The following is a 56,601-nucleotide window of genomic DNA, read 5'->3' as shown; positions in this document are numbered from 1 at the left end:
CATCATCGCTTACGTCTTCAACTTCCTGTTCTCGAATTCCCTGCCCGCGGCCGGCGCTGCGGCTGGAATCCCGTGGTTGGAAAACAGCCTGCTGGCCAACCCGGACCTTGCATGGATCGCGGTGGTGCTGGTGACTGCCTGGCAGGCCGTTCCGGGAGCATTGCTGATCTACATCGCGGGGCTGGTGGCCGTGCCGGGGGATGTCTACGAGGCCGCCGAGATCGATGGTGCCGGAAAGTTCCAGCAGCTGACAAGGATCACGCTTCCACTCGTTGCCGGCTATGTGGTAATCAACGTCATCCTCGGTTTCAAGGGCTTCCTGAACGCCTTCGACATCATTGTGGGGCTGACGAACGGTGGCCCGGGTACCTCCACCAGAAGCATCGCCATGACAGTGATTGCGGGCTTCAATGGCGGGGACTACGCCTACCAAATGGCGAACGCCACGATCTTCTTCGTGGTCGCCATCCTGATCTCTCTCCTTCAGCTTTCGCTGACTCGCGGACGGAACGCACTCTGATGACCACTCAAGCCCTCACCATTGATGACACCCAACACGGGACCGGTACCCGGACCGACCGGCGGAAGAAAGCTGCTCCGTCCCCGGAGCGCGTCAACTGGCCGGCAACCACCATCCTTGTGCTGTGTGCGGTGACTGTCCTGCTGCCCCTGTATGTCACGATCTCAATGGCCTTCAAGACCCAGGGCCAGGCAGTGGACGGCAACGCCTTTTCCCTTCCCGCACCGTTCAGCATTGACGGCTTCGTCCAGGCATGGACCTTGACGAATTTCCCGGTGGGCGCTGCGATGTCGTTGCTGGTCACGGCGGGGACCGTCGTGGCTACCATCGTCCTGGCTGCCTTTGCCTCATATGCAATCGTGCGCAATTGGGAACGCCGGTTCTTCAGGTACTCGTTCTTCTACCTGCTGGGTGCCATGTTCATTCCGTTCCCGGTGGTTGCCCTCCCGCAGATCCAACTCACGGGCCGCCTCGGACTGGACAACCCTTTCGGCGTCATCCTCTTGGCTACCATGTTCCAGCTGAGCTTCAGCGTGCTGCTCTTCACGGCGTTTCTGCGTTCAATCCCCATGGAACTTGAAGAGAGCGCCAGGATTGACGGAGCCACCACGTGGCAGACCTTTTGGAAGCTGATCTTCCCGCTCCTGGCACCCATGAGCGCCACAGTAGGGATCTTTGCCTTCCTCTATGCGTGGAATGACTTCATGATGCCGTCGCTGATCATTTCGGATCCGGCGCTGCAGACGCTTCCGGTCCGGCAAAACCTGTTCCAGACCCAATTCAGCAACAACTACCACGTGTCTTTTGCCTCGTACCTGATGGCGATGGCACCGGCAATCATTGCCTACCTTTTCACGCAGAGGTGGGTCATGGCCGGTGTCACCCAAGGCGCCGTCAAGGGCTAGACCAAATATTGACCTTCCGCGACCGGCGTTTCATACTGGTCCCGGAGCTAAATTTAGATTCTAAATCAAAGGAGTTTCGTGAGCACCTCCGCCACTCAGGCACACCGAACCGACGCAGACCGCATGTCCGATCCCAACTGGTGGCGCCAGGCGGCTGTCTACCAGATCTACCCGCGTAGCTTTTATGACGCGAACGGAGACGGTCTGGGCGACATCAAGGGCATCACGGCCAAGGTTCCCTACCTGAAGGAACTGGGGATCGACGCCGTCTGGCTGAGCCCGTTCTATCCGTCAGCGCTCGCCGACGGCGGATACGACGTCGACGACTACCGCAACGTGGACCCGAAGCTCGGGACGCTCGAGGACTTCGACGAGATGGCAGCTGCCCTGCACGCAGCCGGCATCAAGATCGTGGTGGACATCGTCCCCAACCACTCCTCCGACCGTCACGAATGGTTCAAAGAAGCCCTGGCATCGCCCAAGGGCTCAGCGGCTCGCGAACGCTACATCTTCCGTGACGGCAAGGGCGAGAACGGCGAATTGCCGCCGTCGGACTGGGACTCGGTGTTTGGCGGACCCATCTGGGAACGGATCACCGAACCCGATGGCACCCCGGGGCAGTGGTACCTGCACATCTTCGCCAAGGAGCAGCCGGACTTCAACTGGGAGAACCCGGAGATCCGGGAGGACTTCCTGAAGACCCTGCGCTTCTGGTCGGACCGCGGCGTGGATGGTTTCCGCATCGACGTAGCCCACGGCATGGCCAAAGACCTTTCCGAGCCGCTGCCCATGAAGGCGGACCTTGAGGCAAAGGCCCACGGCACCGACGGCTTCATCGACGGTTCCCACCCGTTCTGGGACCGCGACGAAGTCCACGAGGTGTACGCCGAGTGGCGCAAGCTTTTCAACGAGTACAACCCGCCGCGCACCGCTGTGGCCGAGGCCTGGGTCCACGAGTCCCGCCGTGCCCGTTACGCCAGCCCGGAAGGTCTCGGCCAGGCATTCAACTTCGACCTGCTGCAGTCCGACTTTGATGCCGCGTCGTTCAAGAAGATCATCACGGACAATCTGGTGGCCGCCAAGGAGTCCGGAGCTTCATCCACGTGGGTCTTCTCCAACCACGACGTCGTCCGGCACGCCACACGCTACGGCCTGCCCAAGGGCGGTTCCGTGGCGCAGGGAACCAACGCGGCACAGGACATCACGGGCGGAGAGCCCAAGGGCCAGGACGGTAAAGGCTGGCTGCTTGCCGGCGCTCCGGCCGAGGAACTCGACGTCGAACTCGGCTTGCGTCGCGCCCGCGCCGCGACGCTCCTGCTGCTTGCGCTTCCGGGCTCGGCCTACCTGTACCAGGGGGAGGAACTGGGTCTTCGCGAAGTAACGGAAATCCCCGACTCCGAACGCCAAGACCCGTCGTTCTTCAGGAACCCGGGCGTGGAGATCGGCCGCGATGGTTGCCGTGTCCCGTTGCCGTGGACTGCGGAGGGCTCCTCCTTCGGCTTCGGTACCGGCCAGGCGCACTTGCCCCAGCCCGAATGGTTCGCGGACTACGCCGTAGCAAAGCAGGAAGGCGTCGAGGGTTCCACCCTGGAACTGTACCGGCGGGCACTCCGCCTGCGCAGTGAACTGCAAACGGATGAAGAACTCGAGTGGGTGGAGACCGGCAACGCCGAGGTGCTGCACTTCAGCCGGCCCGGCGGATGGCACACGGTCACGAACTTCGGCGGGGAGCCCGTTGACCTGCCGGAAGGTGAGCTTGTCGTCGCAAGCGGTCCGTTGGACAACGGAAAGCTGCCGTCCGACACCACGGCCTGGATCGTTGCCAAGGCCTAAAGGAGCCACATTGACCAATGCGAACGGGCGGGGACGCCTCATCTATGGCTGCATGGGGCTCGGCGGTCCTTGGGACGGCACTTCCTACGGTGCTGCCGAGATTGACCAGGCCGCCGCCGTGATGGACGCTGCACAGGGCATCGGGATAAGCCTTTTCGACCATGCGGACATTTACCGCAACGGAAAGTCCGAGGCCGTGTTCGGCGAAGTCCTCGCCCGTTCGCAGGGTCTGCGCGAAAAGATCACGCTCCAAACCAAGTGTGGAATCAGGCTGGGGGAGCGGGGCCTGCAAACGCACTACGACCTGAGCCGTGAAGCGATTCTCGAACGGGTCAACGAAAGCCTGAAACGCCTTCAAACGGACTACGTGGACGTCCTGCTCCTTCACCGGCCGGATCCTTTGATGGACGCGCGCGAGGTAGCTGACGCCGTCGGGCAGTTAATGGCCGAAGGCAAGGTGCGGCAATTGGGTGTGTCCAACATGTCCGGCGCTCAGATCGCTTTCCTGCAGGACGCGCTGGAGACTCCCATCGTGGCCAACCAGCTTGAAATGAGCCTGCTTCGCAGCGACTGGCTGGAGAGCACCGTGCTGGTCAATCATCCCGGGGATGCGGGCTACAGCTTCCCGCACGGAACCTTGGAGTACTGCATGTCCCACGGGATCGAGCTGCAGGCCTACGGTTCCTTGGCCCAAGGGCGTTATACGGGTGCGAAGTCCGGTGACCTGTCCCTGGCTGAGTCGGCAACAGCGACGATGCTCGAAGAACTGGCCGGCGTGCACGGCACAACCCCTGAATCGGTGCTGCTTGCCTGGCTGATGAAACACCCGGCCCGCATCTCGCCGGTGGTTGGAACGACCAATCCCGCCCGGATCACAGCGTGCGCCGACGCGGCCGCAGTGGCCAAGGACATGACCCGGGCGCAGTGGTATGGCCTGTGGACAACGGCGCGCGGAAGCAACCTCCCCTAACCCGGACTGACCTTAACCCGGACTGAGTCGCAGCCGGGATCGTTCCCGGCGTTTGGAACGATCCCGACGGCGACTCAGCCGGGTTAAAACAGCAACACATACAGGCCCCTACGAAACGGCAGGCGCAGTCACCGGAGCGACCACCGAGTACGTGCTTGAGTCGCCCTGGAGCGCCTGGCTCGGCTTGCCTTCGATGCTGAGCGGGATGTCACCGGCAATGGTCACCCGGTTGAGCTTGCGCGGCTGGCCGTCGTAGTTGTCCGGTGCGTAGTGCTGTGTGATGCGGTTATCGAACAGGACCACCTGGTTCGGCTCCCAATTCACCCGGACCACGTTCTCCGGACGTGTCACATACGCCTGCAGCAGACGGATGATGTCCTTCGATTCGGTGTTGGACAAGCCCACGATCCTGAGCCGTTGCGCGAAGCCCCCAATGAACAATCCGCGCTCGCCGGTCAAAGGGTGGACCCGCACTACAGGGTGGGCCGTCTCGAACTTCAGCCGGGTGAATTCCTTGCGGCGTTCCTCGGCGTTCTGGTGTTCCAGGTTCTTGGGCACCGAGTAGTCGTAATCGTTGGTGTGGATGGCCCACAGGGAATCGGCAAAGGTGCGCAGCTCATCGGGGAGGTCCTGGTAGGCGCCGGCCGAGGACGCGATCAGGGTCTCGCCGCCGTAGGCGGGCAGGTCGATGCTGCGCAACGTGGAAGCCTGCGGCGGGTTGACCACGAAAGTGACGTCCGTGTGCCAGTTGTTGGCCGAGCCGTTCTCACTGTCCACGGGAAGGACGTTCTCTTCGCCCTCCACCGATGCCACTGTCGGGTGCGCCTTGGTGAGCGGGCCGAAGTGCGAAGCGAACTTCACCTGTGCCTCATCGCTGAGGATGTTCGCCTCCCGGAACACCAGCGCCTTGTGTTCGTTGAGCGCTGCCCGGATCTGCGCAACAGTGTCCTCGCTGAGGTCTCCGCTGATGTCCAGCCCGCGGATTTCGGCGCCGATGCGTGAACCGAGTTTGGCGAATTCGAGCTTGGTTTCGGTAATGACGGTCATGGTTCTGTTTCCTTACTTGTTGTGATGGTTGCGGCGGATGCCGCGGGGGTGGTTTCTAGGAAGCTGCGGCGCCCACGGCGGTCCGCCAACGGGAGAAGTGCCGTTCAAGTCCGACCAGCAGGAAGTTCACGCCGAGTCCCAGCAAGGACACCGTGAGGATGCCCGCGTACATGTCCGGGATCAGGAAGCTGCTCTGCGCGTTCACGATCAGGTAGCCCAAACCGGCCTTGGCGCCCACCATTTCAGCAGCAATCAGCACCAGGATGGACGCGGTGCCGGCCATGCGGATGCCCGTGAAGATCGTGGGAACGGCAGAGGGCAGGATGACCTTCTGGAACAGCCGGAAGCTGTTGAGTCCCAGCGACCGCGCAGCCCTGATCAGCAGCGGGTCCACGGTCTTCACACCGGCGATCGTGTTCAGGAGGACCGGGAAGAACGCAGCGTACGCCACGATGCTGATCTTGGATTCCTCGCCAATGCCCAGCAGCAGCGTGAACACCGGCAGCAAGGCCAGCGCTGCCGTGTTCCTGAACAGTTCCAGCAACGGGTTCAGCACCGAGTTCAGTCGTCCGTACCAAGCGATGAGGAGGCCCAGCGAAACGCCCGCCACCAGGGCCGCGCCGAAGCCGGCTACCGAGCGGGTCAGGCTGGCCGCGATATGGCCCTGGATGGTCCCGGATTCGAACAGCTTTCCCCACGCCAGCAGGACCTCATGCAGCGGAGGCAGGAACACCCGCGTCGATGGACTCGCCAGGTACGTCGGCCCCAGCTCCCACAGCGCCAGGAACGCCACGATCGCTGCGGACTTCCACAAGCCCGAGCCCAGCGCCGCGGTGACCCGCCGGACCCGGCTGGCTGCCGGCGTCGAACGTTCCTTGTGGGGGTCCTGCGTGCGGGAAGGTGCGACGGCGGTCCTCGCACCGGTCACGACGCCGGCCTGGGGTGCCGCTTCTTTTTGCGTAAGCGTGGTGGTCATCAGGCTGCGCTCCTTTCGGGGATGGTGGCGGGTTCGTCAGGGGCGCTGCCGTCGGGCAGGATCTTGCGGTGGCCCGCGTCCTGTGCCCGGCGGACTTCGTCGTGCAGCAGGGTCCACACCTGATGGCGGTGCTCCACGAAGGCGGGGTGGGAACGGATGTCCTCGTCGCCCTCCCGGTCCGGGATATTGATGTCCACGATTTCCTTGAGGCGTCCCGGGCGGGCGCTGAGCACGGCAACGCGCTCGCCGAGGTACACGGCTTCGTCGATGCCGTGGGTGATGAACACGATCGTCTTGCCCGTGGCCTTCCAGATCCTGAGGAGCTCGTCCTGGAGTTGCTCGCGGGTCTGCGCGTCCAGGGCTGCGAACGGCTCATCCATCAGCAGCACATCCGGCTCGTAGGCCAGGCTCCGGGCGATGGCTACACGCTGCTTCATACCGCCGGACAGCTCGTGCGGGTAGCGGTCCTCGAAGCCCGCCAGGCCCACCAGCGCCAGGTACTCGCTGGCTTTCGCGGCGCGCTCACGGCGGTTCAGTTTCCTGCCATCCGGGCCGGCTCCTTCAAGCCCGATCGACACGTTGGCCGAGGCCGTGCGCCAAGGGAACAACGCGTACTGCTGGAACACCACGGCCCGGTCCTTGCCCGGTCCGGTTACTGCCTTGCCGTCCACCAATACCTCTCCCGAGGTGGGCGTGGAAAGCCCGGCAAGCAGGTCCAGAAGTGTGGTTTTGCCCGAACCGCTGGGCCCCACCAGGGTCAGGAATTCGCCGTCGCGGACATCCAGGCTGAGGGAATCGATGGCTGTGAGCGTCGTCGCGGGAGTGGACTTCGAGGCCCGGACCGTAAATTGTTTGCTGACGTTTCTGAGGCTGATCTTCGCGGTCATGGTCATCCCTTCTTCGCAGCGGCGAGATCGTTGAAGTCGTTGGTGTAGTACTTGGACGGCGTCAGCTTGTCCTTGACGATTCCGGCCGAGTTCAGCCACGCTTCCCACCGCGTGAAGTCCTGGTCCTGGATCACGCCTGCATCCGGCACGCCGGGGCTCTTCCAGAACTTCAGGTTTGCCGTGCTTTCGTTGCGTCCGCGGCTTTCGATGATCTTGGTGAACCGGGCAATGACTTCATCACGCGGTGTTTCCGCAGCCCACTTGATGGCCTTGGCAACGCCCGTGGTGAAGGTGCGTGTGGTGTTCGGGTTTTTTTCAATAAAGTCGCTGCGGAGGACGATCTGGCCGCCGGCGAAGTTGCCGAAAAGTCCAACATCGCTGAACAGGGACCGCAGGCCGCCGGCCTCAATGGCCCGGTCCTGGAGGACACCGCCCAGGGTGCCCGCATCCACCTGTCCGCGGCGGATTGCTTCTTCCGTGTCGTTGGGGGCCAAAGGAACCAGCTGGACCTGCTTGATCTCGTCCTGGCTCAGGCCGTTCTTGGTCAGGTAGCTGTTGATGACGGCTTCATGGTGGGCGCCAAGGGTGTTGACCGCGATCTTTTTTCCGATCAGGTCACGGGGTTCCTTGATGGAGCTGTCCGCCTTGACGTAGTAGCCGCTGAAGGTTTTCTCATCCGAACCGTAGTAGTTGACCACAGCCTTGACGGGGGCTCCGGCCTCGATCAGCTTGACTACCGCGCCGGAGAAAGCGCCGCCGAAGTCTGTCTGGTTCGTCGCAGCGGACTGGATGTCCTGGGGACCGCTGGTGGTGTTACCCACCCAGTCGAGTTTCAGGTCGCCCAGGTATCCGAGGTCTGCCGCCAGTTCGGGGAAAGTCACGTTGTTGGCCGAGCCCTGGTACCGAAGTTCTTTGACTTCGTTGCCAGGCTGGCCGCCTTGTCCGGCTTCGGCTGCACCGCCGCAGCCGCTCACCGTCAGCGCTAGTACGACGGCGGCCGCGACGCTCAGGAGGGGCAGATGCAGTTTCATGGGAGCTACTTTCGATGGGTTGGGGTGGGTTGGGTTGGGTGTCGGGTGAGCCGGCTAACGCAATGGCCGGGGACCTTGCGCAACGGCTTGGGAACGATGAAAGCCCATGGCGACGGCGTGTGGGAAGTGGCGCGGTAACGCCCGGAAACGCTGCGAAACAGCCCGAAACGGGGCGAAATCCTGAGCCACGTTCGGCAATCGGAGGACTCAAAGACGCCGTATTGAGTCCCGTGAACAACAGCGACAGGTGCGCCTGAAATGACTGGCGCGGACCGCCGTCGGACGTTCATACTGCGGGACTCCACAGTCATATGGGGTTTAGTTCGTATTGATCCTCACAAGGAGGCCGAATTCTTCGCCTAGCGGGCGGCAGGGCAGATACGGTAGATACATGACGTCTAGCATCGCCGCCGAATCCATTCGGCCCACCCGCAACATTCCCGCCGACATCGCCCGCTCATGGCTTCTTGTGAACGCGATGAAAACGGAGCTTTTCGACGAATCCGCGGGTTCGCGCGCTGACGCCATCATTCTTGACATCGAAGACGCCGTGGACCCGTCCCAGAAGGACGCTGCACGCGAGAACGTGGTGAACTGGCTGACCGCAGGTGGCCAGGCCTGGGTCCGCATCAACGATGCCACCAGCAAGTTCTGGGCCGACGACCTCGCAGGACTGCGCGGAACTCCCGGCTTGCTCGGCGTGATGCTGGCCAAGACCGAGTCCGCCGACCAGGTCACCGAGTCCTACCACCGCATGGACGGCAAGACTCCCGTTATTCCGCTGGTTGAGTCCGCCCTCGGCATCGAGGAAGCCAACAACATTGCCCGTGCGCAGGGAGCATTCCGGCTCGCGTTCGGTTCGGGCGACTTCCGCCGCGACACCGGCATGGCGGCCACCCCGGAAGCCATGGCGTACCCGCGGGCCAAGCTCGTCGTCGCCAGCCGCGTCGGCAACCTGCCGGGACCGATCGATGGCCCCACCGTCGGCACCAACCACCCCATCCTGCGCGAGCAGACCGGAATCACCGTGACCATGGGCATGACCGGCAAGCTTTGCCTGGCCATTGACCAGACCACTGTGATCAACGAGGTCATCAGCCCCACGCCATCCGATGTCGCCTGGGCCACCGACTTCATGAACGACTTCGAAGCCAACGGCCGCGTGATCCGCGACGGCTCCGACCTCCCGCGCCTGGGCCGCGCCGAGAAGATCATGAAGCTCGCCGTCGCCTTCGGAGTCCAGCCTTCGCTGTAGGCATGCCGGTCAAGTAAATATGCTCGTCCACGGAGTCGTATGGGACTCGTTCTCTGCGGCGTTGAGGCTTTGGTCGCCGGAGTCGGAGTTCACTGATGTTGCGTTGGCCCGGGGCTCAGCCCTGGGCCTGCGCGTTTCCCCCGGTTTGTGGTGCCTGGGCCACAGCAAGGTCCACGGCCCGGGAGAGCGCACGCACGTTCCCTGCCCCAGTGGCTCTCCTGCTGAACGGGGCAAGCAATGCGGGACCTGCTTCGCCCGCGATGATTCCCGGCTGATGCACGACTTCCACCGGGGCGGCTCCGTTCCCACGGGCCTCCGCGCGTACCTGATGCAACCGCATTGGCTCTACGTGGCTACCTTCGCGAACGGGGCTACCAAAATCGGTACCGCGTCGGCGCCGCGCAAATGGAACAGGCTCGCGGAGCAGGGAGCGGTTCACGCTTCCTACGTGGCCCATGCCGAAGATGGCCGTGTTGTCCGGGTCCTGGAGGACCTTGTGACCCGCGAGCTCGGCCTCGTGCAGCAGGTCCGTTCCGCTGCCAAGGTGGCCGGACTCGTGGAGCCGCGCGACGCCGTCGAGCTTTCAGCCGTGAACCGGCAGCACGCCGGGCGCGTGCGCAGCTTGCTGGGCGGGCTGGCCATGACCGGTTTTGCCGTTGTGGAGGAAGAGCGGGACAGGCCCGCCCTGGCCGACACCCTCTGCACTGTCCGTCCGGGCGGCGTGCGTCACCGCTACCCGGCAACGTTCGACGACGGCGGGCACGGTCTGCGGATCCACTCACTGTCCGGGGCGATCGCCTTGGCGGGCCTGCCGGACGCTGCAGGCAACGAGGTCGAGGGCAGCTTCGTTGCCGACCTGGGCGCATTGAAGGGCCGCAAGATCGAATTCGGTCCGCACACGACCGAGATCCCGGCCTTGCAGGACTCGCTCTTCTGACCTCCCGTTGCGGCGAGGGGCGACATCCCGACCCTAAAAAGCGCTTCTTTCCACTTCTTTCCCTTGAAAGCCAACCCCTCGCACCCACCCCGCTAGACTTGGACGGTGCTAGAACAATTCTGGGCCACCGCCTCCACCTCCTACAAAGCGCTGGTTTTCAGCGCCATGGGGCTGATCGCTGTGGGACTCATCCTGTCCATTGTTGGGAACACCACAGGGAACCAGGCGCTGGCCATGGCCTCTTTGCCCGTGATCGGTGTCGGCTTGATCCTGCACGTCACCGGAATGGTGGTCCGGGGCCAGAAGATCCGCAAGAGCTACAAGAAGTAGCGTGCCCGCGGTTTTCACGCTGCCCGGGAAGCCGCCGCCCGATAGGGTTGGACCATGAGTATCAATCCGGACCTGCAGGGCCGCAGCTACCCTGCCGCAGAGGTTTACGACGTCGGCCGTGAAAAAATCCGCGAGTTCGCCAAGGCCGTGAAGGCCACCAATCCGGCGCACTTCGATGTTGAGGCAGCAAAGGCCCTGGGCCACAGCGACCTCGTGGCACCGCCAACGTTCGCCATTATTGTCGCCCAACGTGCCGATGCCCAACTGGTTGAGGATCCCGAATCGGGCATCGACTTCTCCCGGGTGGTCCACGCCGACCAGCGGTTCACGCACCACCGCGCGATCGTTGCCGGCGACCGTCTGGTAGCCGAGCTGCATGTCGACGGCGTCCGGGCCATGGGTGGGGGAGCGATGATCACCACACGCTCCGAAATCTCCACGGAAGCCGGCGAGAAGGTCGCCACCACCACCTCGTCCATTTTGGTCCGCGGAGAGGGACAGTAACCATGAGCCACACATTCGAAGAACTCAGCGTTGGCCAGGAGATCGGCACGCGGAGCATTCCCGTCACCCGCCAGGACCTGGTGAAGTACGCAGGGGCGTCGGGGGACTTCAACCCCATCCACTGGAACGAAGCGTTCGCTACCTCCGTGGAACTCCCTGGCGTCATCGCCCACGGCATGTTCACCATGGGCGCCGCAGTCCAGTTGGTGAGCGACTGGGCAGGCGACCCTGCCGCCGTCGTCGATTACCAGACGCGCTTCACCAAGCCCGTCCTGGTCGCCGACACAACCGGCACGGATGAGGCCGGCGCTGTCATTGACGTCACCGGCGTGGTGGGAGCGCTCGACGCCGATGCCCGCACCGCCCGCATCGACCTCACCGTGGTAGCGGCCGGACAGAAAGTCCTCATGAAGTCGCAGGCGGTTGTGAAGGTCTCTTGAACCAACAGAACACCACCCCACACGGCAGCAAAGCGAGCGCCACTGCGACTGCGATGTTGCGGTGGCGCGCCGCTGTTCTGGCGTCCTATGCTGCCAGCGGGGTGGCCTTCGCTACCTGGGTGTCCCGGCTGCCGGCCATCCGGGATGGCCTGGACCTGACTCCGGGCGGCATCGGGCTGTTGCTGATGTGCATGACGGTGGCGTCCTTCATCTCGATTTCAGCCTCGGGCCTCATCGTGCTTCGACTCGGTCCCAAGCTCACCACGAGAATCGGCAGCTGCATGGTGGGGGCGGGGCTGATTGTGGTCGGCATCGGGACCTCGCTTGCCGCCAATCCGTTGGTGGTTGCCGCAGGACTGGTGGTCCTCGGCCTGGGTACGGCGAGTTGGAATACGGCGTCCAATGTCGAGGGTGCGGCGCTTGAACGTGAACTTGAACGGCACATCATGCCGCACCTGCATGGCGCGTTCAGCCTGGGAACCGTGGCTGCGGCGGGCTTCGGGGCCTGGGCAGCTGCCGTGCACATGCCGGTGTTCTGGCACTTCCTGATTTCCGGCTTCGTGGTGACGGCCTCGGTGGTGACTGCCGGCTTCTGGTTCCGTTCGGAAAAGACCGCCCAAGCCACCACTAAATTCAGCCCCCACGAGACCGATACCTTCCGGGACCCCTCCACGGGCCCGCTGCCTGTTATTACTCCAACGCCGGCCGGCCAAGAGGGCGGCAAGGCAACCGCACCGCTGGACAACAAACGGCTTGTGGCCCTCGCATGGCGTGACCGCCGGACGCTGCTGATCGGAGTCCTTGTCCTTGGCCTGGCTTTGGCTGAGGGTGCGGCGGGTGACTGGGTGGCTCTGGCACTGGCAGACGGGCACGGCCAAAGCGACGCAGCGGGCGCCGTAGGTTACGGGGTGTTCGTGACGTTCATGACCATCGGTCGCTTCACGGGGACGGTCATCCTCGACCGGTTCGGGCGGGTGCTGGTGATGCGCTGGTGCTCGGCCACCGCCGTCGTGGGTCTTGCGCTTTTCGTGTTTTCACCGGTTCCGTGGCTTGCGTTCGTTGCGCTGGCGGTGTGGGGACTGGGCGCTTCGTTGGGCTTCCCCGTCGGAATGTCTGCTGCCGCCGATGATCCCGTTCATGCCGCCGCCCGCGTCTCCGTGGTGTCAACCATCGGCTACGGGGCGTTCCTGTGCGGTCCTCCGCTCCTTGGATTGCTGGCAGAGCATTTCGGCATCCTCCATTCGCTGCTGGCCCCTCTGGCGCTGTTGGTGGTCAGTTTCTTCCTGGCACCCCTGGCGGGCAAGCAAAAGGCCTCGTCGGTGGAGCCGGCCGATGCCCGTTAGGCTTGATTAGTGACCCAGATGCTTCTTTCAGACTTGACCACAGCTGCCGTCGGCGGCCCCGCAGGGAACTATGTTGAAGCCCGCACCGAAGCCGAAATCATCGACGCCGTCCGCTCGGCAGACGCCGCGGGGGAGAAACTCCTGATTATTGGCGGCGGGTCCAATCTGCTGATCTCCGACGACGGTTTCCCCGGCACCGTGGTAAAAATCGCTTCCGAGGGCTTTACCGTGAACTCCGAGGACAGCTGCGGCGGTGTCTCCGTGGTGGTACAGGCGGGCCACAACTGGGATGCGCTGGTGGAATATTCCGTGCTGCACGCGTGGTCAGGCTTGGAGGCGTTGTCCGGCATCCCGGGTGCCACGGGCGCCACCCCGGTGCAGAACGTTGGCGCGTACGGCGCGGACGTGTCACAAACCATTGCCGCGGTCCGGACGTGGGACCGGGAGCGCAACGCTGTCCGGAGCTTCACCAATTCCGAGCTGAAGTTCGGCTACCGTGACTCAATCCTGAAGCAAACCACCATTGAGGGATCCCCGCGCTACGTGGTCCTGACCGTGGAGTTCCAGCTGCCGTTGGGCCGGATGAGCGCCCCGGTCCGCTACGCGGAATTGGCCCGGGCGCTGGGCGTAGAGGCAGGCAAGCGTGCCTACTCGAACGACGTCCGCCGGGAAGTCCTGCGGCTCCGGGGATCCAAGGGCATGGTCCTGGACGCGTCCGATCGCGACACCTACTCCACGGGTTCCTTCTTCACCAACCCCATTGTCCCCGCCGACCAGGCGGCAGGGCTGCCGGAGAATGCTCCCAAGTATCCGGCCGGTTCAGACGGCCTGGTGAAACTCTCCGCTGCGTGGCTGATCGACCATGCCGGATTCGGCAAGGGCTTCGGGCTGGAGGAGACCAGCGTTTCCGGGGGGCGGGCTTCCCTGTCCACCAAGCACACCCTGGCCATCACCAACCGAGGCTCGGCCTCCACGGAGGATATGCTCGCCATCGCGCGCGAGGTGAGGGCTGGCGTCGTCGAACGCTTCGGCATTGAACTGCACCCGGAGCCGCTGCTGATCGGCGCCAGCCTCTAATCCCCTCGCGTGTTCCCGCGAGGGGCAAGCTTTCGGGTGTATAGGGCGTGGCTTAGGGTTGAGATCCCGCCCCTCGGCGCGTGTGGGCTAGCGTGTGCGGCGTTCGGCGATTGGCAGCACCTTGTTGAGCAGCAGGAACGTGAGTCCGCAGCTGACCGATCCCAACAGGAAGATCTGGCTGAACGCGATGCTTTGCGGCGACGGGCCGCTCGGCATGAACACGCCGGCCGTGGCGAATCCCACCAAGCCGAGCAGCAGCACGATCGCTCCGAGGAGGAAGCTGCGGACCTGCGCTGCCGCGGCGGGGTAGTACCAGGGTTCCGGGGCGTCGTCGTGGCGATCCGCAAGGGGCTGGCTGGCCGCTGCCGTTCCGATCAGCAGCGCCGCCGCAGCGGTTGCCACCAAGCTGACGGTCTGGATGGCTTGCATGGAGGGGGAGAGGCTTACTCCCGTTCCCACCGCCACGATCAGCCCGGAGCCAAGTCCCACGAGCGTGCAGAACCAGCCGGCGGTTGCCAACCACCGGCTCAATGGCCGCACAAACGGAGCGAGATCACCAAAAAGCATGAATTCATCCTAGGAGCCGCTGCTGGGTGACGGCTGGGAGGCGCGGCAAGGTTCCCTGTACTTGCCGGTCCTTTTAGGATGAAGCATGCCTGCACCCCTCACCCCGCGCGTCCTGGGCCGCTTGCGGCTCGCCGCCCAAGGCCTGTTGGGTAACGGCCTTCCGACCGTCCCCGATGCCGTCCGTTGGATGACCGCCATGCAGGCACAGGACCTTGGCGCTGCGCTGTGGGCGGTGGGGCAGCGGGTTCCCGGTATTGCGGCCTCCGACGTCCGGGCGGCCCTCGACGCCGGGACGGTGGTGCGTTCGTGGCCGATGCGCGGCACGTTGCATCTGCTGGCACCAGAGGACCTCCGTTGGATCCTGGGCATCACCAGCGGCCGCTTGATGAACATGGTGGCCGGGCGCCACCGGGAACTTGCCATCACGCCCGACGACATAGCCCACTGCCGGGACATCGCCTTCACAACTTTCGACACGCTCAAAACCGAAGGCGCGCCGGGCGCAAGCCGCGAGCAGCTTTTCCTCGCGTTCGAGGAGGCCGGCCAGCTCACCAAAGCCCAACGCGGCATCCACCTGCTCGGCAGCCTCTGCCAGCGTGCATGGCTGGTTCAGGGGCCCATGGCGGTGTCCAACGGCAAGGTGGGCGTGCAGCAGCTGTTTGTGCCTTTCGATGAATGGATCCACCAGTCACGGGAGCTGGACAGGGAGGAAGGCATCGCTGAGTTGCTCTTCCGCTATCTGAGGAGTCGCGGGCCGGCCACCATCAAGGATTTCTCGTGGTGGAGCCAGATCCCCTTGAAGGAGGCGCGGGCTGCCCTCGCTACAGTCCGGGACGGCCTGGTTGAGCTGGAGTCCGGCGGCACCAGCTACTGGCTCTCGCCGGAGTCAGCTGCAATGCTCGACGACGGCGTCCCCGGCTCGCGCTCATTGCTGGCTCTTCCCGGGTTCGACGAATACCTGCTCGGCTACCAGGACCGGAGCCTGGTCCTTGCCCCTGAATTCGCGGAGTTGGTGGTCCCGGGAAAGAATGGCGTGTTCAAGCGGATCATCGTCTCCGGGGGTGAAGTGATCGGGACTTGGGCGAGGACGGCGAGTGGCAAGACCATCGGAGTCGAGCCTGAGCCGTTCGCGGGGACGTTGGGGCCGGCGGCGGAACGGTCGTTCCAGGCACAGGGCCGGGCCTACCTGAAGTTCATGGCCGGCTGACCTGCTCGCTACGCCTCAAAGTCGTTGTCGGCCCGCTGTTTCGTTGCAGCCCAACGACGTTGTTGCGGGTCCGCGACGTTATTAGGGGCTGCGCGCCAAGGGCCGTCTCCGCGCGGGCATGGTTTGATGCAGCACTTGTCCACATACGGCGGAAATGGGATGTCCTGACATCCTGGACCAACTCACGATGAATGCATGCAATCGCGAAAACTGGATGCACTAATAGCCGCCAATTGGCCTGACAGCACCATTGCTGTTACGTCGGACCTCGCAGGAAAAGGCTTGGGCGCCCGCGTGCTGACAGCGGGTGTGCGCTCCGGCAAGCTTATTCGGGTAAGACGGGGCGCATACGCCCGAAGCTCAGACTGGCGTCGCCGACCTCCCTGGGAGCAGGACCTGCTGAGAATCCAAGCACACCAGCTTAGTTCGCGCTCGGCCATTCTTTACAGCCATGCCAGTGCCGCGCGCCTGCATGGATGCGCACCGTGGGATGGTGGGCCCCTGGTGCACGTCACCACGCCGTTCTCGCCGGCCCAGACAAGTTCCGGGGAGGATGTACGGGCACATGGTGCAGCGCTGGAAGCTGCCGAGATTGTTGAGGTCCTGACTCCTTGGGGGCGACCCGCCAGAGTGACGAGCCTGGAGCGCACTGTCGTCGATTGTGCCCGGACCCTGGAATTCGAACGGGCACTGGTGGTCGCAGACCAAGCCCTTCGCAGAGGGGCGGATCCGGTGTTGATTCAGGCTTATGTGGACGGGGGCCGGATCACGAGAGGCGCTCGACGCTTGCGGCGGGTGCTGGACGCAATGGATGGCCGTTCCGAATCTGTGGGCGAGACCCGGACGCGTGCTCTTTTGGAGAGGCTGGGAATCCCGGAAGCCGTGCTTCAGCTCGAAGTCGATACTCCCATCGGTCGCTACCGCGGAGACTTCGGATGGCCGGACAGCAAAGTTATTCTCGAGTTCGACGGCCGTACCAAGTACTTCGACTATGCGCCCACTGACGAGGTGGTCTTTCAGGAACGGAGACGTGAGAAAGCACTCAATGCATTGGGCTGGGACGTTATCCGAATCGAGTGGCAGGATCTCGGCAGGCCGTGGGAAGTGGAACGGCAAGTGAAGACTGCCTTGTCGAGGCCAGAACGTCGAAAACCCGCTGTTCCGTTGCGGGAAAGCAGCGGAACAGCGGGTTTCGAACGAGAGGCGGAGAAGCCTAGAGCTTGCCCGTCACAATGTTGAGCATGCGGCGCAGGGGCTCGGCTGCGCCCCACAGGAGCTGATCGCCCACGGTGAAGGCGCTGATGTACTCCGGACCCATTTCGAGCTTGCGGATACGGCCCACGGGGATGTCCAGCGTGCCTGATGCCGCAACCGGGGTCAGGTCTGCCATGGAGGCTTCCTTGGTGTTCGGAACAACCTTGGCCCACTCGTTGTCCTTGGCCAGGAGGTTTTCGATCTCCGTCACGGACAGGTCTTCGCGCAGCTTCAGCGTGAGGGCCTGGGAGTGGGAACGCATGGCTCCGATGCGGATGCACAGGCCGTCCATGGCGATGTGGTCTTTGCCCGCGGTTCCGGTTCCGGTGCCGAGGATCTTGTTGGTCTCGACGCCGGCCTTCCACTCTTCCTTGGACTGGCCGTTGCCGAGGTCGGCGTCGATCCAGGGAATCAGCGAGCCCGCGAGCGGCACGCCGAACTGCGTGGCGTCAACCCCGGTGCGCTGGGTGGCAAGCACCTTGCGGTCGATCTCCAGGATGGCCGATGCCGGGTCGTCCAGTTCGCTGCTGACCTCGTTGTTGAGCGTGCCGAACTGGTTGAGGAGTTCGCGCATATGGCGCGCTCCACCGCCGGAAGCGGCCTGGTACGTCATGGACGTGCCCCACTCCACAAGGTTGTTCTTGAACAGGCCGCCGAGGCCCATGAGCATGCAGGAGACCGTACAGTTTCCGCCGATGAAGTCCTTCACGCCGCCGGAGAGTCCGGCGTCGATGACGTCGCGGTTGATGGGGTCCAGCACGATGATCGAGTCATCGTTCATGCGCAGGGTGGAGGCAGCGTCGATCCAGAGGCCGTCCCAGCCGCGGCTACGGAGTTCACCATGGACCTGCTTGGTGTAGTCGCCGCCCTGCGCGGTGACAATAATCGGCAGCTTGGCAAGGGTCTCAATATCGAACGCGTCCTCGAGCTTGCCTGCCCCCTCTGCAAAGGACGGGGCGGCACCTCCTGCGTTCGAGGTGGAGAAAAATACCGGGTTGATGTTGGCGAAGTCGTTCTCTTCCTGCATGCGCTGCATCAGGACTGAGCCGACCATGCCACGCCAACCGACCAGTCCAACGGACGGATTAGCTGCTGTAGTCATTCACCAAGTCTAAACTTTCGAAGCAAAGTGCCGCTGTTGGTTACGTCACGCACGCGAAGCACGACGCCGGCACCCACCACAGTGATGCTGCTGACTCAGTCGCGGGGAGCAGGCAGTGCGTCCGACTCCTGCAGCAGGGCGGCCTTGCGCTTGCGCAGGGCAAAGAAGGCACCGAAGGTGAACACCTGCGTCACGACCACCAGGACGATGATTCCAACGATCTTGTTGCCGCCCAGGATCATGGTCAGGCCAACAATGGCTGAGAGCAGGGCGAAGAGCGGCAGCAGCATGTAGCCCAGTACGAACAGGGTTTCGGGTTTTTTCAGCATGCTTAGTCTTCCTGGCTTTTCTGGCTTGCGTTCCGGCGCCATGTAGTGAACCGGTAGTTGGTGCCGTTCTTGGCGGTGAGCCACCCTTCGGCGGGCGCCATGGTGTCAAAGGTCCAGTCATCGCCGAGTTCGGGCGCGTAGGTGTCGCCCTCCACATCGGTGTCGATGATGGTGATGACCGCCAGGTTGGCGATACCCATGGACTGGCGGTAGATGTCGCCACCGCCGACAATCCACACCTTCTGGCCTCCGGGTGCAAACTGGGATTCCAGCAGTGCCTCGTCCAGGGAGGAAACCACGACGGCGCCCTGGGCCTCGGGCGTGGATGCCCACTTTTCGTTGCGGGTCACCACGATGTTGGTGCGGCCCGGAAGGGGACGGTACTTTTCCGGGAATGATTCCCAGGTCCGCCGGCCCATGATGACGGGGTGCCCGGTGGTGATCCGGCTGAAGTGCTTCATGTCTTCAGGCAGCTGCCACGGCATGGTCCCGTCCTTGCCGATGACGCCGGACTTGGTCTGCGCCCAAATCATGCCGATGCCGGTCATTCTGGCAGCGGTTTCCTGCGTGAAGATGACGCCGGGAAGCTGGGCCGGATCCTCGGAGGAAGGTGCGCTCATACCGCGATCGGTGCCTTGATGGTGGGGTGGTGGCGGTAGCCGACCACCTCGAAGTCGTCAACGGTGTAGTCGAAGATGGAGTCCGGCTTGCGGAGGATCTTCAGCTGCGGGTACTCGTACGGTTCACGGCTCAGCTGCTCCGCGACCTGCTCCACATGGTTGTCGTAGACGTGGACGTCGCCCCCGGTCCACACGAATTCGCCGGGTTCGAGGCCGAGCTGCTGGGCCACCATGAGCGTCAGGAGGGCGTAGGAGGCGATGTTGAAGGGGACACCCAGGAAAGTGTCGGCCGAGCGCTGGTACAACTGGCAGGAGAGCTTGCCGTCGGCAACGTAAAACTGGAAGAACGCGTGGCACGGCGGCAGCGCCATGTCCTTGAGTTCGGAAACATTCCATGCGGAGACGATGTGGCGCCGGGAGTCCGGGTTCGCGGCGAGGCTCTTCATCACTTCGGAGATCTGGTCGATGTGGCCGCCGTCGGGGGTGGGCCAGCTGCGCCACTGCACGCCGTAGACGGGGCCGAGTTCGCCGTCCGCGTCCGCCCACTCGTCCCAGATGGTCACTCCCTGGTCCTGCATCCACTTCACATTCGAATCCCCGCGCAGGAACCACAGCAGTTCCACGGCCACGGACTTGAAATGGACCCGCTTGGTGGTGATGAGCGGGAAGCTCCCGGCGAGATCGAACCTCAGCTGGCGGCCGAAAACGCTGCGCGTTCCGGTGCCGGTGCGGTCCGATTTGTGTGTGCCGTTGGCCATGACGTCACGCAGGAGGTCTTCATACGGGGTGGGAATCACGGTTCAAGCTTACTTGTACCGTGCCCATTAACCGCCAGCCGTCCACGAAGAAGATCAATGAGCGTTGCGTCACCCACACCCGCGTCGCGGGCGGCCAGGATCAAGCCGTCGACGGCGGCGATCACCGCAGCGTCTCCGCCCGCCACACGGTGCGGCGCCCGAGGCGGCCCGACGACGACAGTGCCGTTCCGGCGTCGTGATTCGATGACGCCGGACTGCTCAAGTTCCTTGTAGGCACGCGCTACCGTCCCCGCGGCGATGCCTAGGTCCGCGGCCAGGCTGCGCACTGTTGGCAGGCGGTTTCCAGGTTCCAGGACCCCGACGGCGATCAGGGAGCTGAGCTGCCGGCGGATCTGTTCGTAGGGCGGAACCGGATCTGCGAGGTCGATGGAGATTCCGGCGGTCATGGCGTCGGCTGGTTCTGCTTGGGTTCGGTGCCCCTGGGAATCGCCCGGAAAAGGCTCCGGACAGGCGTAACCGCGACGACGACGGCAATGACGGCTACAACGACTCCTGTCATGTACACAGGACTCGGTCCCAGCTGATTGAAAGCCGGGAACATTGTTCCCCATGCTTCGGCGTTGCCAAGCATCATCACCGCTGACTGTGCCAGAAGGAATGCTGCCAGGGTTCGGACAATCCGGTACATCGAAATGGCGCGCAGTGCGGCATCAAGCCCGCTCTCGTCCCCCACTTCAGGAAGACCTCGACGACGGCGCGTGGCCAGGATCGCGGCAGCGCCCATCAGTCCGACCCCCATCGTGAGAAAGAGGTTGGCGGGCCAGGCGGGTGGGCCGACCAGGAGTGATTGGCCTGTACCTGTAAGGACGAGCGTTACCGCAAAGACCGTGGCCGAAACAATGCTGAAGGTGAGCAACCCCTTGGACACCGGCTGCCGAGGCCAACCGAGGGGCACCTCCGGGTGGCCATAGTTGCGGGCGATCAGTAACTCGCCTGCGGCAATGGTGAGCAGGACCAGGACGGCAGACACGGTGACGACAATCGCCGGGGCAAGGGAGCGCTGGCCTTCTACCGGAATGAAACCGAACCAGAACACCAGTGTCACAAGCGGCAAGACGGCAGCGACTCCCAGGACCGCTCCGAGGGAAACGCTGAGTTTTGCTGCGCCGTGGGTGCGGGGATCGGCGCGGAGAGCAGTGCCGCTGATGGCTTTCGCCGATGCCTGAAGCGAAGGAAGGACCGGCACCTTCCACCACCACATGACCAGCAGCACAGCCATGTTGACAAGACCCAAAACGTTGAACCACGACGATTGCCACGTTGCCCCAGGCGTCGGGAGGGCGGCAAAATTTCCCGCGATGCTGGCGAGGCCTGCGGCGATGGTGGCAACGGTCCGCAGCAGCCTGTTGGCTGCAATGGCTCGAAGCGTGCGGTTGTCGTCGCTGCTTAGCGTCTCCAGTTGGCGCCGCCGTGCGATGAGTACCAGGACGAGCCAGGTCCCTGCAACAAGAACCACTAAGGCGCCGCCAAGCCACCCGGCAAGTTCCGAACCCGCGATCCTTCCATCCTGGCCCTGGCCTGTGTAGACCGTCGTTCCTATTGATGATGGGGGAGCGGGGACGGGGCGCACCGGAGCGTGAGCGGGCAGGGCTGCAATCGAGACTGTGGCGGTACCGGCATAGGCAACGATCAAGACTGTTGTCCAGGCGAGTTTCGCCGGGAGGAAATCGCGGATCCTGCGGACGGTGAGTTCGGCGTACCTGTGCGGGGATTTGGGGGCCGGGTAGCTCCACTGGCCCAAGGCATGGACCACCAAGGACGCGGCGATCGGCCAAGCCAGGGCCGATAGGAGGTCTTCTGAGGTGAAGGGCGCATTTGATGAGGTCGGACTGGCCCGGATCACACCCGCGCTCATGGCTCCTTGCAGGGAGCTGGCCATCCAGCCAATGATGCCGACCCACAGGCCGTGTGATGCCACAGAGGTGGCGTCGGGCTTGGACCACACTTGTACCCGCAGGAACAGGTACACCAAGACGGCGCCCACGACGGGCCCCACCAAAAGCAACGGCGGCACATCAAAGGACACGGTAAAGACCCCCAAGTCTTAGAAACAATGTGTCAAGTATTTGATACAAAGACGTGGGAGTCAACCGTGCCGGTACCTAGTCGTCGAAAGGCTTGACCTGCTCCACGGAAACTATCTTCCGCTCGGATCCCCGCGCCACCTGGCACACGATGACCTCACCCGGCGAAAGAAAGGGATCCGCGGAGGGGAGGACTGCGCGCAGGTTTTGGGGCATGTGCTGCCCCAGTTGCTTCAGTGCGGTAGGCAGGGCGGGCCTGTGCGTGCAAACGGCTATGGGCAGTTGCTTGTCGAACAAGGCCTCGATGGCTGCAGCCGTCTTTTTCGGAGAACGCTGATGGTGGTGCTCGGTGAGCGCCTCCACCAACTTGACCTTCGCCCCCGACGCTTTCGCATACGGCGCTATGGTTGCCACACAGCGGGTCCATGGACTGGTCACCAGGCGCTGCGGTTTCCAGACGTCAAGAAGGCGCTGCACCGCAATGGCCTGCCGCTGGCCAGTGGCCGCCAAAGGACGGTCGCCCTCGGCCTTGGTCCAGGACGATCGCGGCTTGGCTTTTGCATGACGGATCAGGATCAAAGGCCACGTGTCGAGTTCACCCCGGACGTGTGCCTTCTCCAGATATTCCAAGGGTTTCACGTCCGTGGGATTGCTGAGGAATGACGCCGCCCGGTCAGGGCTGCACCACATCACGCTGTCCACTTCCTTGCCATCGGGACGGAGCGGTTCACCGTTGACTTTGGCGGCCCAATACTGGACCACCTTGAGGCCCGCCGACACGTGATAGTGGATGGCCGGGAGGGGAATGCCCAGCGGTGCCCGCAGGCCAATCTCTTCCCACACTTCACGGGCAGCGCATTCCGGAACCGTTTCGCCGGCGTCGAGCTTTCCCTTGGGCCATGACCAATCGTCATAGCGGGGCCGGTGGATCAACAGAACCTCCAAGGCACCCTTGTTGAGGCGCCACGGGATGGCGCCGGCAGCGACGACGGCTACCGGCTCGCCGGGGTGGTCTGTCTGATCCTCCACGGGGGTATCGCTGTTCAAATCTTCCTTACCTCCGTGCCGACGCACGCTGGCGCGAACGCGACTCCAACAGCCAGGACTGCATGTCCAGCAACGGCTTGCCATCGGCATCCAGGTGGTGCCTGGTCCAGTGCCCTTGGTTATCCAAGTGCCAGCTGGCCGTTCCGTCGTCAACATAGCGGCGCATCAGATCCATGACCGTGGTGATGTCCTCCTTGCTGGACAGCTGCACCAGGGCCTCCACGCGGCGGTCCAGGTTGCGGTGCATCATATCGGCGGAACCGATGTACACCACGGGATCGCCGCCGTTGCCGAAGGCGAACACCCGCGAGTGTTCAAGGAAGCGGCCAAGGATGGACCTGACCGTGATGTTCTCGCTGAGGCCGGGAACACCGGGGCGGAGGGAGCAAATGCCACGAACCACGACGTCCACCTTCACGCCCGCCTGGGACGCGCGGTACAGGGCGTCGATGATGGCTTCGTCAACCATGGAATTGACCTTGATCTGCACCAGGCCGGGAATGCCGGCACGGGCGTTGCGGATTTCAGTTTCAATCCGCTCCACCAGGCCGGCCCGGACGGAGCGCGGTGCCACCAGCAGCCTCTTGAAGGTGGACTTCGGCGCATAGCCGGACAGCTGGTTGAAGAGCTTGGAAAGGTCTTCGCCCACCTGCTCGTTGGCGGTCAGCAAACCGAGGTCTTCGTAGTAGCGGGCCGTGCGCGGGTGGTAGTTGCCCGTGCCAATGTGGCAGTAGCGGCGGAGGCCATCCACTTCCTGGCGAACCACCAGGGACAGCTTGCAGTGGGTTTTCAGGCCGACGATGCCGTACACAACATGGACACCGGCCTGTTCCAGCTTGCGCGCCCAGGAAATGTTGGCTTGCTCATCGAAACGGGCCTTGATCTCCACCAGGGCCAGAACCTGCTTGCCGGCCTCTGCAGCATCGATCAGCGCGTCCACGATCGGGGAGTCACCGGACGTCCGGTAAAGAGTCTGCTTGATGGCCTGGACCTTGGGATCCGCTGCGGCCTGTTCGAGGAACGCCTGGACCGAGGTGGAGAAGGAGTCGTAGGGGTGGTGCAACAGGATGTCCCTGCGGCGCATTGCCGCGAAGACATTCGCCGCCTTGGAGGTCTCGGACTCGTTAAGGTAGCGGGATGTGTGCGGGACGTGTTTCGGGTAGTGGAGATCGGCACGGTCGATGCCGCTGATCGCGGAGAGCCCCCGCAGGTCCAGCGGCGCGGGTACGGAGTACACCTCGGACTCCTCAACACCCAGTTCCCTGATGAGCAGGGCCTTGATGTTCGGGTTGATGTCCGTGGTGACTTCCAAACGCACGGGAGGGCCAAAACGGCGTCGCAGCAGTTCCTTCTCCAAAGCCTGCAGGAGGTTCTCGGCGTCGTCCTCTTCAACTTCCAGGTCCTCGTTGCGGGTCACCCGGAAGGTGTGGTGTTCCAGGACCTCCATGCCCGGGAAGAGCTTGTCCAAGTGGACAGCGATGACTTCTTCCAAAGCGATGAACCGGGCAACGCGGCCGGGAATGGCACCTGCGCGCGGCCCGTCCACGGAGATCAGGCGGGGCAACTGGTCCGGAACCTTGACGCGGGCGAAGAGCTCCTTGTCACTGATCGGGTTGCTGACGATCACGGCCAGGTTCAGGGAGAGGCCCGAAATGTACGGGAAGGGGTGGGCAGGGTCCACGGCGAGGGGAGTCAGGATGGGGAAGACCTTCTCCTGGAACATGACGCTGATCCGCTGCCGGGCATCCTCGTCCAGCTCATGCCAATGCATGAGGTGGATGTGTTCGTAGGCCAGGGCCGGCCGGATCTGCTCGGCAAAAACGCGGGCGTGGCGTTCCTGCAGCTTGTGGGCCTCTTCACCGATCTGCTCCAGCACCTCGATGGGGCTGAGCCCCGCGGGGGAGGGGACAGCCAGTCCGGTGGCGATACGGCGCTTGAGGCCGGCCACGCGGACCATGAAGAACTCATCCAGGTTGGAAGCGAAGATCGAGAGGAAGTTGACGCGCTCCAGCAGGAACAGATCGGGATCCTCGGCAAGCTCCAGCACGCGGGAGTTGAAGGCAAGCCAGCTGAGCTCGCGGTCCAGGAAGCGGTCCGGGGAGATGTCGCCTTCGGGTTCCAGGCTCGGCGCGAATTCGGGAATATCGATGCGGTCCTGGGTGGCCCGCGAGGCCGGCACTTCAGACGATCCGAAGCGCGGAGGCAGTGTCGCCCCCTTAGAGGTGGATCCGGCGATGCCGACGGGGTCCGGCTGCATGGGGCTCTCCTAAGCTCAGGACTGGGTTTCCTCCCACATTACAAGCAATCGCGGTGTCCGAATCCAATGAGCCGCCGCCTTTCCCTGCCGTTATCGCGCCAGGTTAATTTTTCGTTAACGGACCGTACATCACATCGGTGTCCCAGCGGATGAATCCCAGTTTCTGGTATAGGGCCACAGCAGCCTGGTTGTCGGCGTCCACGTACAGCATCACGGCGTGGAGGCCCTGATCCTGGAGGTGTTTGATTCCGGCAACAGTCAAGGCTTTGCCGAGCCCCGAACCCTGTGCGGCCGGAGTAACGCCCACCACATACACCTCGCCGATTGCCGGGTGCGGCCCTTGCCGGGGGTGGACCTTGGTCCAGTGGAATCCCAGGAGTTCGTCTGCGTCGTCGACGGCCAGGAAGAAGCCTTCGGGATCGAACCAGTCTTCTGCTTTCCGGGCCTCGAGGTCCTCGAGCGTCATGGAACCCTGTTCGGGGTGGTGGGAAAAAGCGGCGCGGTTGGCGGCCAGCCACGCCTGCTCGTCCTGGCCCGGCACGAAGGCGCGCAGCGAAACGCCGTCCGGGAGGGCGGCGTCGGGCAGTGCGGATGTCGACGACATCAGCCGCATCTTCCACAGTTCGCGTACCGGCCCGTAACCGAAACGGGTGGCCAACTGCGCAGCGGCCTCGTGGCCGCCGTGCGACCAGGCGCTGAGGCCTTCAAGGCTCCGTTCCTTCTGCAGGGCGTCCAACAGCCGTCCGGCCACCCCCTGGTTCCGGTAACTGGGGTGGACGGCCAGTTCCAGCACTCCGCTGGCGTCCGGCGCGTCAACGACGACGGCGATTCCCGCCAGGTCTTCCGCCGTTGCCGGGTCTGAGCCTTCGATCGGCGCATACAGTGCGAAAGACACGACGGAATGATCGCCGCCGTCGGCACCACGCAGCATCACCAGGGTCTGCTCGGACAGGGGCGGGTTCCCGTCGGACTCCTCCGCCGCGGCGGTGAGTGCCCTGAAATCCCTGAGGAGTTCGGCGTCCAAAGCGCCCTTGATGATCAGTACAGGCCAGTTCTCCGGGTGTGCTTGACTCATGGTGCAAGGCTATACGCCCCGGGCAAGCCCCGTAATTTGATGTCTCGGAGCAACGGAGGTAGTCTCGTTATCTCATTCGGCTTTGGCCGGGTACAGGGGGGATCCACCAGTGGGGTGGCCTCGATACGTTCGACCCGTATGTCCTCCACCAAGGAACGCAGGAAAGGCCGGGATCCGTGTGGATCCCGGCCTTTCCTGTGTCTAAACCTTTCCTGTGTCTAAACCGTCAGGCTTCGGAGAGCTCGTCGTCGGGCAACCGCACCAGGGTGAGCCTGTAGCCGACGTTGCGGACCGTGCTGATGAGGTTCTCATGGTCCACGCCGAGCTTGGCGCGAAGACGCCTGATGTGGACGTCCACCGTGCGGGTGCCTCCGTAGTAGTCATAGCCCCAGACCTCCGTCAGCAGTTGCTGCCGGGTGAAGACTCGGCCGGGGTGTTGTGCCAGGTACTTCAGGAGCTCGAACTCCTTGAACGTCAGGTTCAGGGGTTGGCCGCTGACGCGGGCGGTATAGCTTGCTTCGTCAATAACGACGCCGGCGGCCCGGATTTCAGTCTGGGTTTCTTCCTCGCCGGGCACGGCACGCGCCATGGCCAGCCGGATGCGGGCTTCCACCTCGGCAGGTCCGGCGGAGTCGAGCACGATGTCGTCCACGGCCCAGGCCGAAGAAACAGCAGCCATGCCGCCTTCGGTAAGGATCAGCATCAACGGCGCGCTGAGTCCGGTTGCCTTGAGCAATTGCGTCAACGAGCGGGCTCCTACCAGATCCTTGCGGGCATCAAGGAAGACAATGTCCGTGGGATCGGTTTCGAGCAAAGCGGTTGGTTCTGCCGGGAGGATGTGCACGCGGTGGTTCAACAACTCCAAGGCAGGCAAAATGTCCACCGAAGAGCCGGTGCTGTTCGTCAGGAGCAGGATGTGCGACATAGTTCCTCCAATGGGCTGTACGCGCATCATCGGGCGTCGAAACCGGAGTTTCACCGGCCGGTCCCAGCGCCCCGCGGCCCTTGCCCGTTGTGACGGGATCGAGGCCAGGACAGTGCGCTGTTGAAGTCTGAGTATACCCATCAGTGCCCTGCGACACATGGATTCGTGACGGGTTGGCAGGGGAATTACGACATATTGGGCCGGTATAAGGCAGGATTGTCGGGAGGCCGTAGAAGGCGCATCGGATTGAGGTCGGGCACACAGTGAAGTCTTGGAGCATCGGGGTATTCGGACTCGTGGCGCTCGCAGCCATCGTGGCCAGCACCTTCGTTTCCCGGGAAGCCATGGTTGGCGTGGGCATCGCGGCGTCTGCAGCAGTAGGCATCGGCTGGCCGCATTTCCTGGGAGTTCCGGCCAAGAAGACGCTGGCAGCTGTCATTGGACTGGCCGGCGCGGGATCGGCAGTAGCTGCCGCGTACCTGCCTGCCCCTGGCTTCCTTGACGGAACTCCGGCTTTTGTTGCCCTTGGCGTGATGGCCGTCTTCATTGTCCAACTCGTCCGGGGCACGGGCCAGGCCCAACGCCTGGAGTCAACGCTTGGCTGCAGTGCCGGCGTGCTGCTCAACTGCCTGGGCGCAGGCTGGATAGCCGGTGCCAGGTTCAACGGCGTCAGGGAAATGGTCCTCGTTGCCGGCCTGAGCGCAGCCGTTGCGCTGTTGGTAGGCATCATCCGTTGGCCGGACCGCATCGTGGCGCCGCTCGGAGTGGTCATGGCGGGCCTCATGGGTCCCCTCGCCGGCCTCGTTTTCTCGGACATCGCTGTGCTGCCCGCTGCCTTGGTGGGTGTCGTGGTGGGTTCGGTACTGGTGTGTTTTCGCCGCATGACCACCCTCAGGCGGGGGAGGCTTAACATTCCGGCAGCTGTTGGAATGGGCGTGGCCCCGGTCTGGGCCGTGGGCGCCTTGGCTTACTTCATAGACAAACTACTCATCTACTAGCGGTTAGGATTGCATCATGTCTGTACTCGCATTTGAAATCTTCTTCCTCGTTCTCCTTGGCCTGGCCAGCATCGCCATGGCGTGGTTTGCAGGATTTGTTGTCTACCGCCTTTTCAAGGGCCAGAAGTAAGCTTTCTGGTTCTGCAGCCCAACCGAGGTAACTGTTGTGCCTATTGAGATCCCCACAGATCTGACGCCCGAACTCGTTCCCCTTTCCTGGCTCATTGGTGAGTGGGAGGGCCGCGGCCGGCTCGGCAGCGGCGACGAGGATTCGGAACATTTCGTCCAGCACGTTTCGTTCACCCACAACGGCCTGCCGTACCTGCAATACCGGGCCGAGACCTGGATCAGCGACGACGCCGGCGCAAAGTTGCGTCCGTTGACAGTGGAGACCGGGTTCTGGGCGTTGGAGCGGAAACTTGAGGAAGGCGACGGCGGCCCCGGACTGATCCCGGCGGACATCGTCCCCGTTCTCAAAACGGCAGATGAAGTCGAAGAGCGCCGCAACAAGGACGGCGGATTCGATATCTCCGTCTCGATCGCCCACCCCGGCGGCATCACCGAGCTTTACTACGGCCAGATCAAGGGACCCCAGATCCAGCTGAGCACCGACATGGTGATGCGCGGGAGCCACTCCAAGGAATACACTGCAGCCACCCGGATCTTCGGCTTGGTGGACGGCAACCTCCTGTGGCGCTGGGATGTCGCAGCCAACGGCAAGACCCTCGAAGCCCACGCATCGGCGTTCCTGCACAAGGTTTCCTGACCCAAAGGGTTCACCGTACGTTCCGAGCAGCACGCCAGGCAGAAGGAGCAGAAAGTGACCGATCACCCCAAACCAGGCGGCTACGAGGGCCTTAAGGCCGTCTTCTTAAACGGCACCCTGAAGCCCTCACCACAGCTCAGCAACACCGATGGCCTGATCCGGATCAGCCGGGACATCATGGAAAAGCAAGGCGTCACGACACGCCTTATCCGCACCGTGGACCACGACATCGCCAGCGGCGTCTATCCGGACATGCGTGAACACGGCTGGAAGACAGACGAATGGCCGGAACTCTATCCCGCTGTCCGTGACGCTGACATCGTGGTGGTTGCGGGTCCCATTTGGTTGGGCGACAACTCCTCCCAGACCAAGAAACTCATTGAGCGGCTGTATGCCCACTCCGGTGAGCTGACCAGCAAGGGGCAGTGGGCTTTCTACCCCAAGGTGGGAGGCTGCCTGATCACCGGCAACGAGGACGGCATCAAGCACTGTGCCATGAACGTGCTCTACAGTCTCCAGCACATCGGTTTCACCATTCCGCCCCAGGCCGATGCCGGATGGATCGGTGCTGTGGGACCGGGACCCAGCTATTTGGACGAAGGATCCGGTGGCCCGGAGAGTGATTTTACTAACAGGAACACCACCTTCATGACCTGGAACCTGCTCCATATGGCCAAGCTCCTGCGTGATGCCGGGGGCATTCCCGCCTACGGCAACCTGCCCGAAGAGTGGAAGGCCGGCACGCGGTTCGATTTTGATAACCCGGAATACCGCTGAAGCGAAATATTGCCCAACCCGGAATACCCCTGAGCCGCAAGGACTTCTACTACATATGACTTACAAGAGCCCTCTGTTGTCGCGCCCTGGCGCCGTTGAAGATACCGGTCTGGACGAAGGCGTCGCGGCACACTACGGCGAACCGTTGCGTGAGCAGCGCGCTTTGGCCGCGGGCACCGCCGTCGTGGATCTGTCCCACCGCGGCGTGGTGACCGTGGCCGGACCGGACCGCCTGAGCTGGCTGAACACGCTGTCCTCCCAGCAGCTCACCAACCTGCAGCCGGGCGTCTCCAGCGAACTTTTGTTGTTGAGCGTCCAAGGGCGCATCGAGTTCGACGCCCGCGTCATTGACGACGGCGGGACCACCTGGCTGATCGTCGAAGCAGCCGAAGCGGCGCCCCTGGCTGACTGGCTGAACAAAATGAAGTTCATGCTCCGGGTGGAGATCGACGACGTCTCGGAGCAGTGGGCCGTGGTGGGGGCCACCAAACCGCTGGAGCAGTTCTCCTCCCGCCTTGTGTGGGAGGATCCATGGCCGCACGTCAGTCCTGGAGGCTACGCGTACAGCATCGTGCCGGAGGAATCCCACCCCGGGCTGGAGCGGCCCTGGTACGAATTCCTTGTTCCCGCAGCTGAGCTTGAGACCGCGGTGGAGGGCCTCCCGCTGGCCGGCGCCATGGCAGCGGACGCGTTGAGGGTGGCTGCCTGGCGGCCCCGTCTGGGCGCGGAGACCGATGAGAAGACGATTCCGCATGAACTGGATCTGCTGCGCACCTCGGTGCACCTGAACAAGGGTTGCTACAAGGGCCAGGAAACCATCGCCCGGGTCCACAATCTCGGGCACCCGCCGAGGCGGCTGGTGTTCCTTCAGCTCGATGGTTCCCAGCACACCCTGCCGGCTGTGGGCAGTGTTGTATTTGCCGGGGAACGCAAGGTGGGTACTCTGACATCGGTGGCGCAGCACTTCGAGATGGGCCCTGTGGCGTTGGCCGTGATCAAGCGGTCCGTTTCCGCGGAGGAAACCCTCACGGTGATGGACGGCGAGGAGCCTTACATCGCAGCCCAGGAAGTGATCGTCGCCCCCGACGCCGGACAGGTTGTCGGGCGCCAGACCGGATTCCTGAAGGGACCCCACCGATGACCCCAAGCGATGGCCCTGCTGCCACAAACGACCAGACAGGCCCCGACGAGGAGACGCTGGCTCTGGCCCATGCCCTGTTCGACGCCGCCCGTGAGGGAAACACGGAGTTGCTGCGGGGCTATCTGAACGCCGGAGCCCCCGCCACCCTCACCAACGCGGCAGGGGATTCGCTGTTGATGCTCGCGGCCTACCACGGACATGAGGACGCCGTGCAGTTGATCATCCACCATGGTGCCGATGTCAACGCTGCGAACGACCGCGGACAGACGCCTCTCGCAGGCGCCGTTTTCAAGGGATATACCGGGGTCGCCAGGGCCCTGTTGGATGCCGGAGCGGATCCGGACGCCGGTACGCCCAGCGCGCGCGACGCCGCCTCGATGTTCGCCCGCACGGAAATCCTGGCCCTCCTGGGCTGACCGGGCTTTCCAGGTAAACCCCGGCCGCAGCAGCAGCCGGGGTTTACTTGCACCTGATTACTCCACGTGGAATAGTTGTTGTGGAATATTCTTGATGGGAGGAGCAGGCTGTGGCCAAAAGTGCTGAGTTGACGCCGTTGGGCGTTGCATCATTGGCGCTTCTCGCCGAGCAACCCATGCATCCCTACGAGATGTACCAAGTACTGATGGCCCGTCACGAGGACCGGTTGGTCAAGGTCCGTCCGGGCACGCTCTATCACGCGGTCGGACGGCTTGAGGAACACGGACTCGTGGAGGCGACAGGGACGGAGCGCGAAGGCAACCGCCCCGAGCGGACCACCTATCGGATTACGGAGGCTGGACATGCGGCATTGGACGCGCGGCTCCAGGCCATGCTCGCTGCTCCCGTCAACGAATACCCCGTCTTTCCCCATGCCATTGCCGAAGCGCACCACCTCCCCGCGGAGGTGGTGACCGGCCTCCTGGAGGACCGGCTGGTCGCCTTGAACGCCGACCTCGACTTCCTGGTCCATGCCCAGGAGGCCGTGACGGCCAAGGGGCTGGACCGCAAGTACTGGATCGACATCACTTATCAGCAAGCCATGCTTCGAACCGAGATCGCGTGGATCCGCGGTCTCCTTGAGGAGTTGGGCACCGGGCAGCTGCCTTGGGATGAACCCCGCCCTGCCCTCACCGGACTTTCAAACAAGCCAAAGGAATCCCTTGGAAAACATAGCTAAGCCATGGCCCGCACTGTGGTCACTCGTGGTTGGCTTCTTCATGATCCTCATCGACACCACCATTGTGTCGGTCGCGAATCCGCGGATCATGGAAGGCCTCAATACTGACATCAACGCCGTTATCTGGGTCACCAGTGCCTACCTGCTGGCCTATGCAGTACCCCTTCTCATCACCGGCAGGCTTGGTGACCGCTTTGGACCCAAGAACCTGTACCTCATCGGCCTGGTGGTCTTTACCCTGGCCTCGCTGTGGTGCGGCCTTTCCGGCGACGTGACCATGCTGATCGCTGCCAGGGCGGTGCAAGGACTCGGTGCCGCCATGATGACGCCCCAGACCATGGCCGTCATCACGCGTATCTTCCCGCCGGACCGGCGCGGTGCCGCCATGGGCCTGTGGGGAGCCACTGCAGGCATGGCCGTACTGGTCGGCCCCATCCTGGGCGGCGTGCTGGTCGACAGCCTCGGCTGGGAGTGGATCTTCTTCGTCAACGTCCCGATCGGTCTTGTGGCTTTCATCCTGGTCATGCGGTTCGTACCCAAACTGACCACGCACAGCCACTCCTTCGACGTTCTGGGCGTGCTGCTTTCCGCCGTCGGCATGTTCCTGCTGGTATTCGGAATCCAGGAAGGCCAGACCTACAAGTGGGGCACTGTGACTGGGTTCATTTCGGTGTGGGGCCTGATCATCACCGGTCTCGCGGTTCTCGTGGTCTTTGTCCTCTGGCAGTGGATCCTCGAACGCCGCGGAGGTGAACCGCTGCTTCCCCTGGGACTGTTCAAGGAACGCAACTTCTCCTTGGGCAACACCACCATCATGGCAGTCGGCTTCACGGTGACAGCGTTCCCTTTGCCCACCATCTTCTACTACCAGACAGTCCGGGGCCTGACGCCGACGCAGTCGGCCCTGCTCATGATTCCCATGGCAGTGATCTCAGGTGCCCTGGCGCCGTTCGTGGGCAAGCTGATCGACCGGGCCAACCCCCGATGGTTCGCATCCTTCGGCCTGCTTTGCCTCTCCGGAGCCCTGTTCTGGACCGCTTCCTTGCTGGGCCCGGACACTCCCATCTGGATGTTCCTGCTGCCCAGTGCCTTGCAGGGTGTTGCCAATGCCTTCATTTGGGGGCCAGTGTCCAACGCCACCACCCGCAACCTGGAACCGCGCCAGGCCGGTGCCGGCTCGGGCGTCTTCAACACCACGCGCCAGATCGGTGCGGTGCTGGGTTCGGCTGCGATCGCTGCCCTGATCCAGTCACGCCTGGCGGCTGAGCTCCCGGCCGCACCAGCAGGTGCGCCGGTCGGCGAGGTCTCCATGGGCGGCACTTTGCCGGAGTTCCTGCACGCGGGATTCTCGACGGCGATGAGCCAGTCCATCATGTTGCCGGCCTTCGCGATCCTGCTGGGCGCCGTCGTCGCTCTGTTCTTCGGCAAACCGAAGTCCGTTTCCGGTTGGGGCGCGAAGGCTCCTGCCCAGGCTGAAACGGCCGACGCCGAACTCCAGCGCTAAGCGTGGAGTCTTTGTCCGGCTGATGCCCTGGGGGAGACTCCCCGAAGGGCATTGGCTGGACAAAACTCCGGGCGGAATCAGCCGAGGAGCACGCTCGCGTGAAGCCCGCCCGTGGCGAAGCCGAGGCTGCGGGCCATCGCGAGTGCTCCGGTGTTGCTCACATCTGCCTTCCATTGCAGGGTCAGTCCGGCAGCAAGTGCTTCGTGGGCGGCGATCGAAGCAGCCAACCTCCCGATTCCGCGCCTGCGCCACGGGGGAGCCACCAGCACTCCCATGTTGGCCAGGATTCCCTCCCACTCGGAGTAGGCGCCGCAGGCCACAGGGGTGGGTTGCTCCTCTTCCGGATGCATGATGGTGAAGCGGTGCTCCAGGTTTTGGAGTCCCACTTCATTCACATCGTCGGGAGGGCATAGACCTTCCAGGCTGATCGCCTCGGGATTGCCGTGGGAAACCGTGAGGTCTTCGGACGGCTGCTGCAGGGGAAGATCATCTGCGAAGAACAGGGCCGACGAGCCAAGTCCGTGCCCGCCGTGCGACCGCGTCAGCGTCAACAATGTCACGTGCTGGGCCAACTCGGTATCGGGGATTCCCTCCGCCGCGTCCACTGCCCACTGCGGACCCACCAGGGCCGACACGCCGAACAGCCGCAGGAACACCAGCGCCCGGGCTGATTCGTCAACGCGGATGATCCTGGCGTCGGGATCGCCCGGAGCAGTCCCTTCAGGGGCGAGTGCGGCAGCGGCGCCGGCGAAAGCGTCGTCGTCGAGCCCCAAATGGCGAGCCCACGCCAGCTGGATGATTGCAGCGGACGTGGGCTCCAGAGTCATGGATTCAGCCTAGCCGAACAGGACCGATGCTTCGTCGTAGCGGTGCTGCGGCACGGTCTTGAGCTTGCCGAGGGCTTCCTCGAAGCCCACGTGCGAGATATCCGTGCCCTTGAGGGCAACCATGGTGCCCCAGCGGCCTTCGACCACGGAGTCGATGGCAGCCATACCGAGCCGGGTAGCCAGGACGCGGTCGTAGGCCGTAGGCACGCCACCGCGTTGGATGTGACCGAGGATGGTGGCACGGGTTTCAATGCCTGTACGGGCCTCGATCTCGGGGGCCAGCTGGTCGGCGATGCCACCCAGACGGGGCCGGCCGAACGTATCCAGTCCGCGCTCGGAGTGCGGGGACTCCATGTGGTCCGGGACGAAGCCCTCTGCCACAACCACCAAAGGGGCGCGGCCACGGTCGTGGGCTTCCTGTACCCACTCCGTGATCTGTTCGATGCTGGCTTTCTGCTCCGGAATCAGGATCGCGTGGGCGCCCGCTGCCATGCCCGCGTGGAGGGCAATCCAGCCAACGTGCCGTCCCATGACCTCCGCGATCATGCAGCGGTGGTGCGACTCGCCGGTGGTGCGGAGCCGGTCGATGGCTTCGGTCGCGATCTGGACTGCGGTGTCGAAGCCGAAGGTGTAGTCAGTGGCATCGAGGTCGTTGTCCACGGTCTTGGGCACGCCAACGATTTTCAGGCCGGCGTCGGTGAGGCGCTTGGCCGCAGCCAGGGTTCCCTCACCTCCAATGGCGATGATGGCGTCAATGCCCAGGCGTTCCATGTGGGCCTTGATGACATCCGGACCGCCGCCGTTTTCGAACGGATTCGTCCGGGAAGTACCCAGGATGGTTCCACCTTGCTTGGCGATACCGCGGACCATGGTGCGGGGGATGTCTATGACATCGCCTTCAACCACACCGCGCCAGCCGTCGCGGAAGCCGACGAATTCCTGGCCGTGGATGGCAATGCCTTTGAGGACTGCTCCCCGGATCACTGCGTTGAGTCCGGGGCAGTCGCCACCGCTGGTAAGAATGCCAATTTTCATGTTTGCTCACTCATGGCTTGGAGGAATACGTGCAAGAGCGCCACGCTGAGCTCCCCATGATTGTAGACGGGCATGTGGGGTAGGACACAAACGGTTACCTTCGAGCACGGATGTGCGGTGCTGGAAACATGGCCGAAATCAGCGAAAAGCGCCCCGCCGGGCCGGCGGGGCGCTTCATATTCTGTCCGGGTTCGGCAGGTTTGCCCGAATGGTTACCGGGAGCGTTGGCTGATGAAGGATTCGAGGGCGATCTTGTTGTTCTGGTCCGGAAGGATGAGCCAGCCGAGGATGTACACCACCACTGCCGGCCCGGGGAGCAGGCAGAAGAGCAGGAAGGCCACCCGGACGTAAGCCACATCCACCCTGAGCTTCGCGGCGATGCCTCCGCACACGCCACCCAGCCAGCGTTGTGGTCCCCGCTTCAGGCCGAAGCCCCTGACGATGCTGAAGAACTTGTCCATGGCTACACACTTCCCTGTTGTGGTTGCTTTGTCACGTGGGTCGGATGGATCGGGTGGATCACGGGGCAGGGCTCTTGGATTTCGCGGAGCCCTTACGGGCCGAGAGGAGTCCGCCGACCACCAGTGCGGCCCCGGCTCCGATCATCAGGCCTATCAGCACATAGGTACCGTTCAATGACACCCAGCCAAGAGTGGAGATGATGATCAGTGCCGCCAGGGCCACCACGATCAGACCCCACACTACGGTTCCAATGCGGGCCTGCCTGGGTTCGTCCTCCTCTTGGTGTTCCACCCGGAAGCTGGGCTCCAAAGGCGGTGTGAGGGGGATCGGCTGGAGACCGGGCTTCGGCAGGGCTTCCGTAGGGCGGGTTTCCTTGGGCAGTGGCTCGGTGGGCTGAGATCCGGGGGTCGTGAAGGGCTCGTTCGTGCTCATGTCAGTTTCCTTCCTTGATGGTCACGTTGCTGAAGGTTCCGTCGATTTCCACTACGAGGTTGGCCCCGGGTTTCCCGGTGTTGTAGAGGGTGCTGTCGTCCTGGAGCCGGCCACCGCGGTCTGCGCCGCGTTCGTTGAGGTTGCCGAAAGTCATGTCTGCCTTGACCTCGACGGGAACATCGTCCGGGATGATGACCGTGACATTGCTGGCGGTTGCGTCCACCGGGACCAGGACCTCGGAGATCAGCGGCGGCGTGGTGGTGACATTGCTCAGGTCAACAGTTCCCTTGGCTCCGGTGACGCTGATGCCCTGGCGTGCCTGTTCCAGGCTTGTCGGTGCCCAGTTGACGTCGTGGAAGGTCCAGCGATCGCCATTCCGGGGAACTACATTGAAGATTCCGCCAACGATCAGGGCTACGACGGCCAGGAAGCCAAGGAGGCCGGATGTCCGTCCCCGAAGTCCCGCGACCAGGATGCCCAGACCCAGCACGGCAGCACCGGTCGCCCACACCACGGCGTTGGCGGTGTTGCCCAGATCAATGACGTTGCCGGCGTCGAGCGCTTTCAACGTGCCGCCGGCCAGGAGCGCTGCACCGGCAGACACTGCGACGATGGCCGCGCCGGGTCCCTTGCGTTTGGGTGTGGCCGGTTTTTGTTCCCACCCCTGCGGCGGAGTAGGGCCCTGCGGCGGAGTGGGGCCGAACGGAGGACGCGGACCTGAAGGAGGGGTCGGCCCGGAAACGTAATTGCCCGGACCGTAACTGCCCGGACCGTAAGCTCCGCTGCGTGATCCCGCAGGCGTGCCCGCACCGTAGACAGGTACGCCGGCATTGGTTCCCGTGGCCGGGTAGGAGGCAGGAGCACCGTACGCTGCGGTTCCGCCAGGTGCGGCCGCGTAGTTCTGCGGGCTCATGGGCGCGGCTCCTTTCGACGCTTTGTTCCGCTGAACCAGGAAGTAGATGAGGTAGAAGACACCGCCCATCCAGAAAAGCGTCCAGAACAGGCCGGGAAGCCCGTTCCAGCCCCATCCCCAGAAACCGCGGCCCAGGCTTGGAAGTCCGATGATGACCGTGATCAGAGCACCTGTCATTCCACCCGACCACCGTCCGGCGCCTGCCTCCTGGACGTGGATCCGGCCATCCGGTTCGGGCAGGAGTGCCCACGCGATGCCGTAGAGGAGGACCCCGACCCCGGCAAAGAGCGCAAGGACAATGAAGATTCCGCGCACGATCAACGGATCAATGCCGAACCGGTGGGCTACGCCACTGGCAACCCCGCCGATCCAACGGTCAGGTCCACGGCGGATGCCCTGGTCGCGGATCCAATCGAAGAAGTTCTGTTGGGGAGCCTGGGGAGCGTCCCCCGCCGGCGCGTAGGTCCCGGCAGCAGGGCCAGTGCCTGCAGACGCTCCGGCAGTGGGCTGGTCCGACGCCCCGGAAGGTGATCCGGAAGCTCCTGTGGGAGCGCTGGAGCCGGACGGGCCGGCGGTGCCGGACGTTCCGGGTTCCTCTGGGTTCATGCTGTTCGCGTTCATACTTCGATCCTGCCGCCCGGGCCCACATGCCCTCTACTGGGGGATACCCTGAATGATCCCTGAGAGAGCCCCTGACCCTGCCGGAATCCGGTTCGGGGAACCCTGATCCGTGCTTGGATTGGTACATGAGAACCGCCGTTGAACGCCCCCCGCTGGTCCGCAGCAGCGACCGCATGATCGCGGGCGTCTGCAGCGGCCTGGCGGATCACCTGGGGTGGCCGGTCAAGTTTGTGCGGCTTGGCATGGTGCTGGCCAGTTTTGCCGGCGGGGCAGGTGTGGCGTTCTATGCGTGGCTGTGGACCATGGTTCCCACCGCGGATGAGAACGCCAAGCGCAATGCCCGCCGACCGGCGTCGCCCATTGCTCCTGCCGTGAGCCTGCCGCCTGTGGCCCCTGGAAGCATTGACACCGCCCGGGCGCCAAAGGCGTACGACGCCGGCGCCGCACCGGCGGCTTTCAGCGGACCGGCGGTGGCTGGTGCTCCGGGCGGCGGGTCGGCAGCCACCGGAGCCACAGGTCCCGCCGCAACAGCTCCGGACGCAGGCGCAAACCCGCCCGGAGGCTGGTGGGACGGCAGCGCCCTGGCATCGTGGTTCTCGTTCCGGAAGATTCAGTACGGCAAGGAGATCCTCCTCGGTGCCGCGCTGCTTCTGGTTGCTGCCATTCTGATCGCCCGCCAATTCGGGGTCGACGTCCCCTTGGGCACTCTGATTCCGGCAGCAGCCATCCTCGGTGGTGCGGCGATTGCCTGGATGCAGCTGGACGAAACCCGCAGGGCCGGCCTGGTGGACAAGACGAAGGCCGACCAAGCCGGTGGCTGGGTCCGTCTCGCAGCAGGCCTGGCGCTGGTTGTGGCAGGTGTCCTGGTGATGGTGTCGGGGTCGGGCTCCTGGGAACAGACCTGGCTTGCCCTGCTGGCCTCCGTGGCGGTCCTGGGCGGCGTTGCCTTGGTGTTGCTGCCCTGGGGGCTGAAATTCTGGAAGGACCTCGAAACAGAGCGGGCCGGCCGTGTCCGCGAGACCGAGCGCGCTGAAATCGCCGCCCATCTGCACGACTCAGTGCTCCAGACCCTCGCACTGATCCAGCGGCGGGCGGGATCCGAACAGGACGTGGTCCGCTTGGCACGTGCACAGGAACGCGAACTCCGGACCTGGCTCTTCAGCGACCCCGCCAAGGAAACGGGCCTCCTGGCTGAACGGATCAAGGCGATCGCAGCCGAAGTGGAGGACTCCCACGGCAATGCGGTGGAAGTGGTCACCGTGGGCGATACCGAAATGACGGAACGGCACGAGGCCCTGGTACAGGCGGCCAGGGAAGCGATGCTCAACGCGGCCCGGCACGGTGGCGGGACGGTATCGGTCTACCTTGAGAGCACCGACGGCAACACTGAGATCTTCATCAAGGACCGCGGCCCCGGTTTCAACCTTGACGCTGTGCCCGACGATCGCCTGGGCGTCAAGGAATCAATCATTGGCCGGATGAAACGGCACGGTGGAACCGCGGTCATCAACAGCAGCAGCGACGGCACGGAAGTCCGCTTGGCCCTTCCGTCAGCACCTTCGGAGGCGAATGAGCAGCGGAAAGGTGAAGCTTTCATGAGTGAGGCTCGAAACAGTGAAGTCCGGAACGGAGAAATGAAGCAATGACGATCAATCCTGATGGTGGTCCGGGACGCACTGTGCGGGTGGTGATCGTGGATGACCACACCATTTTCCGCTCCGGGCTGAAGGCCGATCTTGACGCACGCATGGACGTAGTGGGCGAAGCCGGAACGGTGGAGCAGGCCATCGCAGTAATCGCGGAAACGCGCCCCGAGGTAGTGCTCCTGGATGTTCATCTTCCCGGCGGCCTGGGCGGCGGCGGCCGTGAGGTCATCGCCGGTTCCTCGGCCTTGCTGGGTACCACCAGTTTCCTGGCCTTGAGCGTGTCCGACGCCGCGGAGGACGTGGTTTCGGTGATCCGGGCCGGCGCCCGCGGCTACGTCACCAAGACCATTTCCGGCAAGGAAATTTCCGACGCCGTGATCCGGGTTGCCGATGGAGATGCCGTGTTTTCTCCCCGGCTCGCAGGATTCGTGCTGGACGCCTTCGGAACGGCTCCGGCGGACATCGCGGATGATGAACTGGACAAGCTCTCCGCCCGGGAACTCGAAGTCATGCGGCTCATCGCCAGGGGATACAGCTACAAGGAAGTTGCCAAGGAGCTGTTCATCTCCATCAAGACAGTGGAAACGCACGTCTCAGCCGTCCTGCGGAAACTACAGCTCTCCAGCCGCCATGAACTCACCAAGTGGGCAGCGGAGCGACGCCTCCTCTGACGCTTGCTCACATCCCGCGGGGGATTTCCCAACGCTTGCTCACATCCCGCGCCTTAAACGCAAACGCTCTTCCACCTGCCACGGTGGAAGAGCGTTTGCGTTGGCTGCTTGCTACTTGGCCTTGCCCAGGAATTCCTGGATGCGGCGGACACCTTCAGCGAGGTCGTCGTCGCCCAGCGCGTAGGAAAGGCGGACGTAGCCGGAGGGGCCGAACGCCTCGCCCGGAACCACGGCTACTTCGACTTCGTCGAGGATGAGCGCGGCGAGTTCAGCCGAGGTGCTCGGCCGGACCGGGCCGTTCGAGGTTTCGAATTCCTTGCCCAGCAGACCGCGGACGTCCGCGTACACGTAGAAGGCGCCGGTCGGCGTCGGGCATTCAACGCCGTCAATCGCGTTGAGTCCGGCGACGATCGCCTTGCGGCGCCGGTCGAAGGCCACCTTCATTTCGTCGACGGCGGTCAGCGGACCCGTGAGGGCAGCGGCGGCTGCGATCTGCATGATGTTGGAGACGTTGGACGTGGCGTGCGACTGCAGGTTGGTAGCGGCCTTGATGACGTCGGCAGGGCCGATCATCCAGCCGACGCGCCAGCCGGTCATGGCATAGGTCTTGGCAACGCCGTTGAGGATGACCACCTTGTCGCCAAGCTCCGGAGCGGCCGTGGCGATGGAGGTGAACTGGACGCCGTCGTAGGTCAGGTGCTCGTAGATTTCGTCCGTGACGACCCACAGGCCCTTGGATGCCGCCCACTTGCCGATCTCCGCAACCTGTTCCGGGCTGTAGACGGCGCCGGTCGGGTTGGAGGGGGAAACGAACAGGAGGATCTTGGTCTTGTCCGTGACAGCTGCTTCAAGCTGCTCGATGGTCACCAGGTAGCCCTGCTCCGGCCCGGCGAAAACCTCGACGGGCACGCCGCCGGCCAGGCGGATTGCCTCCGGGTAGGTGGTCCAGAACGGGGTGGGGATGATGACTTCGTCGCCCGGATCCACCAGGGTGGCAAAGGTGTTGTATACGGCCTGCTTGCCGCCGTTGGTCACCAGGACCTGGGCGGGATCGACCTTGTAGCCCGAGTCGCGGAGGGTCTTCTCCGCGATGGCCTTCTTCAGCTCCGGAAGCCCGCCCGCTGGGGAATAGCGGTGGTACTTCGGCTGCCCGGCTGCCTCGATGGCTGCCTGGACGATGTAGTCGGGGGTGGGGAAATCCGGTTCGCCGGCACCGAAACCAATCACGGGACGACCCGCGGCCTTCAGTGCCTTGGCCTTGGCGTCAACGGCAAGGGTGGCGGACTCGGCAATGGCTGAGATTCGCTGTGAAATGCGGGCGGCAGTTGTTCCGGCAGACATCTATGTACCGTTCTTCGCAGGCAGCTCGTGGGCTGGATGATGGGATTCGACGTAAACTACCTTATGCTGTTCTGCGGAGCTCCCGCGTGCCCACCCGGCTTTGTGACTGATAATGCTGGTCACAGGCCGAAAAGGGGACAGGGAGGTCCGGAACAAGGCCGGTTCGACTATCGCGAAATTCTTGCGTAGACTGGTTCACCGGTGTTGAAAAGCATCACAGGCTGAAGTGCGGCCTGAAACATGGATTCGATCCATAGGGTAGTGGCGCAATTGGTAGCGCAGCGGTCTCCAAAACCGCAGGTTGCAGGTTCGAGTCCTGTCTGCCCTGCGCAAGCTGTTCCGGCGGAAACGCCGGGGCACGCGCAGCAACCATGGCTCTGATCAGAGTCGGGTCAACGACTTTGCAAGGTGAGTGAGGACCAGGTGACCGAAACAGCTGCCAGCAGCTCGAAGGGCCGTCCCGCCAAGAAAGCCGATCGCGGCTTCTTCGCCCGTATTGCACTCTTCGTACGCCAGATCATCGGCGAGCTGAAGAAGGTCGTTGCACCCACCCGCAAGGAACTGATCAATTACACGCTCGTGGTGCTGGTGTTCGTGGTCATCATGATGGTCATCGTCACCCTTCTGGATCTCGCCTTCGGCACGGGAGTCAGCTGGGTCTTCGGTGGGTCAGGCGCTACGGACCGCTAAGCGGATCTGTCCGCAAACTGTGTGAAATCCCTTGGTTCGCCGGGAATTTTGCGGGGTTTGCGGAATTGAGCCATTTAAATAGGCATGTTAGGCAATGAGGAAGCAGGAGACCAAGTGTCTGAGCAGGAGCTCGAGGTAAACGAGACTGAGCTGGGCGAATCCGCCGAGGACTCAGCCGACGCCACGGCAATTGTCGCGGAAGAGTCCGAGGTCGATTCCGCTGCGCCCGAATCTGCCGACGTCGACTCTGAGGATTCCGAAGAGGACTTCGAGTCCGACGTGGTTGAAGAGTCCGATGACGCGTCCGGCGAGGCTGCCGACGTCGAGACCGCGGAAGAGTCCGACGGCGACCAGCTGGCTGCCGCTGCTGCAGCAGCGCCTGCTGATCCCGCGGAGGAGTTCAAGGCCAAGCTGCGCCGCCAGGAGGGTGACTGGTACGTCATCCACTCCTACGCCGGTTACGAAAACCGCGTCAAGGCCAACCTTGAGACCCGCATCCAGACCCTGGACATGGAAGATTACATCTTCGAGATCCAGGTGCCCATGGAAGAGGTCGTCGAGATCAAGAATGCGCAGCGCAAGGTTATCAACCGCGTCCGCATCCCCGGTTACGTCCTGGTCCGCATGGACCTGACCGACGCCTCGTGGGGCGCCGTCCGTCACACCCCCGGTGTTACCGGCTTCGTGGGCAACGCCCACAACCCGGTCCCGCTCCGCCTTGACGAGGTCTTCTCCATGCTCGCCCCGGTCTTCGAAGAAGAGCAGGCAGAGCAGGGCAAGCCGGTCAACAAGCAGAACCAGGCCCCCGTGGCCGTCGACTTCGAGGTCGGCGAGTCGGTCATCGTCAAGGAAGGTCCGTTCGAGACCCTTCCGGCAACGATCTCCGAAATCAAGCCCGAGTCCCAGACCCTGGTGGTTCTGGTCTCGATCTTCGAGCGCGAAACCCCGGTGACGCTCGCATTCAACCAGGTCACCAAGATCTAGCTGATTCCAAAATTTCGCTCCTGTCCTGCCTGCTTAGCAGTTCGGGAGCGGCCGGCCGCCTCGCCATGGCGGCCACCAACCTGGGACGCGCTCCTGTGTCCCAGGAAGCTATTGAGAGAAGGACCCTACATTGGCTCCCAAGAAGAAGGTCACCGGCCTCATCAAGCTGCAGATCCAGGCAGGTGCCGCTAACCCGGCTCCGCCGATCGGTCCTGCACTTGGCCAGCACGGTGTCAACATCATGGAATTCTGCAAGGCGTACAACGCTGCAACGGAATCCCAGCGCGGAAACGTTATCCCGGTTGAAATCACGGTCTACGAGGACCGTTCCTTCACCTTCATCACCAAGACCCCGCCGGCTGCAGAGCTCATCAAGAAGGCTGCAGGCGTCGCCAAGGGTTCGGCTACCCCGCACACCGTCAAGGTTGCCAAGCTGACCCAGGCACAGGTTGAGGAAATTGCTTCCACCAAGATGGAAGACCTGAACGCCAACGACATCAAGGCTGCTGCCCTGATCATCGCCGGCACCGCCCGCTCCATGGGCATCACGGTCGAAGGCTAGAACCCTCGAAGGCCTATCGTGGCCTTCACCCGCCGGGCAACCGGTATCTGAAACATTGAAATGTCGCAGGATCCTTGCCGGATCCCCGACTGTGGCAGGGCCCAGCGCGGTCCGCAGACCACAACTGCACAAGGAGAAACAGCAGCATGGCAAAGCGCAGCAAAGCATATGAGGCAGCCGTAGCCAAGATCGAGGCAGACAAGGTCTACGCCCCGTTCGAGGCCATCACCCTCGCGAAGGACACCAACCCTTCAAAGTTCGACGCAACCGTTGAGGTCGCTTTCCGCCTGGGCGTTGACCCGCGTAAGGCCGACCAGATGGTTCGTGGCACCGTCAACCTGCCCCACGGCACCGGTAAGACCGCCCGCGTCCTCGTTTTCGCAACCGGCGACAAGGCTGAAGCAGCAATCGCTGCCGGCGCCGACTTCGTTGGTTCCGATGACCTGATCGAAAAGATCGCCGGCGGCTGGACCGACTTCGACGCCGCAGTGGCAACCCCTGACCTCATGGGCAAGGTTGGCCGCCTCGGTAAGGTTCTCGGCCCGCGTAACCTCATGCCGAACCCGAAGACCGGCACGGTTACCCCGGACGTCACCAAGGCTGTCAACGACATCAAGGGCGGCAAGATCGACTTCCGCGTCGACAAGCACTCCAACCTTCACTTCATCATCGGCAAGGTGTCCTTCGACGCCACCAAGCTGGCTGAGAACTACGCAGCAGCACTGGAAGAGGTGCTTCGTTTGAAGCCGTCCGCTTCCAAGGGCCGCTACATCCAGAAGGCTACCGTTGCCACCACGTTCGGCCCGGGCATCACCGTTGACCCGAACGTCACCAAGGTTCTCACCGACGCGTAAGCTTCGCGAGCACTGGCTCTGAAAAGGACCGTCCGGCTTTTGCCGGGCGGTCCTTTTTCTGTCCCTGCCTGCATTCGCTTCCAGCCTGTTTTCTTGTCTCCGTCTGTTCCGCGCGGGAGGCGGGCCGTAGGCTGTGGTGCGTGACGTCGTCGAACATTTCAGGGCCTTCCGGATTGACCGTGGAACGGATCCGTGTTCCCACGAGTCCGGACGCCGCAGATGCCCCTGACTTTCAGGCCTTTCACCAACTGAACGTCGTCCACGCCATGGAACTGTGGGGCAACCTGGACCGCTGCGCTACCCTGGCCGAGGCCGTCCTTTTCTGGCAGGGAAATGAATACGAAGAGCGCCAGGTCCATCTGGCCCGCCTCGATGGTGAGGTGGTGGGTTGCGGCACTTTGACGCTGCCCCTGAGTGAAAACACGACGACGGCGGGTGTGGACGTGCTTGTCGACGCGCCCTTCCGGCGCCGTGGCTTTGGATCCCGGATCCTGGCCCTGTTGGAGGAACTGGCCAGTGGCCGCGGGCGGGTTTCGTTCGATGCCTACTGCGGAGAACCCATCGCGCCCGTCGAAGCCGGCGTGGAGTTGTTGGAGGCCAAGTCCGGCTCAGGCGGTGTGCCTTTGGACGCGGCATCCACACGCTTCGCCCTCCGCCACGGTTACTCGTTGGAGCAGGTCGAAACGAACAGCACGCTTGCCTTTCCCGTTTCCGGGGAATCGCTTGGGGTCCTGGAAGCGGAGGCCTTGAGACGCTCGGCGGGCTACAGCGTCCTGGGCTGGAAGTCGCGTTGCCCGGACCACCTCGTGGGCGCTTTCGCCCGCCTCAAGAGCCTCATGAGCACAGAGGTTCCCATCGCGGGCCTCGGGTGGGAAGGCGAGGTGTGGGACGCTGCCCGGGTCCGCCGGGAGGAAGCCACCTGGCAAGCCAGCGGTGTGGAGTCCGCCGTGTGCGCAGCCCGCCACGACGCTACGGGGGAGCTGGCCGCCTATACGGTCCTGACGCACCGTGAAGAGGCGCCGGCGGTGATCTACCAAGAGGACACCCTGGTGGCTCCCGGGCACCGGGGACACGGTTTAGGGATGCTGGTGAAAACCGGCAATCTTCGCCGCGCACAGGAACTCTGGCCGGACGCCACGTCGGTCATGACATGGAACGCCGTTGAAAACCAGCATATGCTGGCCATAAATATCGCCCTTGGATTCAAGCCGTCCGGCTTTGAAGGCGAATGGCAGAAACGGCTGGGATGACTGTAGACGAGACGGGTACCGTTCAGGTCGGGCAGCTGTGGGTGCCTGACACCCTGGACAGCCCTGAGGCCGCCGATTTCCTGGACGCCGTGGAAGTCGGACGCCGGGTGCGCATGGAAACGTGGGGGAGCGACGACCTCGCCTACACTCCCTTGGAAAAGCTGCTGGAATTTTCCGATCCCTATGAACGCCAGATCATCCTGGTGGCCAAGGTCGAAGGCGCCATCGTCGGTGTCGTGGACATCGCCTTGCCCCTGGCTGACAACATGGACCTGGCCGAATTCACCCTGGACATCCTTCCCGAGTACCAAGGGCAAGGAGTCGGACGGCAATTGCTGGAGGCCGCCGAACAGCTGGCCCGCGCCGAAGGCCGGACCATGATCCTGGTGGACACCAACCACCCTGCAACGTCCCTGACGGAGGTACCCGAGGACCAGCTGATTCCGGGCAGCGGGGCCGGATTTGTCCCTGTCAGCAGCAGGGAGGTGGACTTCGCCAAGAGGGCCGGCTACACACTCCAGCACATCGAACAGTTCAGCTCCTGCATCCTTCCCCTGGACTCCCAGCTCGTAGCTGACCTCCAGCTGGAAGCGGAGGAAGCCAACGGGGGCCGCTATGCCCTCCACCACTGGACGGACCGCTGCCCGGACGCCTGGCTGGATGCTGTTGCCGCGTTGGAAAACGCAGCAGGCGAGGTTGTGCGTGACGATGCCGAGGACGATGCCCCCGAGGTTGAAGCGAGCGGAATGGTTTTCGACACGGCCGTCCTTCGGGAAACTGAAGACGCCGCATTGGCGCAGGGACGGCGCACGGTGGTTACCGCCGTCGAGCATCTTGAGAGCGGCAAGCTGGTGGGCCTGACCACCATCAGTGTCCTGGCCCACCGCCAGGACGTGGTCTTCCAGGACGACACCCTGGTCCTCCAGGAGCACCGCGGAAACAAACTGGGTTTGCTCATCAAAGTGGCCAACATGGAACGGCTCAGCGAGCAGTTTCCGGACGCAAGAGTGATCTACACCTGGAACGCGCCGGAAAACCGTTACCTCCTGACTGTCAACAAGCAGTTGGGGTTCACGACGGCCGGCATCACCGGACTGTGGCAGAAGGAACTGCCGGGCCGGGATAAGGGGCCGACAGTCTCCGAATAGGGGCAACCGCGGGCTGTAGTGCCGCCCCGATTTGGTTTGCCGCACACTGTCCCGTAACCTTGAAGTACCAAAGACCGTCGGTTGATGGGAATCCACTCTTTCGAGCACAGCTCAATTCTGCAGCCACGCCCCTGAGAACAAAGTGAATTCCTTGACGAAGGACCCTGAACATAGGGCGGCCGGCGCAGGTGAACGAAGCTAGTCTCCACGGATCGAACCGTGTTGAGCCAAGCCCCGTGCATCTGCGCGGGGCGTTTTTAGTTTTAGCTCTCGTGAGCGGGGACCCGGAAGACCGGCTTTATTCCCCGGAAGGAGGGTTATGACAACGCCTAGCAAGGTTTCCGCAGTTGCGGAGATCACCAACGATTTCAAGGAATCGAACGCGGCTGTCCTGACCGAATACCGCGGGCTCACTGTTGCACAGCTCAAGGAACTGCGTGTTGCGCTCGGCCAGGACACCAAGTTCTCGGTCGTCAAGAACACCCTGAGCGCCATTGCAGCCAAGGAAGCTGGAGTTGAAGCATTCAACGATCAGCTTGCCGGCCCCACTGCAATCGCCTTCATCAAGGGTGACGCTGTTGCTGCTGCCAAGAGCCTGACGGACTTTGCCAAGGCCAACAAGCAGCTGGTTATCAAGACCGGCGTCTTCGAAGGCAAGGCATTGGACGCAGCAGGAGTTGCCGCACTGGCAGCCCTGGAGTCCCGCGAACTGCAGCTTGCACGCGTTGCTGGTGTCCTCAAGGCTCCCGCATCTGCTGCTGCACGCATCATCGACGCTCTGCGCCTCAAGCTTGAAGAAGAGGGCGGCGCACCTGCACCGGCCGCTGATGAAGCCCCGGCCGAAGAGGCTGCTGCTGAAGAGGTTGCGGCTCCGGCCGAAGCCGCTGAAGCTGCAACCGAAGAGAACTAAGTTCTCCCCCCAAACAAACTCTGGTGTATGGATCGGCATCGTCCGGACCTGCACCAACTAATGGAAGGACGCCACCATGGCGAAGCTCAGCAACGAAGAGCTCATTGAAGCTTTCAAGGAACTGACCATCATCGAGCTCTCCGAGTTCGTCAAGCTCTTCGAAGAGACCTTCGAAGTTACGGCTGCTGCTGTTGCAGTTGCTGGCCCCGCTGCCGGCGGTGCTGCTGAAGCTGCTGAAGAGAAGACTGACTTCGACGTCATCCTCGAAGCTGCTGGCGACAAGAAGATCGCAGTGATCAAGGAAGTTCGCGCCATCACCTCCCTCGGCCTCAAGGAAGCCAAGGACCTGGTTGACAGCGCACCGAAGGCTGTTCTCGAAGGCGCCAACAAGGAAGCCGCAGAGAAGGCAAAGGCTCAGCTCGAAGAAGCTGGCGCAACGGTTACCCTCAAGTAACTCGTTTTGCTTTGGAAGCCCCGTCCGGTTCGCCGGGCGGGGCTTCCTGCGTTAAACAGCAACGCGGGGTCACTTATGGCCCATCCCAAGGGGATTTACCGGCCATAAGTGACCCCGCGTTGCTTTAAGAAGGTTCGCTGATGTCCGCTACGACGGCGCCCAGGGCTGAGGTCAGCGCATCGGCGTCAACAAAAGCGCTGCGGCCGTGTGCCCCGGCTCCCATGGAGATGCGCCGCCCCGTAATCGTGGCGTCGGCGTACACGGGCCATGCCGTGGTGCTGCCCAGGGGAGTGATGGTTCCGCGTTCATAGCCGGTGGCGTCCAACGCCACCTCCGCGGGTGGGAGTGACAACTTGTTGACGCCCACCAGCGCGCGCAGCTTGGGCCAGGAGATCTGGCGGTCCCCGGGAATCAAAGCGAAGAGGAAGCTGCCGTCCCGGTGCTTGACCACCAGGGACTTCACAATGTCCGCCGGCCTGATCCCCAGGATGGTGGCGGCCTCTTCCAGGCTGCGCGCTGCGGGACGTTCGACGACGTCGACGTCCAGTCCGCGGGCGGCGGCGTCGGCAAGGAACCGCTCCGCGCCCTCAGTCTCAATGCCGCCCATCAGTCGCGGTACAGCAGTAGTGCTTCGCCCTGGCCGCCTCCGCCGCACAGGGAAACCGCGGCTTTGCCGGTTCCCCGGCGCTTGAGTTCATGGGCAGCATGCAGGGCAAGCCGAGCGCCGGACGCTCCGATCGGATGGCCCAAAGCGATGGCTCCTCCGTGGATGTTGCACTTCTCCAGGGGATAGCGCAGGTCCTTGAGGGACTGCACCGCCACCGACCCGAATGCCTCGTTGATTTCAATAAAGTCGAGGTCTTCGGCCGTCCACCCGGCACGCTTCAACGCCTGGGCGATCGCATTCGACGGCTGGGAGTGCAGCGAGTTGTCAGGCCCGGCAACCTGCCCGGGCTTGCCGACAACGGCGAGGTATTCCAGCCCGTTGTCCCGGGCGAAGCGGCGACTGGTCAGCACGAGTGCGGAGGCGCCGTCGGACAGGGGAGAGGAGTTACCCGCCGTGATGGTGCCGTCCGTCGCAAAGGCGGCCCGCAGTGGGGCGAGGGTTTCCACCGTGGTGTTGGGGCGGACACCCTCGTCCGTGGTGAGGACCAGTGGATCGCCTTTTCGCTGTTTGACCTTCACGGGAGCAATTTCGACGTCGAAGATTCCGTCCGCGATCGCAGCCGCGGCACGCTGGTGCGAAGCCGCCGCGACCTCGTCCTGGGCCTTGCGGTCTATGCCCAGGGTGACGTTCTTGGTTTCCGTGGACAGACCCATGGATTGTCCGTCGAAAGCGTCGGTGAGGCCGTCGTGGGCGGCAACATCCAATGCCTGGATGGAGCCATACGTCCAGCCCTGGCGGGAACCGGGGAGGAGGTGCGGGGCCCTTGTCATGGACTCCTGGCCGCCCGCGACCACCACGGTGGCATCGCCGCTGCGGATCATGCGCGCGGCATCAATGACCGCTGTCAGACCCGAGAGGCACACCTTGTTGATGGTCACGGCCGGGATGTTCCAGCCCACGCCGGCCGCGATTGCGCTTTGGCGGGCCGGATTCTGTCCGGCACCGGCCTGGAGGACCTGGCCCATGATGACGGCGTCAACCTGTTCGGGCTTTACGCCGCTCGCCGCCAGTGCGGCGCCGATGGCGTGCGCGCCGAGTTCGACGGCGGTGAAGCCCGCCAATTGTCCGTTGAGGCGACCCTGCGGGGTGCGGGAAGCGGCGAGGATGACAACGTCATTGTCGTCAGCGGAGTTGCTCATGGTCTCTCTTCCGGTCCGGGAATGGTGTAGCAAGGCTATCGCGGTGTTTGTGACTAACCGTTAAACGATCCTGCCCGCCCGCGCATTCCGGGTGGCCGGGACTTCCTTCATTGGGTGCCTGCGGCAACGGTGCTTGCAATCACGGACGATCTGGGGTAGACAGGAAGGCTGCTTTGCCGTATTGTAGATATTTGCGTCTTCCCTGTTAACCTTCAGCCTTCATATAGCGGTGGGCTTTACCTCTCAGCTGCGTCATTGACGTGCCGTTCCGAAACGTGCACAACCATGCGCAGACTGGGTCCGGGTCATATAGCGGAACCGGATTAAGTATCCTGCGGAGCACTCTGCAGAATGCAAACGGGGGAGATCTGAAAACGCCTGAAGGTCTGTGGAAGGATCCCTCTTGGTCGCCTCGAGCACCTCTAATAACGAAACCGCTAACACGGCAAGCACCGATGGTGCCACCCGTCGCCTCTCATTCGCAAAGATTCACGAACCCCTTGATGTTCCGAATCTTCTCGCCCTGCAGACGGACAGCTTTGACTGGCTCGTCGGAAACGAACGCTGGCAGGCGCGGGTAGCGAAGGCTGTCGAGGAGGGCGACCTCAGCGTCGCCACCACCTCCGGACTTGCCGACATCTTCGAAGAGATCTCCCCTATCGAGGACTTCCAGGGCACCATGTCCCTGAGCTTCTCCGAGCCGGAGTTCGCTGACCCGAAGTACACCATGGCCGAATGCAAAGACCGTGACGCCACCTACTCGGCCCCGCTGTATGTCAAGGCCGAGTTCATGAACAACAACACGGGCGAAATCAAGCAGCAGACCGTGTTCATGGGCGACTTCCCCCTCATGACTGAGAAGGGAACGTTCGTCGTCAACGGCACCGAGCGTGTCGTTGTCTCCCAGTTGGTCCGTTCGCCGGGCGCCTACTTCGAGCGCACTGCAGACAAGACCAGTGACAAGGACATCTTCACTGCGAAGATCATCCCGTCCCGCGGTGCCTGGTTCGAACTCGAAATCGACAAGCGCGACCAGGTGGGCGTACGCCTTGACCGCAAGCGCAAGCAGTCGGTCACGGTTCTCCTGAAGGCCCTCGGCTGGACCGAAGGCCAGATCCTGGAAGAGTTCGGCCAGTACGACTCCATGCGCGCAACGCTGGAGAAGGACGCCACCGAGACCCGCGAAGACGCGCTTCTGGACATCTACCGCAAGCTGCGTCCGGGCGAGCCGCCCACAGTCGAGGCTGCCCAGTCCCTGCTGGACAACCTGTACTTCAACGCCAAGCGCTACGATCTTGCCAAGGTTGGCCGTTACAAGATCAACCGCAAGCTCGGCATCGACCGCTCCCTTGGTGACAAGGAAGCTTCGGTCCTGCACGTTGAAGACATCGTTGCCATGATCAAGTTCCTCGTTGCGCTCCACGCCGGCGAGAAGACCATCATGGGCAAGCGCGACGGCGAAGACCACGAGCTCCGCGTCGACATCGATGACATCGACCACTTCGGCAACCGTCGCATCCGCGCCGTCGGCGAACTGATCGAGAACCAGGTCCGCACCGGTCTTTCCCGTATGGAACGTGTCGTCCGCGAACGCATGACCACGCAGGACGTCGAGGCCATCACGCCGCAGACGCTGATCAACATCCGTCCCGTTGTGGCAGCCATCAAGGAGTTCTTCGGAACCTCCCAGCTGTCGCAGTTCATGGACCAGAACAACCCGCTCTCGGGTCTGACCCACAAGCGCCGCCTGTCGGCACTTGGCCCGGGTGGTCTGTCCCGTGACCGCGCAGGCATGGAAGTCCGTGACGTTCACCCGTCCCACTATGGACGTATGTGCCCCATCGAAACTCCTGAAGGCCCGAACATTGGTCTGATCGGTTCGTTGGCTTCCTACGGCCGCATCAACCCGTTCGGCTTCATCGAGACCCCTTACCGCTTGGTTTCCAACGGTGTTGTCTCGGACGAGGTCCAGTACCTCACGGCCGATGACGAAGCCGAGGTCCTGATCGCACAGGCCAACGCTCCGCTGGATGCCGACAAGAAGTTCTCCGAAGAGACCGTTCTTGTCCGTGCCCGTGGTGGTGGAGGCGAGCCCGTCCTGGTTCCCGCTGCAGACGTTCAGTTCATGGACGTTTCCCCGCGCCAGATGGTGTCCGTGGCAACGGCATTGATCCCGTTCCTCGAGCATGACGATGCCAACCGTGCACTCATGGGTGCCAACATGCAGCGCCAGGCTGTGCCGCTGGTCCGTTCCGAGGCTCCTTTCGTGGGCACCGGCATGGAACGTGCAGCAGCCGTCGACGCCGGTGACGTTGTCATTGCGAAGAAGGCCGGTGTGGTCACCGAGGTTTCCGCTGAACTCGTTGTCATGATCAACGACGACGGCACCGAGACCAACTACCGCATCAACAAGTTCGCCCGTTCCAACCAGGGCAACTGCTACAACCACCGTGTCCTGGTCAACGAAGGCCAGCGCCTGGAGGTTGGCGGCATCATCGCTGACGGTCCCGCAACGGACCAGGGTGAGCTTGCCCTCGGTAAGAACCTGCTCGTGGCATTCATGTCATGGGAAGGCCACAACTTCGAGGACGCCATCATCCTGTCCCAGCGCATTGTTGCTGAGGACGTCCTTTCCTCCATCCACATCGAGGAGCACGAAATCGATGCCCGCGACACCAAGCTTGGTGCCGAGGAAATCACCCGTGACATCCCGAACGTGTCCGAGGAAGTCCTGGCAGGCCTGGACGAGCGCGGCATCATCCACATCGGTGCCGAGGTTGAAGCAGGCGACATCCTGGTAGGCAAGGTCACCCCCAAGGGTGAAACCGAGCTGACCCCGGAAGAGCGGCTCCTCCGCGCCATCTTCGGTGAGAAGTCCCGCGAAGTCCGCGATACCTCGCTGAAGGTTCCCCACGGCGAGTCCGGTACGGTCATCGGCGTTCGCGTCTTCGACCGCGACAACGACGACGAGCTGCCCCCGGGCGTGAACCAGCTGGTCCGCGTCTACGTTGCAGCCAAGCGCAAGATCACCGACGGCGACAAGCTCGCCGGCCGTCACGGCAACAAGGGTGTTATCTCCAAGATCCTCCCGATCGAGGACATGCCCTTCCTTGCAGACGGTACCCCGGTGGACATCGTCCTGAACCCGCTTGGTGTTCCGGGTCGAATGAACGTTGGCCAGGTCCTGGAAACCCACCTCGGTTGGGTTGCCAAGACCGGTTGGAAGATCGAAGGCGAGCCGGAGTGGGTCAAGAACCTCCCGAACCTGCCCCGTGAAACCGGCCAGACCACCGTTGCCACCCCGGTGTTCGATGGCGCCCGCGAAGAAGAAATCACGGGCCTGCTTGACTCCACCAACGTGACCCGCGATGGCGACCGTCTGATCGACTCCTCCGGCAAGACCCGTCTGTTCGACGGCCGCTCCGGCGAGCCGTTCCCGGACCCGATCTCCGTCGGTTACATGTACATCCTTAAGCTCCACCACCTGGTGGACGACAAGATCCACGCGCGCTCCACCGGCCCGTACTCCATGATCACGCAGCAGCCGCTGGGTGGTAAGGCTCAGTTCGGTGGCCAGCGCTTCGGTGAAATGGAAGTGTGGGCGCTCGAAGCTTACGGTGCCGCCTACACGCTTCAGGAACTCCTCACGATCAAGTCGGATGACATCCATGGTCGTGTGAAGGTCTACGAAGCCATCGTCAAGGGCGAGAACATCCCTGAGCCTGGCGTTCCCGAGTCCTTCAAGGTCTTGATCAAGGAAATGCAGTCGTTGTGCCTGAACGTGGAAGTTCTTTCCACCGACGGAACCACGATCGAAATGCGTGACTCTGATGACGCAGTCTTCACGGCTGCGGAAGAACTGGGCATCGATCTGTCTCGCGCAGAGCCCAGTTCCGTAGAAGAGGTCTAGCAGCCGTTCCGGCGGGCACCACTTTGTGGCTGCCCGCCGGGACAGCTCCCTCTTCCCGTAACCAAGACTTCAGAATTTAGAGAACAAGAGAGAACAGGGACCATATGTCCAGCGAATCCTCCTTCGGCCTCATGCAGATCGGCCTCGCCACCGCGGAAGACATCCGTGGCTGGTCTTACGGTGAGGTCAAGAAGCCGGAAACCATCAACTACCGCACGCTCAAGCCTGAGAAGGACGGCCTCTTCTGCGAGAAGATCTTCGGCCCGTCCCGCGACTGGGAATGCTACTGCGGCAAGTACAAGCGCGTGCGCTTCAAGGGCATCATTTGCGAGCGTTGTGGCGTTGAAGTCACCCGCGCCAAGGTGCGTCGTGAGCGCATGGGCCACATCGAACTGGCCGCGCCTGTAACCCACATCTGGTACTTCAAGGGCGTTCCCTCGCGCTTGGGCTACCTTTTGGACCTGGCACCGAAGGACCTTGAGAAGGTCATCTACTTCGCTGCCTACATGATCACCAGCGTTGACACCGAAAGCCGTCACGCCGAACTGCCGAACCTCCAGGTTGAGCACGACCTTGAGAAGAAGCAGATGATCGACAACCGCGACAGCGACATCGCCACGATCGCCCGCGACCTTGAAGACGAGCTTGCCCGTCTCGAAGGCGAAGGCGCCAAGGCTGCCGACAAGAAGAAGGCCCGCGACTCTGCCGACCGCCAGATGGCGAACGTCCGTAAGCGTGCCGACGCCGACATCGAGCGCCTTGAGCAGGTCTGGGACCGCTTCAAGAACCTCAAGGTCGCCGACCTTGAAGGCGACGAGGGCCTGTACCGCGAACTGCGCGACCGTTACGGTCTGTACTTCGAGGGCTCCATGGGCGCCGAGGCAATCAAGAAGCGCCTCGAAACCTTTGACATGCAGGCTGAAGCCGAGTCCCTGCGCGACACCATCCAGAACGGCAAGGGTCAGCGCAAGACGCGTGCCCTGAAGCGCCTGAAGGTTGTCAACGCATTCCTGACCACCAACAACAGCCCCCTGGGCATGGTTCTGGACGCCGTCCCGGTGATCCCGCCGGAACTGCGCCCGATGGTCCAGCTGGATGGTGGCCGCTTCGCGACCTCCGACCTCAACGACCTCTACCGTCGTGTGATCAACCGCAACAACCGCCTCAAGCGACTGCTTGACCTGGGTGCTCCGGAGATCATCGTCAACAACGAGAAGCGCATGCTTCAGGAAGCTGTTGACAGCCTCTTCGACAACGGCCGTCGTGGCCGCCCCGTCACGGGTCCGGGCAACCGTCCCCTGAAGTCCCTGAGCGACATGCTCAAGGGCAAGCAGGGCCGCTTCCGCCAGAACCTGCTCGGCAAGCGCGTCGACTACTCCGGCCGTTCGGTCATCGTTGTCGGTCCGCAGCTGAAGCTGCACCAGTGTGGTCTGCCCAAGCAGATGGCCCTGGAGCTCTTCAAGCCGTTCGTGATGAAGCGCCTGGTTGACCTCAACCACGCCCAGAACATCAAGTCGGCGAAGCGCATGGTTGAGCGTTACCGTCCGCAGGTCTGGGACGTGCTGGAAGAGATCATCACCGAACACCCGGTGCTGCTCAACCGTGCACCTACCCTGCACCGCCTCGGCATCCAGGCCTTCGAACCGCAGCTTGTGGAAGGCAAGGCAATCCAGCTTCACCCGCTGGTTTGTGGCGCCTTCAACGCTGACTTCGACGGCGACCAGATGGCAGTCCACCTGCCGCTGAGCCCGGAAGCCCAGGCCGAAGCACGCATCCTGATGCTGTCCTCGAACAACATCCTGAAGCCGTCCGATGGCCGCCCGGTGACCCTGCCTTCGCAGGATATGATCATCGGTCTCTACCACCTGACCACCAAGCGTGTCGGTTCTGCCGGCGAAGGCCGTATCTTCTCCTCGGTTTCGGAAGCAATCATGGCGTACGACGCCCGTGAGCTGCACCTGAACTCCCAGGTCAAGATCCGCCTGGACGACTTCGTGCCGTACGCAGGTTGGGAAGCTCCGGAAGGTTGGGAGCCCGGTCAGCCGGCTCTCGTTGAAACCTCCCTCGGCCAGGTCATCTTCAACCAGACGCTGCCTGAGGATTACCCCTGGGTTGAGGCTGTTGCCGACAAGGGCGAACTGTCCCGGATCGTCAACGACCTTGCAGAGCGCTACCCGAAGGTTGTTACGGCGGCAACGCTGGATAACCTGAAGGATGCCGGTTTCTACTGGGCCACCCGTTCGGGTGTCACTGTGGCAATCTCCGACATCGAGGTGCCGACTTCCAAGCCCGCCATCCTGGCTGGTTACGAGAACATGGCTGCCAAGATCCAGGGCCAGTACGACAAGGGCCTGATCGACGACGACGAGCGTCGCCAGGAACTGATCGAGATCTGGAACAAGGCAACCAACGAGATCGCCCAGGCGATGCGCGACAGCCTGTCCCCGATGAACACCATCAACC

At 63.2% G+C, this 56,601-nt stretch carries 55 protein-coding genes and 1 tRNA gene (2 of these 56 cut by a window edge); 33 read left to right on the top strand and 23 right to left on the bottom strand.

All coding sequences use genetic code 11. From position 1 onward, the window contains the following. The 4 genes from HMI60_RS14595 to HMI60_RS14580 form a co-directional block, all read left to right on the top strand. On the top strand, positions 1 to 520 hold the 3' portion of the coding sequence (locus tag HMI60_RS14595) for a carbohydrate ABC transporter permease (protein WP_110503815.1). It extends 425 nt beyond the left edge of the window; 520 of the gene's 945 nt are visible here — the last part of the coding sequence; its start codon lies beyond the left edge, outside the window; the stop codon is at positions 518 to 520. Then, complete coding sequence (locus tag HMI60_RS14590; protein ID WP_193589850.1) at positions 520 to 1,425, top strand: carbohydrate ABC transporter permease; 906 nt, start codon at positions 520 to 522, stop codon at positions 1,423 to 1,425. The genes HMI60_RS14595 and HMI60_RS14590 overlap by 1 nt, the downstream gene beginning before the upstream one ends. Before the next feature lie 78 nt (positions 1,426 to 1,503). Next, a complete protein-coding gene (locus tag HMI60_RS14585; RefSeq protein ID WP_055971610.1) occupies positions 1,504 to 3,258 on the top strand; it encodes a glycoside hydrolase family 13 protein in 1,755 nt (584 codons plus the stop codon). Positions 3,259 to 3,268: 10 nt separating this feature from the next. Further along, entirely contained in the window at positions 3,269 to 4,228 is a 960-nt protein-coding gene (locus HMI60_RS14580; protein ID WP_255520213.1) for an aldo/keto reductase family oxidoreductase, read from the top strand. A 108-nt stretch (positions 4,229 to 4,336) separates the two neighbouring features. On the opposite strand, the gene HMI60_RS14575 is transcribed toward HMI60_RS14580, so the two are convergent. From HMI60_RS14575 to HMI60_RS14560, 4 genes are read right to left on the bottom strand one after another with little or no spacing between them, the layout of a single operon-like run. Then, on the bottom strand, positions 4,337 to 5,275 hold the full coding sequence (locus HMI60_RS14575) for a TauD/TfdA family dioxygenase (protein ID WP_055971613.1): 939 nt from the start codon (positions 5,273 to 5,275) through the stop codon (positions 4,337 to 4,339). A gap of 55 nt (positions 5,276 to 5,330) precedes the next feature. After that, entirely contained in the window at positions 5,331 to 6,251 is a 921-nt protein-coding gene (locus HMI60_RS14570; protein WP_055971616.1) for an ABC transporter permease, read from the bottom strand. Then, the gene (locus HMI60_RS14565) at positions 6,251 to 7,138 is read right to left on the bottom strand and encodes an ABC transporter ATP-binding protein (protein WP_055971619.1); all 888 of its coding nucleotides are present in this window, start codon (positions 7,136 to 7,138) and stop codon (positions 6,251 to 6,253) included. The genes HMI60_RS14570 and HMI60_RS14565 overlap by 1 nt, the downstream gene beginning before the upstream one ends. Positions 7,139 to 7,140: 2 nt before the next feature. Beyond that, positions 7,141 to 8,169: an ABC transporter substrate-binding protein gene (locus tag HMI60_RS14560; protein WP_018776737.1), complete on the bottom strand. Its 1,029-nt coding sequence runs from the start codon at positions 8,167 to 8,169 to the stop codon at positions 7,141 to 7,143. A 391-nt stretch (positions 8,170 to 8,560) separates the two neighbouring features. Between HMI60_RS14560 and HMI60_RS14555 the strand changes: the two genes are divergently transcribed. The 7 genes from HMI60_RS14555 to HMI60_RS14525 all read left to right on the top strand — a co-directional run bounded on the left by HMI60_RS14555 (position 8,561) and on the right by HMI60_RS14525 (position 14,055). After that, complete coding sequence (locus tag HMI60_RS14555) at positions 8,561 to 9,424, top strand: CoA ester lyase (RefSeq protein ID WP_018776736.1); 864 nt, start codon at positions 8,561 to 8,563, stop codon at positions 9,422 to 9,424. A gap of 19 nt (positions 9,425 to 9,443) precedes the next feature. Further along, a complete protein-coding gene (locus tag HMI60_RS14550; RefSeq protein WP_193589849.1) occupies positions 9,444 to 10,361 on the top strand; it encodes a DUF2797 domain-containing protein in 918 nt (305 codons plus the stop codon). A 105-nt stretch (positions 10,362 to 10,466) separates the two neighbouring features. Further along, entirely contained in the window at positions 10,467 to 10,691 is a 225-nt protein-coding gene (locus HMI60_RS14545) for a DUF3188 domain-containing protein (RefSeq protein ID WP_018776734.1), read from the top strand. A 54-nt stretch (positions 10,692 to 10,745) separates the two neighbouring features. Next, positions 10,746 to 11,195, top strand: coding sequence for a MaoC family dehydratase N-terminal domain-containing protein (locus HMI60_RS14540; RefSeq protein WP_018776733.1), 450 nt, complete (start codon positions 10,746 to 10,748; stop codon positions 11,193 to 11,195). 2 nt (positions 11,196 to 11,197) lie between these two features. Then, complete coding sequence (locus HMI60_RS14535) at positions 11,198 to 11,635, top strand: MaoC family dehydratase (protein WP_018776732.1); 438 nt, start codon at positions 11,198 to 11,200, stop codon at positions 11,633 to 11,635. Between the two features lie 53 nt (positions 11,636 to 11,688). Continuing rightward, positions 11,689 to 12,978, top strand: coding sequence for a sugar MFS transporter (locus HMI60_RS14530; RefSeq protein WP_018776731.1), 1,290 nt, complete (start codon positions 11,689 to 11,691; stop codon positions 12,976 to 12,978). 9 nt (positions 12,979 to 12,987) lie between these two features. Continuing rightward, entirely contained in the window at positions 12,988 to 14,055 is a 1,068-nt protein-coding gene (locus HMI60_RS14525) for a UDP-N-acetylmuramate dehydrogenase (RefSeq protein ID WP_193589848.1), read from the top strand. Positions 14,056 to 14,142: 87 nt separating this feature from the next. Here the strand turns inward: HMI60_RS14525 and HMI60_RS14520 are convergent, their stop codons facing one another. Next, entirely contained in the window at positions 14,143 to 14,622 is a 480-nt protein-coding gene (locus tag HMI60_RS14520; protein ID WP_018776729.1) for a hypothetical protein, read from the bottom strand. Positions 14,623 to 14,707: 85 nt separating this feature from the next. On the opposite strand from HMI60_RS14520, the gene HMI60_RS14515 reads away from it, so the two are divergent. Both HMI60_RS14515 and HMI60_RS21280 read left to right on the top strand, forming a co-directional pair. Further along, positions 14,708 to 15,829, top strand: coding sequence for a winged helix DNA-binding domain-containing protein (locus HMI60_RS14515; protein ID WP_193589847.1), 1,122 nt, complete (start codon positions 14,708 to 14,710; stop codon positions 15,827 to 15,829). A gap of 195 nt (positions 15,830 to 16,024) precedes the next feature. Continuing rightward, on the top strand, positions 16,025 to 17,068 hold the full coding sequence (locus tag HMI60_RS21280; RefSeq protein WP_110503826.1) for a DUF559 domain-containing protein: 1,044 nt from the start codon (positions 16,025 to 16,027) through the stop codon (positions 17,066 to 17,068). On the opposite strand, the gene asd is transcribed toward HMI60_RS21280, so the two are convergent. From asd to HMI60_RS14460, 10 genes are all read right to left on the bottom strand, one after another. Next, positions 17,043 to 18,185 (bottom strand): aspartate-semialdehyde dehydrogenase, encoded by a 1,143-nt coding sequence (gene asd / locus HMI60_RS14505; protein WP_055971632.1) that lies wholly within the window; start codon positions 18,183 to 18,185, stop codon positions 17,043 to 17,045. The genes HMI60_RS21280 and asd overlap by 26 nt on opposite strands. A gap of 95 nt (positions 18,186 to 18,280) precedes the next feature. Continuing rightward, the gene (locus HMI60_RS14500; protein ID WP_018776726.1) at positions 18,281 to 18,514 is read right to left on the bottom strand and encodes an NF038396 family protein; all 234 of its coding nucleotides are present in this window, start codon (positions 18,512 to 18,514) and stop codon (positions 18,281 to 18,283) included. 2 nt (positions 18,515 to 18,516) lie between these two features. After that, positions 18,517 to 19,134, bottom strand: coding sequence for a dihydrofolate reductase (locus HMI60_RS14495; RefSeq protein WP_079580765.1), 618 nt, complete (start codon positions 19,132 to 19,134; stop codon positions 18,517 to 18,519). Continuing rightward, on the bottom strand, positions 19,131 to 19,892 hold the full coding sequence (locus HMI60_RS14490) for a thymidylate synthase (protein ID WP_052247255.1): 762 nt from the start codon (positions 19,890 to 19,892) through the stop codon (positions 19,131 to 19,133). The genes HMI60_RS14495 and HMI60_RS14490 overlap by 4 nt, the downstream gene beginning before the upstream one ends. A 35-nt stretch (positions 19,893 to 19,927) precedes the next feature. Further along, positions 19,928 to 20,338, bottom strand: a complete 411-nt coding sequence (locus HMI60_RS14485; RefSeq protein WP_018776723.1) for a GntR family transcriptional regulator — start codon at positions 20,336 to 20,338, stop codon at positions 19,928 to 19,930. Beyond that, on the bottom strand, positions 20,335 to 21,978 hold the full coding sequence (locus HMI60_RS14480; RefSeq protein ID WP_193589846.1) for a hypothetical protein: 1,644 nt from the start codon (positions 21,976 to 21,978) through the stop codon (positions 20,335 to 20,337). The genes HMI60_RS14485 and HMI60_RS14480 overlap by 4 nt, the downstream gene beginning before the upstream one ends. 76 nt (positions 21,979 to 22,054) lie before the next feature. Continuing rightward, positions 22,055 to 23,023: an NUDIX hydrolase gene (locus HMI60_RS14475; protein WP_039242427.1), complete on the bottom strand. Its 969-nt coding sequence runs from the start codon at positions 23,021 to 23,023 to the stop codon at positions 22,055 to 22,057. 7 nt (positions 23,024 to 23,030) lie between these two features. After that, complete coding sequence (locus HMI60_RS14470; protein WP_018776720.1) at positions 23,031 to 25,280, bottom strand: RNA degradosome polyphosphate kinase; 2,250 nt, start codon at positions 25,278 to 25,280, stop codon at positions 23,031 to 23,033. A 103-nt stretch (positions 25,281 to 25,383) separates the two neighbouring features. Further along, positions 25,384 to 26,355, bottom strand: a complete 972-nt coding sequence (mshD, locus tag HMI60_RS14465) for a mycothiol synthase (RefSeq protein WP_193589845.1) — start codon at positions 26,353 to 26,355, stop codon at positions 25,384 to 25,386. 226 nt (positions 26,356 to 26,581) lie between these two features. Beyond that, a complete protein-coding gene (locus tag HMI60_RS14460) occupies positions 26,582 to 27,280 on the bottom strand; it encodes a response regulator transcription factor (protein ID WP_018776718.1) in 699 nt (232 codons plus the stop codon). 263 nt (positions 27,281 to 27,543) lie between these two features. Here HMI60_RS14460 and HMI60_RS14455 point away from each other — a divergent pair, with 263 nt between their 5' ends. From HMI60_RS14455 to HMI60_RS14425, 7 genes are all read left to right on the top strand, one after another. Next, positions 27,544 to 28,278, top strand: a complete 735-nt coding sequence (locus HMI60_RS14455; protein WP_018776717.1) for a hypothetical protein — start codon at positions 27,544 to 27,546, stop codon at positions 28,276 to 28,278. A 166-nt stretch (positions 28,279 to 28,444) separates the two neighbouring features. Then, positions 28,445 to 29,044 (top strand): FABP family protein, encoded by a 600-nt coding sequence (locus tag HMI60_RS14450; RefSeq protein WP_018776715.1) that lies wholly within the window; start codon positions 28,445 to 28,447, stop codon positions 29,042 to 29,044. A 54-nt stretch (positions 29,045 to 29,098) separates the two neighbouring features. After that, a complete protein-coding gene (locus tag HMI60_RS14445) occupies positions 29,099 to 29,821 on the top strand; it encodes a flavodoxin family protein (RefSeq protein ID WP_193589844.1) in 723 nt (240 codons plus the stop codon). 55 nt (positions 29,822 to 29,876) lie between these two features. Next, complete coding sequence (locus tag HMI60_RS14440; RefSeq protein WP_055971648.1) at positions 29,877 to 30,962, top strand: folate-binding protein YgfZ; 1,086 nt, start codon at positions 29,877 to 29,879, stop codon at positions 30,960 to 30,962. After that, on the top strand, positions 30,959 to 31,378 hold the full coding sequence (locus HMI60_RS14435; protein WP_018776712.1) for an ankyrin repeat domain-containing protein: 420 nt from the start codon (positions 30,959 to 30,961) through the stop codon (positions 31,376 to 31,378). Before HMI60_RS14440 ends, HMI60_RS14435 begins: the two co-directional genes overlap by 4 nt. Positions 31,379 to 31,488: 110 nt before the next feature. Continuing rightward, entirely contained in the window at positions 31,489 to 32,118 is a 630-nt protein-coding gene (locus tag HMI60_RS14430) for a PadR family transcriptional regulator (RefSeq protein ID WP_079580759.1), read from the top strand. Beyond that, a complete protein-coding gene (locus HMI60_RS14425) occupies positions 32,102 to 33,622 on the top strand; it encodes a DHA2 family efflux MFS transporter permease subunit (RefSeq protein ID WP_055971651.1) in 1,521 nt (506 codons plus the stop codon). Before HMI60_RS14430 ends, HMI60_RS14425 begins: the two co-directional genes overlap by 17 nt. A 77-nt stretch (positions 33,623 to 33,699) precedes the next feature. Here the strand turns inward: HMI60_RS14425 and HMI60_RS14420 are convergent, their stop codons facing one another. From HMI60_RS14420 to HMI60_RS14400, 5 genes are all read right to left on the bottom strand, one after another. Next, complete coding sequence (locus HMI60_RS14420; protein ID WP_193589843.1) at positions 33,700 to 34,449, bottom strand: GNAT family N-acetyltransferase; 750 nt, start codon at positions 34,447 to 34,449, stop codon at positions 33,700 to 33,702. Positions 34,450 to 34,458: 9 nt separating this feature from the next. Beyond that, positions 34,459 to 35,484: a 6-phosphofructokinase gene (locus tag HMI60_RS14415; RefSeq protein ID WP_018776708.1), complete on the bottom strand. Its 1,026-nt coding sequence runs from the start codon at positions 35,482 to 35,484 to the stop codon at positions 34,459 to 34,461. A 212-nt stretch (positions 35,485 to 35,696) separates the two neighbouring features. Further along, a complete protein-coding gene (locus tag HMI60_RS14410; RefSeq protein ID WP_018776707.1) occupies positions 35,697 to 35,945 on the bottom strand; it encodes a PspC domain-containing protein in 249 nt (82 codons plus the stop codon). A gap of 58 nt (positions 35,946 to 36,003) precedes the next feature. Then, entirely contained in the window at positions 36,004 to 36,378 is a 375-nt protein-coding gene (locus HMI60_RS14405; RefSeq protein WP_055971654.1) for a hypothetical protein, read from the bottom strand. Position 36,379: 1 nt separating this feature from the next. Further along, positions 36,380 to 37,912 (bottom strand): PspC domain-containing protein, encoded by a 1,533-nt coding sequence (locus HMI60_RS14400; RefSeq protein WP_193589842.1) that lies wholly within the window; start codon positions 37,910 to 37,912, stop codon positions 36,380 to 36,382. Positions 37,913 to 38,037: 125 nt separating this feature from the next. Between HMI60_RS14400 and HMI60_RS14395 the strand changes: the two genes are divergently transcribed. Both HMI60_RS14395 and HMI60_RS14390 read left to right on the top strand, forming a co-directional pair. After that, on the top strand, positions 38,038 to 39,558 hold the full coding sequence (locus HMI60_RS14395; RefSeq protein WP_193589841.1) for an ATP-binding protein: 1,521 nt from the start codon (positions 38,038 to 38,040) through the stop codon (positions 39,556 to 39,558). Next, on the top strand, positions 39,555 to 40,229 hold the full coding sequence (locus HMI60_RS14390; RefSeq protein WP_018776703.1) for a response regulator transcription factor: 675 nt from the start codon (positions 39,555 to 39,557) through the stop codon (positions 40,227 to 40,229). The genes HMI60_RS14395 and HMI60_RS14390 overlap by 4 nt, the downstream gene beginning before the upstream one ends. A gap of 111 nt (positions 40,230 to 40,340) precedes the next feature. Here the strand turns inward: HMI60_RS14390 and HMI60_RS14385 are convergent, their stop codons facing one another. Next, on the bottom strand, positions 40,341 to 41,570 hold the full coding sequence (locus HMI60_RS14385; RefSeq protein ID WP_039242412.1) for a pyridoxal phosphate-dependent aminotransferase: 1,230 nt from the start codon (positions 41,568 to 41,570) through the stop codon (positions 40,341 to 40,343). Between the two features lie 255 nt (positions 41,571 to 41,825). Between HMI60_RS14385 and HMI60_RS14380 the strand changes: the two genes are divergently transcribed. The 9 genes from HMI60_RS14380 to rplL all read left to right on the top strand — a co-directional run bounded on the left by HMI60_RS14380 (position 41,826) and on the right by rplL (position 48,422). Beyond that, a tRNA-Trp gene (locus tag HMI60_RS14380) sits at positions 41,826 to 41,898 on the top strand. 80 nt (positions 41,899 to 41,978) lie between these two features. Continuing rightward, positions 41,979 to 42,260: a preprotein translocase subunit SecE gene (gene secE / locus HMI60_RS14375; RefSeq protein WP_026267011.1), complete on the top strand. Its 282-nt coding sequence runs from the start codon at positions 41,979 to 41,981 to the stop codon at positions 42,258 to 42,260. A 114-nt stretch (positions 42,261 to 42,374) separates the two neighbouring features. Beyond that, positions 42,375 to 43,244, top strand: a complete 870-nt coding sequence (gene nusG, locus HMI60_RS14370; RefSeq protein ID WP_193589840.1) for a transcription termination/antitermination protein NusG — start codon at positions 42,375 to 42,377, stop codon at positions 43,242 to 43,244. Between the two features lie 130 nt (positions 43,245 to 43,374). After that, positions 43,375 to 43,806, top strand: coding sequence for a 50S ribosomal protein L11 (rplK, locus tag HMI60_RS14365; protein WP_011775609.1), 432 nt, complete (start codon positions 43,375 to 43,377; stop codon positions 43,804 to 43,806). A 146-nt stretch (positions 43,807 to 43,952) separates the two neighbouring features. After that, positions 43,953 to 44,660 (top strand): 50S ribosomal protein L1, encoded by a 708-nt coding sequence (gene rplA / locus HMI60_RS14360; protein ID WP_018776699.1) that lies wholly within the window; start codon positions 43,953 to 43,955, stop codon positions 44,658 to 44,660. Between the two features lie 140 nt (positions 44,661 to 44,800). Next, positions 44,801 to 45,910 carry a GNAT family N-acetyltransferase gene (locus tag HMI60_RS14355; RefSeq protein WP_189075259.1) on the top strand — a complete coding sequence of 370 codons (1,110 nt, stop codon included), beginning with the start codon at positions 44,801 to 44,803 and terminating at the stop codon, positions 45,908 to 45,910. Continuing rightward, complete coding sequence (locus HMI60_RS14350) at positions 45,889 to 47,058, top strand: GNAT family N-acetyltransferase (RefSeq protein ID WP_079580749.1); 1,170 nt, start codon at positions 45,889 to 45,891, stop codon at positions 47,056 to 47,058. The genes HMI60_RS14355 and HMI60_RS14350 overlap by 22 nt, the downstream gene beginning before the upstream one ends. A 319-nt stretch (positions 47,059 to 47,377) precedes the next feature. Beyond that, a complete protein-coding gene (gene rplJ / locus HMI60_RS14345; protein ID WP_018776696.1) occupies positions 47,378 to 47,968 on the top strand; it encodes a 50S ribosomal protein L10 in 591 nt (196 codons plus the stop codon). A 76-nt stretch (positions 47,969 to 48,044) separates the two neighbouring features. Continuing rightward, entirely contained in the window at positions 48,045 to 48,422 is a 378-nt protein-coding gene (gene rplL / locus HMI60_RS14340; RefSeq protein ID WP_018776695.1) for a 50S ribosomal protein L7/L12, read from the top strand. A 124-nt stretch (positions 48,423 to 48,546) separates the two neighbouring features. Here rplL and HMI60_RS14335 read toward each other — a convergent pair whose 3' ends face one another. Next, the gene (locus tag HMI60_RS14335; protein ID WP_018776694.1) at positions 48,547 to 49,029 is read right to left on the bottom strand and encodes an aminoacyl-tRNA deacylase; all 483 of its coding nucleotides are present in this window, start codon (positions 49,027 to 49,029) and stop codon (positions 48,547 to 48,549) included. Then, a complete protein-coding gene (locus HMI60_RS14330) occupies positions 49,029 to 50,228 on the bottom strand; it encodes an acetyl-CoA C-acetyltransferase (protein WP_018776693.1) in 1,200 nt (399 codons plus the stop codon). The genes HMI60_RS14335 and HMI60_RS14330 overlap by 1 nt, the downstream gene beginning before the upstream one ends. Positions 50,229 to 50,631: 403 nt before the next feature. On the opposite strand from HMI60_RS14330, the gene rpoB reads away from it, so the two are divergent. Continuing rightward, the gene (gene rpoB, locus HMI60_RS14325; RefSeq protein WP_026267008.1) at positions 50,632 to 54,138 is read left to right on the top strand and encodes a DNA-directed RNA polymerase subunit beta; all 3,507 of its coding nucleotides are present in this window, start codon (positions 50,632 to 50,634) and stop codon (positions 54,136 to 54,138) included. Positions 54,139 to 54,242: 104 nt separating this feature from the next. Continuing rightward, on the top strand, positions 54,243 to 56,601 hold the 5' portion of the coding sequence (locus HMI60_RS14320) for a DNA-directed RNA polymerase subunit beta' (protein ID WP_018776691.1). 1,541 nt of this gene lie beyond the right edge of the window; the window shows 2,359 of its 3,900 coding nt (coding positions 1–2,359); the start codon lies at positions 54,243 to 54,245; its stop codon lies beyond the right edge, outside the window.

This window comes from Paenarthrobacter sp. YJN-D, assembly GCF_015040335.1.
In the GTDB taxonomy this organism is placed as follows: Bacteria; Actinomycetota; Actinomycetes; order Actinomycetales; family Micrococcaceae; genus Arthrobacter; species Arthrobacter nicotinovorans.
This window is presented reverse-complemented; position numbering and strand designations above follow the sequence as displayed.

Coding starts and splice junctions, on each gene's coding strand:
- HMI60_RS14590 (WP_193589850.1), top strand. CDS start 520: ATGACCACTCAAGCCCTCACCATTGATGACACCCAACACGGGACCGGT.
- HMI60_RS14575 (WP_055971613.1), bottom strand. CDS start 5,275: ATGACCGTCATTACCGAAACCAAGCTCGAATTCGCCAAACTCGGTTCA.
- HMI60_RS14570 (WP_055971616.1), bottom strand. CDS start 6,251: ATGACCACCACGCTTACGCAAAAAGAAGCGGCACCCCAGGCCGGCGTC.
- HMI60_RS14565 (WP_055971619.1), bottom strand. CDS start 7,138: ATGACCGCGAAGATCAGCCTCAGAAACGTCAGCAAACAATTTACGGTC.
- HMI60_RS14560 (WP_018776737.1), bottom strand. CDS start 8,169: ATGAAACTGCATCTGCCCCTCCTGAGCGTCGCGGCCGCCGTCGTACTA.
- HMI60_RS14555 (WP_018776736.1), top strand. CDS start 8,561: ATGACGTCTAGCATCGCCGCCGAATCCATTCGGCCCACCCGCAACATT.
- HMI60_RS14550 (WP_193589849.1), top strand. CDS start 9,444: ATGCTCGTCCACGGAGTCGTATGGGACTCGTTCTCTGCGGCGTTGAGG.
- HMI60_RS14540 (WP_018776733.1), top strand. CDS start 10,746: ATGAGTATCAATCCGGACCTGCAGGGCCGCAGCTACCCTGCCGCAGAG.
- HMI60_RS14535 (WP_018776732.1), top strand. CDS start 11,198: ATGAGCCACACATTCGAAGAACTCAGCGTTGGCCAGGAGATCGGCACG.
- HMI60_RS14530 (WP_018776731.1), top strand. CDS start 11,689: ATGTTGCGGTGGCGCGCCGCTGTTCTGGCGTCCTATGCTGCCAGCGGG.
- HMI60_RS14520 (WP_018776729.1), bottom strand. CDS start 14,622: ATGCTTTTTGGTGATCTCGCTCCGTTTGTGCGGCCATTGAGCCGGTGG.
- HMI60_RS14515 (WP_193589847.1), top strand. CDS start 14,708: ATGCCTGCACCCCTCACCCCGCGCGTCCTGGGCCGCTTGCGGCTCGCC.
- HMI60_RS21280 (WP_110503826.1), top strand. CDS start 16,025: ATGCAATCGCGAAAACTGGATGCACTAATAGCCGCCAATTGGCCTGAC.
- asd (WP_055971632.1), bottom strand. CDS start 18,185: ATGACTACAGCAGCTAATCCGTCCGTTGGACTGGTCGGTTGGCGTGGC.
- HMI60_RS14500 (WP_018776726.1), bottom strand. CDS start 18,514: ATGCTGAAAAAACCCGAAACCCTGTTCGTACTGGGCTACATGCTGCTG.
- HMI60_RS14495 (WP_079580765.1), bottom strand. CDS start 19,134: ATGAGCGCACCTTCCTCCGAGGATCCGGCCCAGCTTCCCGGCGTCATC.
- HMI60_RS14490 (WP_052247255.1), bottom strand. CDS start 19,892: ATGGCCAACGGCACACACAAATCGGACCGCACCGGCACCGGAACGCGC.
- HMI60_RS14485 (WP_018776723.1), bottom strand. CDS start 20,338: ATGACCGCCGGAATCTCCATCGACCTCGCAGATCCGGTTCCGCCCTAC.
- HMI60_RS14470 (WP_018776720.1), bottom strand. CDS start 25,280: ATGCAGCCGGACCCCGTCGGCATCGCCGGATCCACCTCTAAGGGGGCG.
- mshD (WP_193589845.1), bottom strand. CDS start 26,355: ATGAGTCAAGCACACCCGGAGAACTGGCCTGTACTGATCATCAAGGGC.
- HMI60_RS14460 (WP_018776718.1), bottom strand. CDS start 27,280: ATGTCGCACATCCTGCTCCTGACGAACAGCACCGGCTCTTCGGTGGAC.
- HMI60_RS14440 (WP_055971648.1), top strand. CDS start 29,877: ATGACTTACAAGAGCCCTCTGTTGTCGCGCCCTGGCGCCGTTGAAGAT.
- HMI60_RS14435 (WP_018776712.1), top strand. CDS start 30,959: ATGACCCCAAGCGATGGCCCTGCTGCCACAAACGACCAGACAGGCCCC.
- HMI60_RS14420 (WP_193589843.1), bottom strand. CDS start 34,449: ATGACTCTGGAGCCCACGTCCGCTGCAATCATCCAGCTGGCGTGGGCT.
- HMI60_RS14415 (WP_018776708.1), bottom strand. CDS start 35,484: ATGAAAATTGGCATTCTTACCAGCGGTGGCGACTGCCCCGGACTCAAC.
- HMI60_RS14410 (WP_018776707.1), bottom strand. CDS start 35,945: ATGGACAAGTTCTTCAGCATCGTCAGGGGCTTCGGCCTGAAGCGGGGA.
- HMI60_RS14405 (WP_055971654.1), bottom strand. CDS start 36,378: ATGAGCACGAACGAGCCCTTCACGACCCCCGGATCTCAGCCCACCGAG.
- HMI60_RS14400 (WP_193589842.1), bottom strand. CDS start 37,912: ATGAACGCGAACAGCATGAACCCAGAGGAACCCGGAACGTCCGGCACC.
- HMI60_RS14395 (WP_193589841.1), top strand. CDS start 38,038: ATGAGAACCGCCGTTGAACGCCCCCCGCTGGTCCGCAGCAGCGACCGC.
- HMI60_RS14390 (WP_018776703.1), top strand. CDS start 39,555: ATGACGATCAATCCTGATGGTGGTCCGGGACGCACTGTGCGGGTGGTG.
- HMI60_RS14385 (WP_039242412.1), bottom strand. CDS start 41,570: ATGTCTGCCGGAACAACTGCCGCCCGCATTTCACAGCGAATCTCAGCC.
- rplA (WP_018776699.1), top strand. CDS start 43,953: ATGGCAAAGCGCAGCAAAGCATATGAGGCAGCCGTAGCCAAGATCGAG.
- HMI60_RS14350 (WP_079580749.1), top strand. CDS start 45,889: ATGGCAGAAACGGCTGGGATGACTGTAGACGAGACGGGTACCGTTCAG.
- rplJ (WP_018776696.1), top strand. CDS start 47,378: ATGACAACGCCTAGCAAGGTTTCCGCAGTTGCGGAGATCACCAACGAT.
- rplL (WP_018776695.1), top strand. CDS start 48,045: ATGGCGAAGCTCAGCAACGAAGAGCTCATTGAAGCTTTCAAGGAACTG.
- HMI60_RS14335 (WP_018776694.1), bottom strand. CDS start 49,029: ATGGGCGGCATTGAGACTGAGGGCGCGGAGCGGTTCCTTGCCGACGCC.
- HMI60_RS14330 (WP_018776693.1), bottom strand. CDS start 50,228: ATGAGCAACTCCGCTGACGACAATGACGTTGTCATCCTCGCCGCTTCC.